Below are 57671 nucleotides of genomic sequence, written 5' to 3'. Positions count from 1 at the left end.
TCAACCATATGATCAATATAATCACAGCGACAATACCAAACACTCCGACTCCGATATGCAGGGATGGATTCTTACCTACGATAAAGGTCAGAACAAATACCATCAATAATAAGATCAGACAGCTACTCAGGTTTGAAGAAATGGCAAGAATCAGTCCTGCCTGAAATGCAATAAACAGCCACAGCTTAAATATCCTAAGAAACTTATGCATTTCTTTCCAGTATTTGCTGACATAATATGCCATAAAGATAATCATACATACCTTTGTAGCATCGGCAACCTGTAACTGGATTATTCCAAGATTCAACCATCTGGTCGCACCGCCGGATGTTATACCAAGTGGCGTTTTTAAAGCAAAGATCAAAACGATCGATAAACCATACATCAAAGGTCCGACCTTCTTAAATGCCTTATACGGAATCACGCTTACCACTCCGGCAGCCACCATTCCCAAAATAATCATTTTCAACTGTTTCTTAAAATAAAATGCCGAATCATAATTCGTAGCACTGCTTATAGATGATGTATAACTGGACGCGCTGAAGATCATGACCAGACCGAACGCCATAAGGAAAATAACCGCTACAATGATCTTGATCTCTACTCCGGGAGTAAATTCACTTTCCATCTGCTGTACTGTATTCCCCGTATTCTGATTGGACATTGTTCTCTTGCTGACTGACTCCATGTGTCCACTGTTCCTTTCTACATACTTCGGCATAAAAAGCGTCTGCAACTCTTAATTCAGAATACAGCCGCTTTTTATCTGTACTATTTTCCGATCTTTATTCTATAGTAAATACATACTTCTCTATCAATCGGTTTGTATCAATCTCATATATGTATAACGTAGCTGCTCCCTTGATCGCCTGTGAGGAATCAATGCTCATCCACGTTGTATATCTGTCTTTCACTTCACCAAATGTAACTTCATTGCTCTTTGTTCCATCTGAATATACAACGTAACCTTTCAGGTTCATTGTTACATCATTCTCTGTTAAAAACATCGTATGGATATAGATCGTTTTATCAGATGAAGCTGAATCATTCTTACTCTTATAATCTTCCTTGTCATCATTTACAAATGACTCAATAAACCAGCCTGTCAGTGCTGTATAATCATCATCTGCTGAGTCATAACCTGCCTGACGAAGATCACAGATGTAATTCATAGTAGTCTCATCGTTACTGTCAAAATGATCCTTGATGTATTTAGACTTTGCTTTGTTGATCTTTTTAGTCATATCCTTGGTCGTAACCTGACTATACATCTCTACTGCTGCCTTATAATCTTTTCCATCACTCAAAAGCTTTGCCCATTTGATCCGCACAGCGTCTATATCTGCTGTACAGTCCTTATAGGAAGAATCGACCTGACCATATGTCTCGATCGCTTTTGAATAATCCTGCTGTGATACATACTGTTCTGCCAGTAAGCACAGACACTCATTTGCTTTATCTGCATAATCATTATATTCTGACTTTACAAATAAATCTTTTGCATTAATATAATCGCCTGCTGCCATCTTGTCAACCGCATCATTATAATAACATTCCTTAATTTTTTCGGCTGCATCCTGATAGTCACCGGCTGCGGTAAATGCCTGAATGGCCTCATCGTACTTCTTCTCACCTTCCAATGCACAACCATTCATATAAGAACATTCTTTTACCTTATCGGCTGCACCATTTACATCTCCTGCTTTCTCATAATAATCTGCTGCTTCTGTGTAATTTGCCTCACCATACAGCTTTTCGGCCTGACTAAAGTAGCTCTCTTTCTCCTTCTGAGCAGCCCCCTCATAGTTAAGACCTGCTGCCTTTCTGTAATTATCTGCAGCTTCAACAAAGTTTCCGGCTGCAAACAGATTCTCTGCGTATTCAAAATATGCTCCACCATTTACCTTGGTCTTAGAATCTTTGATCGGCTTTGCTTTATTATAAAGGTCAATTGCCTCATCTACTTTACCATTCTTTAAAGCATCCTCAGCTTTATTATAATTCATGAACTTAGGAACAAATATTGCTGCAGCTCCACCGCCTGCAAGAACGATCACGATAAGAATAACGATCAGAGCGATCTTGCCGCCCTTGCCCTTCTTTTCCTTTGAAGCATTCTGCTCTTTCGGTGGCTTAGGTGCTTTCTGTGGCTTTGGCTGCTTTGGAGCCTTTTCCTTCTTCTTGTTCTTTTTCTTATCCTCACCATTCATTGGCACCGGCTGACCATTCGGTCCCGGCATCGGCTGACCATTCGGTCCCATCATTGGGCGTCCCTGCACCGGCTGACCGTTTGGTCCCATCACCGGACGTCCCTGCATTGGCTGACCGTTTGGTCCCATCACCGGACGTCCCTGCATCGGCTGACCGTTTGGTCCCATCATTGGACGTCCCTGCATTGGCTGATTGTTCACTCCCATTGGTCTGTTCTGGAATGATGGAATTCCATTTGGTGCCGGTCCCTTTAACATATCGGAATTCAGAACCGTTGTTCCTTCTTCATCTTCATCAACAGAGGTCTCTTTTTCCAGATCAACTGCTTTTAAAACAGTAGTCCCTTCTTCTTCCATATCATCTGTATCAATGACATCTGCACTTTCTTTATCTGCAGCATCGGATAGATTCTTTTCTATATCTGATGCCTGTTTCATCACATCTGCTGTCTCGGCTTTATCGTCTGCTGTTGTAGAAACATCTTCGATCGTACCGGCATCCGTAATACCTGCCGGATTCATATCCTCTACTTTCTTTCCACAGACAGGACAGATTTTCACCTCTGGCGCAATCTCACACCCACAATTGTCACAAAACATATTCCGCTCCTCCTAATTCATTTTAAATAAAAATTCTTCATTTGAAAGCCGGATACTACTGTTATCCGGAATAACGATCTCCACATTGCTATAGACCATATCACCATTCAAATATGTATGATTCGTGGAATTATTATCTCGAAGATAATAAATACCATTTATATTTGTAATATAAGCATGCCGCCTGCTTACGGATTTATTATCCATGATCTTAAAATCGACACCCTGGTCTGCTTTTCCTATACAAAATGCCTGCTTATTAATATAAATCTGTTCACCGGTTTTTTTCCGAATCAGTACCGGTATTTTTCCGATTTTCTCTGTTACATTCGTAAGAACAACTGTCTCATCTTCCTCCGGATCAATCCTGTTCGTCTGTCTAGTCGCTGACAGTCTTCCAATCTCTTCGTTTCTCCGTCGGGCTTCCTTCTCCTGTTTTTCAGCTTCTTTATAATTTCTTCTTGCTTCATATTCTGCACGCATCCTTGCTTCTTCTGCACGCATTTCTTCTTCCCTGGCAGCTCTTACTTCCTCTGCCAATCGTTCAGATTCCGCTGATGCTTTTCTGAATTCTTCCTCCGCTTTCCTAGCTGCTGTCTCAGCACGCAGCTTCGCCTCTTCATATTCTTTTCTTACAGCATCATCTAGCTGCTCCTGCACCTGACAGGCATACAAAACTGCTGTCTGCGATTGATCCCGGTATTCTTTTTCTGCTTTCTGCCGATTGATTTCTGCCTGTATTCTTGCAGCTTCTGCCAACATACGCATCTCTTCTGCTGTTTTTGCAACCTTTGCCTGCTGTTTTGCATAAGCTGTCAGTCTCTTGGCCTCGCTCTCTGCCTGCATTCTCGCAATATCTGCATTTCTTGCAGCTTCCTCCGCTATCAGAATCGCTGATTCTGTCTTCGCTGAATTCGCTGCTTTCTCTTTATTCTCTGAAGACACATGCTCACCTATCAGAAGCAATTGACTCTTTAAACGTAATTCCTTTACAAACAAATTAAATTGTATTACATTGAATTCCTTCTGACTATTCAGATAATCAATGATCTGATTGGCACACTCAAGCGCAGATGTGTGTGCATACGTCATCTTGTTTAACAGACAACGGATAAATGCATCCGGTCCTTCCATTGGTTCTACCTTTTCAAACGGAAGATAGATTAATTGTATACTGAAATCACTCAATCTCACATACATATACTTCAGATCGAATACAACTTTTTCTAACTTCAATCCATTATGTACCATGGAAACCAGCTGTCTGCTGATACTATACAGATATTCAACCAGTTCATCCCTGAATACCGGCTTCTGTGCAAGCTGATCCAGTGTCAGATCTCCTGAAATATTGAATTCCAGAACACGATCACCTTTCACAAACACTTCTCTGCATGTATTAGAATTTCCCGCAAAAGGCACATTATATATTTTTATCTCATTTTGATCTACCTGTATGGTTTCATCTAATTTGTAATTAATTCGTTGTTCCTTGTTTCTTTGCGTCATAAACCCTCCTATAAGAGTCACCAAATAAAAAAATGAACAAACTCCCGAAAATATTATATCAAACCACCCTATAAAAGTAAACCAGGAGAACTTTGTGCAAACTAAAAAAGAGACTGGACCATTCCAATCTCTTTAAAAGAGGCGCGAGCCGGATTTGAACCGGCGATGACGGTGTTGCAGACCGGGGCCTTACCACTTGGCTATCGCGCCATTTATTCAATTAGCTTTCGCTAAGCTCCCCGAGTAGGGCTCGAACCTACAACCCCTCGGTTAACAGCCGAGTGCTCTACCATTGAGCTATCGAGGAATACCACTGTCAAAATTCTAATATCTGCTTCCGTTCACGATCTGCTTTCAACTGATGACTTAATAATTCAGATAGAATACGCAGAAGGAGGGATTTGAACCCTCGCGCCGCGCAAACGGCCTACACCCTTAGCAGGGGCGCCTCTTCAGCCACTTGAGTACTTCTGCAAAATGCCTAAATGAAATGTTCCCACCAGGGATATTAAATTTTGACGCTAGTACATGATATCAAAGGATATTGGGTTTGTCAAGAACTTTTTATTTAATATCCATATATAAATACCACACATATGCAGCTTTATATAATGACTTACCAACCTTTACCTCCGGAATAACATAAATCGCAGTAGATCTTCCTACGATACAATTATTATATTCATATTTTCCGGTATTTGGACCAACAACAGCTACTTTTTTCCATAATGGCTTTGCCGCTTTAATGTCATTACAAGCATAAATATAATAACGCTTTGCATTTGTAACCTTATTCCACCTTACGGTAACCGTTGTCTCGTCTGTTCTCTGGATACTGATCTTTGCCTGAGGAATCACTACCTTGTAGTCTGACCATCTTCCGTAGCATTTTTTATTGTTGATCTTAACATAGCTTCTTACACGAACCTTAAATCCCTTTCCCTTCACCGCAGGGATATCAAATCTTACTTTTGTCTTCTTAGTATTAAATGTTTTCAGTTTTTTATTCTTTAAAGAATAAATTTGAACCTGATATCCTGACGGTTCATATTTGTCACGGGCAGATTTATTCCATCCGACCATAACTTTATTGCTGACAGTCGGATACCATGTATAATTATTTCTCTTAAAAGATGCTACTTTGCATGGTTTTCCCGGCGCAGCATAGAGGTCGTACGCTTCCGCATGACCACCCTTTGCGAGGAATCCGGATGTTGATTGTCGAACCGGTGTGATACGAACTGTATTCACAGAACCTACCTTTACTTTTACCTTTGCACTGGTCTTCTTTACCGTTGCTATCTTTTTATCGTTAACATATAAGATATATCTGTTTGCACCTCGAACACTTCCCCATTTAAAAGAGATTGCATTCGGGGATGTCTTTGTCTCTTTTATAGATGATGTGAATATCTTAGATGCACTTGGAGCTGTTACGACTTCCACTTTATCAGACATCGTTCCCGATGTGATATTTCCCTCACTGTCCTTATATACTGCCTCTATTGATACATAATATGTACTTCCTGCTGTAAGATTACTGATTTTTTTCTTTGTATCATTATAGACATCGCATTCGCTTCCCTTTGTTGTCCTTACAAAAGTAACACCATCTGTCGATATGTATACATTATAACCATACGCACCTTCTGCCTTTTTCCAGCTTACCATAACTGTATTCTCGCCGGCAGCCGTCTGCTTGATCTCTGTTACATCATTTTCAGCATGTGCAACCATAGTCAGATTACAAAAAAAACAGACCGCAATAACAGTCATTATAATCATCCTTATAATTGATATTTTCTTTGTTTTCATTTAAATCATTTCCTTTTTGTTAAAATTATATTACAAAAATATCAAATTTTATATTTATAGTCAATATCTTTTTTATATAAAAAACTTCTACAGGTTCAAATGCATTCTTTACAAATATACATTTTACCCCATAGAAGTCCTTTACTGCACAAGAAATGTTATCTGTACAAATTACATATTCCCATGACTTTTATAGTTCTTAATTCAATGATTAACGCATATTAATTCAAATATCCATATATCGTCCACGTTGGAGCCGGCTTATATGTCTTTCCTTTTACTTTTACAGTTGGAATAACATAAAATCCAACATATCTCTGTCTTGTAAGATTGCTTACTTCACAGGAAGTTGTACCTGCCCCTACCTCTTTTACCTTATAGAACGCCGGCTTCTCTGCCTTCATATCCTTACAGGCATATACAGTATAACCTGTTGCATTCTTGATAGAGTTCCAGTTAAGTTTTACTGTGTGGTATCCGGTTCTTGTCATCTTGAAACCGGGCTGTGGAATGATTACCTTCCAGTCTGACTTTGTTCCATAGAATTTCTTTTTATTCAACTTGACATAACCGGTAACTCTGCATTTGAAGCCTTTGTTTCTGATGGATTTCATACCGGTGAATTTTTTATATAATGTATGACCATTCTTGATATCATACACCTTTATCTTCTTGCCCTCTAAAGAATAAATCTCCAAACGATATCCTGATGAATAATACTTATCTTTCTTGCTTCTGTTCCATCCAATCGTTATCTGATTACTTTCTGTTGGTTTCCAGATGTAATTTCCTAACTTATAATCCCCCAGTTTTGTTGGTTTTCCGGGTGTTGTAAAGACATATAGCCCTTTTCCCTGTGATATCGCATTCTTTTTATTAAATTTCTTTACTGCATACACATAATATATATTTGCAGAGCCTGTCTTTAATTTTTTGATAGTAACAGAAGTCTTTGTTGTCTTTGCAATGATCTTTGTTCTCGAACTGTTTACGATATAATACTTATTCGCACCACTTACCTTTTTCCATGATAATGTTGCAGTCTTTGCTGTTGCCTTTGTCTGTTTCAGACCTGTAACTACATTCGGAGATGTAAATACCTGCAATGTACCTGCCTGATTCTCATCTGTTGCATATGTACCATTTACAATAAATACGGGAACAACTTTTACTGTATAAACAGTTGCTGCTTTCAAACCTGATATTGTTACACTGTTTGATCTGCTGTCTAGCTGTGAGACCTCTGTCCGACCATATGGTCGCTGCCATACACCATCACTGCCTGCATAGTATACTAAATATCCGGATGCATTCGTTACCTCGTTATAAGAGATTGCTACTTCTGATGCAGATACTCCTGTCTGCTTAAGTCCTGTCACTCCGCCATCTGCAAATGCCGTAATACTCATTGCAAATAACATGATTGACATGACTGCAACCAATAGAAATGATCTTTTTACTACTCTTTGTCCCATAAAATACTCTCCTCTATTTTTTTGATGCACAAAATACCTATATAAAATGTACCCTGTAATTTCAGAGTACTCGTTTTTATTTATTTTGTCAATTTGGTGTTTTATTTTTGTTAATTATGCACAAAACCATGTCTCGCCTGAAAAATAAATACACCGGAGAAACCATATCGCAAAAAACTATGATTCCTCCGGTGTTTTAAATTTTACCAGATACTTTTATGATTGTTAAAGTAATATTTTTAATAATACTTGCTCATATATGTATATGTTTACCAAGTTGCATCTGCCTTATATGACTTCTTACCAATTTTGTTTATTAAAGACGTACATAACTATATATGTTACTTACAACCTTCTTCTTTCCATTCTTACCAACATATCTTAACTGTACATAATACTTCTGACCCTTCTTCAGTTTCTTCTTATTATACTTTGTAATTGTATAGCTTGATTTCTTGGAACTTACAGTTGCAACCTTTTTGTAACCTTTCTTTTCTTTAGTTGAAATGTAAATTCGATATTCTGATACCCCACTTACCTTTTTCCACTTCAACGTAATTTTCTTACCATTTTTACTTCTTCTTGCTGTAACGTCCTTACTGCAAGCATTATAATCATAATTTGACCATGGACCATATGTTTTCTTTCCATTAATTTCAACATATGCTCTTACTCTTGCCTTTGTAAATGCACCTACAGGATATGTTGTTAAACGAGCACTTGTAGAGGTTGTTGTAGCTTTATAATATTTTTTCTTTCCATTTAAGCTAGTAATTTCATACTGATATCCATCTGCTTTCTCGCAAGATGTCCAACCATAATAACATACCTTAATATTATCGTATAAGTCTGTTATTGCTACTCTGGTTACTTTCTTTGGAACTGTCTTCATATAAGAAGATTCTGATTCATCGCCTACAGCCTCATATCCATTTACATTTTTTACAGCTGCCACATAATACCTGATCTCACTGGAAGGATCTAATCCACTAATTGTAGCAGAATTTGTATTTGAAGTTGCGATTGTCTTATACTCATAGTTTTCCCATATGAGTATCCGATAATATGATGCACCTGCTACTGGATCCCATTCCATAGATATAGAATTCTTTGTTGCTCCTGTCTGTCTCAGGTTCTGTACCTCTGAAGGATTTGTACTGACTAACTGCTTCTGTGATACAGCTACAAGATTGCCATCTTTGCTACTATTTGTTGAATGAAAATCTTTATTATATACTGATATTCTTACATAATAAGATGAGCCTTCTGTCAAGCCATAAATTGTTTCATTAGAATTATATGCATAATCCTGCATTGCCCAGTTTACACCATCATAACTCATTTCCACATGATAATGAATATTCTGACCAAGGTATGTTTGCCATGTAATATCTACCCTGCTACTGCTTGAACCTGTCTGCTGAATATTCATATTTGTCTCAGTTGCTGCCATAGATGTAATGCTCATCGCAAACAGCATAATACTTGTAATTGCCAGTAAAATTAGTGATTTACTGAATACTCTCTTCTTTTCCATAGAACTCTCCTTTTTTCTTGTTTAAAACCTTTTGCATCAACTGATTCAGCCCAAGAATCAGCCTATAATAATTTACAATATATTTGATCTCGTGTCAATTTGGTGTGATTAGTGAATACTGCCAATTTTATTTATGCAGTTTGTACACATTTACACAGATTTTAAATACATCTTGCATATACTTTATATAAGTGTATATATTTAAAATAATTTATTTTATACAGTATTTTTTACTAAACGATTTATTTTTCGTACGAGATCAACTGATTGATTGCATCCTCTCCTTCCTGATAGAATACCTTGATTGAATCGCCCTGCTGAATGAAGATCAGACTTTCATTTTCTGCAAAATCCTGTTTATAGACATTTCCATTTTCATCTGTAATATAGACATAGGTACTGTCTTCCAGATTAATGTATTTGATATCTTTGACAGTGATCTGCTTGTTCGGAAGATCATCGGACAGATCTTTACCCGTCTTTAGTCCATTCTGTGCCAGCAGTTTATTATAAGATGCCAGTGTTTCTCTCTGTGTATTTCCGGTTGCTACGATGTTGTATTTCTCGACATCAACCAGTGCATACATTTTGACAAGGCCACCGTTATCTTTTAATACCATAATATAAGTAGGAATACCGCCAATATTTATCAATGAAGGGAAGGATGCTTTATATCCAAGGTGCTGTACCTGTCCTTCTGCGGATGCCATTGCCGAGTGTTCTTCTGCACCAGCAATCGAATAATATTTGCTTTCTCCGGTACGAAGATTGATCATAACAAAACCGATATTAGATTCATCTCCATTTACGGAAGTTACACCTGTGTATACCCACACATCTCCGTTCATTACCTTATAACCATAGTCATCTGTTGTCGTTTTACATCCCTTGTTGCCAAATACGCTGTTCCAGTAACCACCGGATAATTTTCCGTACCAGTCATATTTTTTACATGCCAGATCTCCGTCATAGACACGGTCTACCCATTTTGGTACATCACCGACTTCATAATATTCAGTATCACCGGTACATGGATCACAGATTACTACGCCCTTTACATCCTTTGCACCGAACAAACCTGCATTTGATGTAAGTAACGGACAGATATAATATGGATTTCCGTTATCATCCAATTCCAGATAAAAGCCTTCAAACATAGCCGTCGGATATGCCATCTGCACATGACGATAAAGATTCTGATTGAAATATGCAGAAGGTGAATAGATCATTGGTTTTTCAAGCTTTACATATTTTGCTTCATTCTTTACCGGATCGACGAGTACATATCCCGGTATACCGCTCTTTTTATTATTCATATATTTGATGAATCCGGCATATTCCAGAGCTGCTACCTTCATCGGACTTCCATTATAATCGATCGTACTGTAGTCACTGCTTACTTCGTACTGGCTGACCACATCAGATAAAGAACCGATCGCACGTTCACCTATGATAACCGCTGTATCTGTATCCATCAGAGCTATGTCATTGATCTCTTTGCTTTCAACGATATCTTTCTCAAAATTTCCATCTTCAATCCGGATCAGACCCGCATATTTGGAAGCTGCAAATAATTTGGATGATCCGATCCATCCAACAAGTGCTGCCAGGATCATGATTCCGATCACAATACCAAATATCTTCGTCAGTTTTGGTGATACAGGCATATCATCCATCTGTTCTGCCTTTAAATTCAGTGTACAAATAAAAAGTGCAACAACTGTTACAATCATCCATATCCAGAATTCAACACTGTGAAGATTGATTGTCGGCGTTAATACATAATATAATACTGCTTCTATTATGATGATTGCTGCCAACATGATAAAATTCCATTTACCAAATTTTCTGCCGGATTGGTCTGCATCATAATAACTTTCTTTTTTCTTTTTGTTCTTACCCATATCCATCACTCTCCTCTTTAATCGAAAAAATGCGCCAGGAACATCCCAGCGCATCTCTCTTAAACATTTACTATTTAAATGGCTTTGAACATCACAATGCTATTGTAACCTGATGCACATAATTATGTATAGCTGTGAATATCCCTATTATAATTCTTTAATATATCAATTTTGATATAATAGAACGAAAACAGCTTTATTCTATATTATTATTCCTGCTGTTTCAGATAATCTGCAACCGCTGTTTCGTACAGATTATTTCCTTTGCTGTCAATTACAACAATAACAGGAAGATTTTCAACTGTCATCTTACGGATGGCTTCTGTTCCCAGATCATCATATGCAACGACTTCTGATTTCTTGATACATTTGGAAAGGAGTGCACCTGCACCGCCTACCGCAGCAAAATATACTGCCTTGTTTTCTACGATGGCATCAATAACTGCCTGACTTCTCTTTCCTTTTCCGATCATTCCATTCAAACCTTTTGAAAGAATGAGTGGTGTGTATTTGTCCATACGACTGCTGGTTGTTGGTCCTGCCGATCCAATGACCTGTCCTTCTCTTGCAGGTGTTGGTCCCAGGTAATAGATTACATTTCCTTCCAACTTAATTGGAAGCTTTGATTCATCATTTTCATTCTCGATCAATGTATCATACATTCTCTTATGTGCAGCATCTCTGGCACTATAAATCACACCTGATATATATACATAATCTCCTGCATGAAGTTCTTCTACCTGTTTTTTATCAAATGGTGCTGTAATATGCTTATCCATTTTTCTCATCTCTCTCTTTTTATTCTTCTATAAAATAAATTCTGTAATTCATATCTGCCATGTATTGACCTTAATGACAGTCTTTGAGATCCATTACAGAATCCTTGTTACATGTCTGTTTACATGACAGCACATATTTACTGCAAGCGGCATACCTGCGATATGTGTCGCATAAGTCTCGATATTAACTGCAAGTGCTGTTGTCTTACCGCCCAGACCACCCGGTCCGATTCCCGTATGATTAACGGCATCCAAAATCTCACTCTCGATTCTTGCGATATGCTCATATGGTGAATGTTCTCCGGCTTTTCTGGTAAGTGCCTTTTTTGCAAGCTTTGCAGCCATTTCAAAATCCCCACCAAGACCTACACCTACAAACATCGGAGGACATGCATTTGGACCTGCATCCTTGACTGCCTGAAGAACAGCTGCCTTTACTCCTTCTTCTCCATCGGCGGGCTTTAACATGAACACACGGCTCATATTCTCACTTCCGAATCCCTTTGGTGCAATCGTGATCTCGATATTCTCACCCGGAACAATATCATAGTGAATAATAGCCGGTGTATTATCCTTTGTATTCTCACGGATCAGCGGATCTCTTACGACGGACTTACGGAGATATCCTTCTGTATATCCCTGTCTTACCCCTTCATTGATCGCATCTGTCAGATTCATGCCTTCTATATGAACATCCTGACCAACATTTACAAAAAATACTGCCATTCCTGTATCCTGACAGATTGGTATCTGTTCTTTTGCCGCGATATCAAGATTCTCACATAACTGTGTCAGAATCTGTCTGCCAAGTACACTGTCTTCTTCTGTTGCGGCATTTCTGACTGCCTTTTCCATATCCTCTGACAATTTTAGATTTGCCTCTATACACATCTTTTTTACAGTCTGAATAATCTCATCTGTATTAATTGTACGCATCTCTTTTATCCTCTTTTTTAATTATCTAAGAAATCATCATCATTTCTTTTATAATGTGGATCTCTCTTTTGTTTCATATATTTGTATATATGTGCAAGCAGCGTCAGAAACGCCACTGCAATGACCAGAACGATCAATATATACAAAATATCCATAATATAACTGGAAATACCTATTGTATTATTGGAAGATTCCAGAAACTTACTTAACCTGTCATTTTTGGTAATTATATTCTGTGCTTCTGTCGTTGCTTCCGTTGTTGCTGTTTTAAATACAATGCTGTTGATAGCATTATATAACCCCAAATACATTTTAGACGGCATATCCCACCTCCAATTTTATTAAATAACTTTTACCTTCTTTACAAATACCGACTGATTTTATTCAGCCGGTATTTTTTATATTATTCTTCTGTTGAAGTTTCTTCCCATGACTGTTCTTCTGATACTTCTGTATCTTCCGTTTCTTCCGGACCTTCTCCCTCCGGACTCTCATCGTCGAATTCTTCTTTTTGTACTTCTGTCATGGATGCTACCTTGACATTATTATCATAATTCAAATTGATAACCTTTACACCGGAGGTTACACGTCCAAGTGTAGATATTCCTTCACAGCTTGTACGGATAATTATTCCTTCTGTTGTAATGATCATAATATCATTCTCATCGGTAACTATCTTTGCTCCTACAAGATCACCTGTCTTGTCTGTAATCTTATAACATTTAACACCTTTACCACCACGGTTCTGTACGTTAAATTCTGAAATCAATGTCCGCTTACCCATACCATTTTCGGTAACAAGCAAAATCTTTTCTCCCTGTGAACTCATCTGCATGGAGATTACAATATCATCTTTTCCAAGATGAATACCCTTTACACCCATGGAAGTTCTTCCTGTCTGTCTGACATCCTTTTCATTGAAACGAATTGTCATACCTTTCTTTGTGATCAGGAATATATCATCTTCTCCATTTGTTGCTTTCACTTCGATCAGTTCATCATTATCACGCAGAACAATAGCTGTAAGTCCTGTCTTTCTGACATTCTGATATTCTGATATATCTGTTTTCTTAACCATACCGTTTCTGGTTGCCATAAACAGATATTTACCATCTTCGTAGCTCTTTAACGGAATAACTGCTGTAATCTTCTCGCCTGCCTGAAGTTGAAGAAGATTAACGATTGCAACACCTCTGGCTGTTCTTCCTGCTTCCGGTATCTCATATCCCTTCAGACGATATACACGACCGGTATTTGTAAAGAACATCAGATAATTATGTGTCGTTGTTACGATCATACTCTCTATATAATCTTCATCAATCGTCTGCATACCTCGAATACCTTTTCCACCTCTGTTCTGTGCTTTAAAGATATCTTCCGGCATACGCTTGATATAACCAAGCTTTGTCATGGTTATAACGATATTTTCTCTCTCTATCAGTTCCTCGTCTGTTACTTCATCAACATCTCTGCCGAGAGCTGTTCTTCTCTCATCACCATATTTCTGAGAAATAACAAGAAGTTCATCTTTGATAACTCCGAGTAATTTTTTCTCATCTGCAAGGATTGCTTTCAAATAACTGATCTTATCCATCAGTTCTTTATATTCTGCCTCTAACTTCTCGCGTTCCAGACCTGTCAGAGCACGAAGTCTCATATCTACGATTGCCTGTGCCTGAATCTCTGTCAGTCCGAATCTTTCGATCAATGAATTCTTCGCATCCTGTACACTCTTAGAACTACGGATAATGTTGATAACTTCATCGATATTATCGAGTGCGATCAACAATCCCTTTAAAATATGTGCCCGTTCCTCTGCCTTATTCAGGTCATACTTTGTACGTCTGGTTACTACATCCTCCTGATGCTTCAGATAATATCCAAGCATCTGGCTAATATTTAAGATCTTTGGAACACCATCTACAAGTGCCAGCATATTAACACCAAATGTATCCTGAAGCTGTGTATGCTTATATAACTGATTCAAAAGTACATTTGCATTTGTATCTTTCTTTAATTCGATGACAACACGGATACCTTCTCTGGAGGATTCATCTCTTACATCCGTGATTCCTTCTACACGCTTGGTCTTTACCAGCTCTACGATTTTCTGGATCAGTAAAGCTTTATTTACCATGTATGGAAGCTCCGTTACTACAATCTTATGCTTGCCATTTGGCATTGCTTCGATATCTGTAACGGCACGAACCTTGATCTTACCACGGCCGGTTCTGTATGCTTCTTCGATTCCACGATGTCCGAGAATCTCTGCTCCCATAGGAAAATCAGGTCCTTTTATGATCTGCATGATCTCGTCAATGGAGGTTTCTCTGTCTTCTTCTATACGATTATCAATAATTTTTACGGTTGCACCGATTACTTCCTTCAAATTATGTGGTGGAATATTGGTAGCCATACCAACTGCGATACCCGTTGTTCCATTTACTAATAGATTAGGAAAACGTGATGGAAGTACCGTAGGCTCTTTTTCCGTTTCATCAAAGTTTGGTACAAAATCTACTGTATCCTTATTGATATCAGCTAACATTTCCATACTTATCTTTGATAATCTTGCCTCTGTGTATCGCATCGCAGCAGCGCCATCACCATCTTCTGAACCGAAGTTACCATGACCATCTACCAATGGATATCTTGTATTCCAGTCCTGAGCCAGTTTTACGAGAGCATCATAGATGGAACTATCTCCATGTGGATGATATTTACCCATGGTATCACCGACGATACGGGCACATTTACGATGTGGCTTATCCGGACCGTTGTTCAATTCTATCATTGAGTGAAGAATTCTTCTCTGAACAGGCTTCAAGCCATCTCTTACATCAGGAAGTGCTCGTGCTGCAATAACACTCATGGCATAATCTATATAAGACCGCTCCATGGTTTTTTTGAGTCCGACTTCACTTATTTTGTCAAAAATCTTATCATCATCCATGTTCTTCTCCCTTTCGTTTAAATGTCAAGATTCTTAACGAACTTGGCATTTGTCTCTATGAACTGTCTTCTAGGTTCTACTTTATCTCCCATCAGTACATTAAAGGTCATATCAATCTCTGATTCATCATCATCATCAATCGCAACTTTTAATAAAATTCTCTTTTCCGGATCCATGGTTGTCTCCCATAACTGTTCTGCATCCATTTCTCCAAGACCTTTATATCTCTGGATCTTGTTTGACTGATCTCTTCCAACTTCATTCAGAATACTGTTCAGTTCATCATCACTGTAGGCATACCAGATTTTCTTGTTCTTTTCCAGTTTATAAAGTGGTGGCTGTGCCAGATATACATGTCCTTTTCGTATCAGATCCGGCATAAACCGATAGAAGAATGTCAGAAGCAGGGTTGCGATATGAGCACCATCTACATCGGCATCCGTCATAATGATGATCTTATTATATCTGAGCTTATCAATATCAAAATTTTCATGAATACCTGTACCGAATGCTGTGATCATTGCTTTAATCTCGGCATTCTCAAGGATTCTGTCAATTCTTGCTTTTTCTACATTTAATATTTTACCACGAAGTGGAAGTATCGCCTGTGTTGCACGGGATCTAGCTTTCTTTGCAGAACCACCGGCGGAATCTCCCTCTACGATATATATCTCACAATTCTTCGGATCTTTATCGGAACAATCTGCAAGTTTTCCGGGAAGTGCCATATTATCTGCAAGATTTGCCTTTCTTGCTACATCTCTGGCTCTTCTTGCTGCAATTCTTGCACGTTGTGCCATCACAGATTTATTTATAATTATTTTTGCTATATTCGGATTTTGCTCTAAGAAGTAGGTAAGCTGTTCACTTACGATATTTTCCACAACAGGTCTTACTTCTGAATTACCAAGCTTCTGCTTTGTCTGACCTTCAAACTGAGGTTCACCGATCTTTACAGATACTATCGCAGACATACCTTCTCGCAGATCTTCACCGGACAGATTATCCTCTTTTTCTTTTAACAAATTATTCTTTCTGGCATAATCATTGAATATTTTAGTAATAGCTGATTTGAAACCTGTTAAATGTGTACCACCCTCCGGTGTATTAATATTGTTTACATAACTGTGTATCATTTCATTGTAAGAATCGTTATGCTGCATTGCTACTTCTACATACACACCGTCCTTAAGTCCTTCACAGTAGATTACCTTATCATAGAGTGCTTCTCTGTGTCTGTTCATATATTCAACAAACTCTTTGATACCGCCCTCATAATGGAAATGACGTTCCTTTGGCGGATCTACACGAAGATCTGTCAATGTTATTTTTAAACCTTTTGTGAGAAATGCAGTCTCACGAAGTCGTGTTCTTAAAGTATCATAATCATAGATCCAGTCATCAAAGATCGTCTTATCCGGAAGAAATGTTACCTTTGTTCCGGATTTATCTTCCGGTGCATTCGCAATGATCTGTAATGTACTGTCAACATTACCGCGCTTATAGGTCTGCTTATATACATGACCATCTCTTGTAACTTCAACCTCTAACCATTCGGAAAGAGCATTTACAACAGAAGCACCTACACCATGAAGACCACCGGATACTTTATATCCTCCACCGCCGAACTTACCACCGGCATGAAGAACGGTAAATACTACTTCCAATGCAGACTTTCCGGTCTTCTCCTGAATACCTACAGGGATACCACGTCCATTATCAACAACCGTTATGGAATTATCAGGGTTAATAAAAACTTCTATGTGATTACAATAACCAGCCAGAGCTTCATCTACGGAATTATCGACAATCTCATAAACAAGATGATGCAATCCTCTTGTAGACGTACTTCCTATGTACATTCCCGGTCTTTTTCTGACAGCCTCAAGTCCTTCCAGAACCTGTATCTGTTCAGCATCATAATTATTTGACATTTTTTTCCTCCTTAATATTCCACAACACACGAAACTTATATTTTTTTTACAGTTCCGTTTATAACATGATACACATTATTGATCACTACTTGTTCTTTTATAAAATCATCATAACCCGTACAGGTTATAATTGTCTGAATATCTTTGATCTCCTCTAACAAAGCTTCTCTTCTGCTGCTGTCAAGCTCTGACATAACATCGTCCAAAAGCAATATCGGATTATCATTTATAATATTCTTTACCAGCTTTATCTCCGCTATTTTAAGGGAAAGAGCAACTGTTCTTTGCTGTCCCTGCGATCCGAATCTTCTCGCATCGATTCCATTTATCATAAACATGATATCATCTCTGTGAGGTCCTGTCTGGGTACTCATATAATTCAGATCAACATGAACCTTGTCTGCCAGTACCTTTTCAAATTCATCTTCACTTACATTCTTATCATAGATAATTTCCAGCTTTTCTTTTCCGGAAGTAAGCTTCGAATGAATCTCTCCTATCAGATTATTTAACATCATTATAAAATTTTGTCTTTCTTTTATAACTTTTTTTCCATAATCTACTAACTGGATATTCCATACATCTAAGGTATCCATCAGACTCTTATTATAGACAATCTGCTTTAAAAGATTATTTCTCTGATTCAATATTTTCGAATAAGATGAAAGGTTCTGATAATATAATCTGCTCAACTGACATAATTCCAGATCCAGAAACCTTCTTCTTTCGGAAGGACCGTTTTTTATGATAGATAAATCCTCCGGTGAAAAAAATATCACATTTAGTAAACCAAAGAGTTCTGTTGTACGTCTGATGGGAAGTCCGTCTATAGCAACTCCTTTATTCTTATTTTTACGCAAATGCATATCTATCCTATGACTTATATCACTTTTTTTAATGCAAAGACGTATATGTGACTCTTCTTCGCCTATTTTTATTATTTCCCGATCCTTACTTCCGCGGTGAGACTTGGTTGTGGCTGCCATATAGATAGATTCCAATATATTTGTCTTTCCCTGTGCATTATCACCATATAAGATATTTGTATTCTTATCGAATGTGATGAATAATTCATCATAATTTCTATAGTTGTTAATATTCAGTGATTCTACATACATACTATCTACCAGCCACACATATAGAATTATTTCTGGATACTTATCTTATCTCCATCAAATTCTACTTCGTCTCCATCATACAGTTTTTTTCCTCTTCTGGTCTCTATCTCACCGTTTACGATGACAAGACCCTGAGATATAACCTCTTTTGCTTCTACTCCTGACTCTACAAAACCGGCTGCCTTTAATGCCTGACCCAGTTTTATAAATTCATCTCTCAGCTTGATTATTTCCATTTTTTCTTATCTCCAATCCCGGATTATCTGCTTCCGATACCCATTGGAAGAATCAGATAAATATAACTCTCTTCTTCATCCTTTATTACGCAAGGTGATTTTGTATTATTCATATATATTGTAATATCATCATCTTCAATTGCACGGATCGCATCCATTAAAAACTTTGGATTAAATCCGATGATAATATTGTTTCCCTCTTTATGAATCTCAATCTCTTCATTCATGGAACCTATCAGAGAATCAATCTTCAAATATAACATATTATCCTCGATCGTAAGTTTGATAGGCTTCTTATCTGATTCTTTGATCAGAAGAGAAGAACGATCCAGACAGTCAAGAAACTCTCTCTTGTTGATTGTAAACTTAATCTGATAATCTACATTTAGCATATTATCGATTCTGAAGAATTCACCTTCTACCAGACGGGATACAACCTTTGTCCGATCAAATTCAAATAATATATTGTTATCTGCAAAGTAGATATTTACATCATCATCTACTCCACCACTTACAATCTTACTTATATAACTGAGTGCCTTCCCTGGAACAATAACCTTTACATCTTCACTTTCATTCTTAAGTTCAACGTTACGAATAGCAATTCTATGACCATCAATTGCTACTACACGAAGACGATTATTTGAAACTTCAAATAACTCACCTGTCATAACATTATTGTATTCACTGTCTGAAATAGAAAAAATTGTCTGGTTAATGATTTCTCTCAATGTAAACTGCGAAATAGTTATAAATTTAGATTTCTCTACAACAGGAAGACTGGAAAAATCCTCTCCTGACTTTCCGGCAATTGTAAATAATGATTTCTCACATTTTATAGTTGTCTTAAAATCTTCATTTGTCTCCATATGTATCTCGCTGTCAGGTAACTTACGAACAATATCGGATAAAAGTTTTGCTTCGATAGCAACCTTTCCTTCCTCAATAACAGTTCCTTCAACATATGATTCAATACCAATCTCCATGTCATTTGCTGTAAGTTTGATATTTCCATTTTCAGCTTCTATAAAGATACATGAAAGAATTGGATGTGTGGTTTTTGTAGATACAGCTTTTGATACATTACTTATTCCCTGCATCAATTTTCCCTTCATACACGAAATCTTCATTTTGTTTATAACTCCTTTCCCGGTTTGATTCCATATATATATTTAATAATTAAAGTAGTAATAATAGTAGTAGTAGGTGTGGATTTGTTGAAACTCTTAAAACCCATTATAAAATATAATAAAACTAATTATGTGACTATGTTAATGAGGCTCTTTTTAAATGTTAATTTAATGGAGGTTTTTAACATTTAAAAATCGTCTGAATTGAATGAATTGTCAGATACTAACATTTCATAATACTATTACATACATTCATCCACATTTAATTAACATCAGCTGTGAGGACTTAGCTTTTTCATGATCACATCAATGGTTTCAGCATATTCAGGATCATTTGCTATTCTTTCCTCTACTCTCTTTATGTTGCTTAATACAGTGGAATGATCTTTTCCTCCAAATACATCACCGATTGTTTTGAGTCCTTTAGTTGTAAACTTACGGCAGAGATACATGGATATTTGCCTTGCATTTGCAACATCCTGACTACGTTTGGAAGATTTGATATCATCTACACTTATATTTAAATGTTCGGAAACCGTATTAATGATAAGATCAGGTGTAATAGCTACATTGGTTTCCTTGGATATCATATCTTTTAATATGTTCTTTGCAAGATCTTCAGTTATTGTGACATTTCCAAGTTCGGCATATACACTGATCTTGTTCAATGCACCTTCCAGTTCTCTTACATTATAGGTAACATTATTAGCAATATATTCGAGAATGTTATCACTGATATTTTTATAACCGTTCATCTCTACTTTGTTTTTAAGAATCGCCATTCTTGTCTCGTAATCAGGAGCATGAATATCGATCGGTACACCCCATTCAAATCTGGAACGAAAACGCTCTTCCAGAGTCTTGATCTCTTTTGGTGGTTTATCCGAAGACAGGATGATCTGCTTACCTTCATCATGAAGTGCATTGAAGGTATCAAAGAATTCCTGCTGTGTACTCTCTTTACCAATCAGGTACTGAATATCATCGATAAGTAATACATCGACGGTTCTGTATTTTTCCCGAAATTCATCTGTCTTATTTTTCTTGATTGCTTCTACGATCTCATTTGTGAATTTGTTAGATGGAACGTAGAGAACTTTCATATTCTTATTATGTTGTAATATATAATGTGCAATCGACTGCATCAGATGTGTCTTTCCAAGACCTGCCCCACCATATAAGAATAGTGGATTGAATTTATCTAGTCCCGGTGAATCTGCGACAGCCAGACATGTTGCATGGGCGAGTTTGTTACTCTCACCTACTACAAATGTTTCAAATGTATATTTTGGGTAAAGATTGCTTTTTGTAATTGCCTCGTTGTATTCCTCAGATGTGACGATTTCTTTTGAATCGTTTTTGAGGTTACTTTCAAGATCAATGACAACTTCGATAGAATCATCCTGAAGAACTTCTCTTATAGAAGTAACCAGAAACATATCGTACATTTTCTTGTTGATAAATTCTATGCCCCTTGCTCCCATCTGCTCGTCAATCGTGAAATACAATTTTTTTCCTTCGACAGAATATAACTTCAAAGGTTTTATCCATGTATTAATAACGATATGGGATAATCCATGTTCAGTCTCAAGAAGGGAGAGAATCTCGTCCCATTTTGATAATATCAATTCTTTCATTTTTATGAAAATCCTTTCAGTCCATTCGTTGTATCTATGGAGTTATAGGCATAGAACCACGTATTTATATCTTATAATAAAATGACCATTTTTTCAAGTTTTATTACCCTCAGACAGACATATGATAAAAATTTTCTATATAATAGGAAGAAACTCATTTTGCATTATGGATGGAAATCGTTTTGTAACAGGTTGAAAATAAGTTACATAATAATTATGAAAAAGTATTGTTATGTTAAGTAATAAAAATGTTACCTAATAAATTGTGAACATCAAAAAATAAGATAAAATATGGATTTATGTAAGAATGAAAACAACAAATCCAGATGTTATCCACATGTTATTAACAATTTGTGGATAACATTATGTAAATTGATTATGGTAAAGTACATATCAATGGATAAATGTGAAAAGAAAGAAAAACCACAAGATTTTGTATTTGAAAATTATATGTACACCAATTTTTGAAAAATAAAAAATCACATTTTTCTAACTAAGTATTTTATAGTGTAAAAACCCTTGATTTTAAAGGAAATATTCAAAAAAAACTTGACTGTATGTGGTTATTTATTTATAATATGCAAGGACTTTGTAGGTATCTACATGTGTTCGTCCGAGTCTGTTATAAACAGAGGAAACGAATGGATGTGGATAAATCATGGTCATAATAATTAAAGGAGGTGTATAGATATGAAGATGACTTTCCAGCCTAAGAAGAGACAGAGATCAAAAGTACATGGTTTCAGAAAGAGAATGAGTACTGCTAATGGCAGAAAGGTACTGGCCGCTAGACGAGCTAAGGGTAGAAAGAAATTATCAGCATAGGTCACAAGGTTGTGGCCTTTTTTAGTTTTTCTAATTTTCAATCAATGATTTGGTGGTTATGTTATGAGTAATTTTATTACGTTAAAAAACAGCAGAGAGTTTGGCAGTGTTTATAACACAAAGGATTCGGTGGCCAATAAATATTTAGTTATGTATCTGAGAGCCAACAGCTTGGAATACAATAGACTTGGAATCTCTGTTAGTAAAAAAGTTGGTAACAGTGTGGTGAGACACAAGGTAACCAGATTGATTAGAGAAGCTTATCGATTAAACAAAGACTGTATCCGCAGTGGTTATGACATTGTGTTCGTTGCCAGAACAACAGCGAAGGACAAAGGGTATCATGAGATAGAAAGTGCTATGATGCATCTGTTCAGGCTGAAGAAACTGACGCTAGTCAGAGATGGTGAAAATTAAAAATGAAAAGAATGTTAATTGGTTTAATCAGATTTTATCAAAGGTATTTGTCCATGTTAAAAGGACATCCTACCTGCAAGTATTTTCCAACCTGTTCACAATATGCGATCGAAGCTTTGGAAAAGTATGGAGTGATAAAAGGTGGCCTCCTGGCTGTATGGAGAATACTTAGATGTAATCCTTTTTCTAAAGGAGGATATGATCCCGTTCCATAAAGGAGGACAAGATGTTTCTAACAGTAGAAGACGGTCTGATCTTAGGACCGATATGTTGGTTATTCGGTAAGATATTCGATCTTATGTATAAATTGATCGAGCTTATCAGTAACAGCATGGGAATAGGATATGTTAATCTTAGTATCTGCGTTATCTTATTTACGTTTTTTATAAGAGCTTGTTTGTTTCCGTTGAATTTCAAACAGCAGAAATCTTCTAAGATTATGAGTTTTATCCAGCCGGAGATTAATAAGGCAACAAAGAAGTATAACAATAAAACAGATCAGGAATCCCTGATGAAGAAGCAGCAGGAGACACAGAAGATCCAGAAGAAGTATGGTGTAAGCCTTACATCCGGATGTCTGCCAACTCTGATCCAGCTTCCTGTATTCTATGGTTTGTACCGTGTTATCCAGAATATTCCTGCTTATGTAGAAGATATGAAGGGTAAGTATGATGCGATTGTAACAAGTATGCAGAGTGTAGCTATCGATAAGATAGATGCTTCCAAGTTACAGGCAATCGGACTTGATTCCGGTGCAAAATATTATGATATTATCAATGCGGTTGCAACAGATAAGGAAGGTCAGGTTTCTACAGCAGTTACTGCTTCAAAGCAGATGATGACGGCTGCATCAAATGGAGATCTTACAAATAATAAGGTAATTGATGTACTGGATAAGATATCCACATATGACTGGTCACAGTTACAGGATATTTTTGGATTTACAAGTGGAAAAGAAGCAGATTATATTCAGAACTTTGAGAATATGAACAGATTTTTATTTAATATGAATATTGCAGATGCTCCCGGATTGAAGCTTTCAGCAGCACTGATCGTTCCAATCCTGTCAGCAGTATTGCAGTTTGTATCTTCAAAAATCAGCATGAGTGCTTCCAATACAAATTCAAATGATCCTACGGCTGCACAGGCAAACAGCATGATGAATATGATGACTTACGGTATGCCGCTTATCTCATTATTTATCTGTATTAATCTGCCAATCGCTATTGGTCTTTACTGGATCATAGGTTCTGTTATTACAATTATTACACAGCTTATTATCAACAATTATTATAAGAAGTGTGATAAAGAAGCAGTTCTTGAGAAATGTAGAGTAAAAGCAGCTAAGAAGCAGGCAAAGAAAGAAGCAAAGCATCCTGGTAAGAAGTCATTCTATGAAAGAATGATGGACGCTCAGAATGGTAATGTAAGTTCAGATAGCACCCAGTCTGAAAGTATTAACAGAATGGCATCTTCAAGACTGAAAAGTTATACGAATCCGACAGTTGATGAAGTGAAACAGTCAGAAAACAACGTTCATTACAAATCTGGAAGTATTGGTTCCAAAGCAAATATCATGCTTCAGTATCAGAATAAGAGTAATGATAAGGGAGGAAAAAAATAATGGAGTTTGTAGAATTTAAAGGTAAAACTTTAGATGAGGCACTTATGCAGGCAAGTGTTGAGCTTGGATGTGCCAGTACAGACCTGGAATATAATGTAGTCAGTGAGGGAAGCACAGGTTTTCTTGGACTGATCGGTTCAAAGCCATTTGTCATCAGTGCCAGAAAGAAGAAAACATTTGTGGATGATGTAAGAGAATATCTTGAAACATTATTCAAGGCTATGGATATTCAGGCTGACATTAAGATTGAGTTTAATGAGACAGACAATCTTCTTGATATCGATGTAGAAGGACCTGAGATGGGTATTCTGATCGGTAAGAGAGGTCAGACATTAGATGCACTCCAGTATCTGATCAGTCTCGCAGTAAACAAGAAGAGTGACTCTTATATCAGAGTAAAGCTTGATACAGAGAATTACAGAGCAAGAAGAAAAGAAACTCTTGAAAATCTTGCAAAGAACATTGCATTCAAGGTAAAGAGAACAAAGCGTTCATTTGCACTTGAACCAATGAATCCTTATGAGAGAAGAATTATCCACGCTACTTTACAGAATGATAAGTATGTATCCACAAGAAGCGAGGGTGAAGAGCCATATCGTAAGGTTATCGTATATTTAAAAAAATACGACAGAAATAACAAATAATAAAGTATTTTGCTAACAGATACTTGTATAAAAACAGAAAAACATATGTAAATATGAATTTCTGAAAAAATATGATTTCCGGAAAACGAAGAATCAGGGTAACGGCTCTGGTGAATCGGCTTCCGGAAATTTTTTTTAGGGATAGAAAAAAAGTATGTATAGGTGTATTATCTAAAAGTATGTTAGTATAAATAAAATAACATGATAAGATAAAATACATGATATCTGTCATGACAGTAAACGATATGTAGAATATTGATCAGATAGAAACAGGAGAAATCATATGCTTGTAAATGATACGATCGCCGCGATCGCAACCGGTATGGGAAATGCCGGAGTTGGTATTATAAGGATCAGTGGTAAGAATGCAGTTGAAGTCGCTTCAAAGGTGTTCAGACCGGCAAATAAAGAAAAAAAAATAGAAAGCATGAAAAGCTACACGGCAGCATTTGGACAGGTATATGATGGCGATAAAGAGCTGGATGAAGGTATTCTGCTTCTGATGCGTGCTCCGCATACTTATACATGTGAGGATGTGTGTGAACTGCAGTGTCATGGAGGAATGGTTGTATTAAGAAATGTACTTGCTGCAGTAATTAAAAATGGTGCAAGACTTGCAGAACCGGGAGAATTTACCAAAAGGGCATTCTTAAATGGAAGGATCGATCTGTCACAGGCAGAATCAGTTATGGATCTGATCAGTGCGAAGAATGACTTTGCGGTGAAATCTTCTCTTATGCAGCTGCGTGGTGATCTGAAGAATCAGATCGTAGATATGAGAGAACAGATTTTATATAATGTAGCGTTTATAGAATCGGCACTTGATGATCCGGAACATTACAGTCTGGATGGTTATCCACAAAAACTACAAACAATTGTGGATAAATTGGGTGATGATGTGGATAAATTACTGCGAACTTTTGATAACGGAAGAATATTAAAAGAGGGAATCAAGACTGTTATCGTTGGTAAGCCTAATGCCGGAAAATCCTCACTTCTCAACATGTTTTTGGGAGAAAACAGAGCAATCGTTACGGATATTGCAGGAACGACAAGAGATACATTAGAAGAAGTTGTCAACATAAATGGTATTATACTGAACATTGTGGATACAGCAGGTATTCGCGATACAGAAGATATTGTGGAAAAGATGGGTGTGGATAAAGCACTGAAATTTGCATCACAGGCAGATCTGATCTTATATGTGATCGATGGATCTGTACCGTTAGATGACAACGATAAGCAGATAATATCAGAGATTAAGGGCAAGAATGTCATTGCCGTTATGAATAAAAACGACTTACAAACAGTTGTGGATAAAATGTGGATAACATGCGAGCTTGGTTGTGATATCGTAGAATTATCTGCTTCTACAGGAGATGGAAAAGAAAAGTTATATGATCTGTTAAATGACAAATTCTTTTCCGGAGAATTGGATTATAATGACCAGTTGTACATTACAAATGCGAGACATAAAGAAGAACTGATGAAGACCGAAGAAAGTCTTTTAAAGGTAAGAGAAAGCATTGATATGGGTATGGAGGAGGATTTCTTCTCAATTGACCTGATGGATGCTTATGAACATCTGGGGCTTATTATAGGAGAAACGAACAGAGATGATCTTGCAGATAAGATATTTGAAGAATTCTGCATGGGTAAATAGGAGGATGGATAAATGCCAGTGGTTGAAGAAAATTATGATGTGGTAGTTGTGGGGGCCGGTCATGCAGGCTGTGAAGCTGCACTTGCTTCTGCTCGGCTTGGACTTGAAACGATTCTTTTTACAGTTAGTATGGACAGTGTAGCCATGATGCCCTGTAATCCAAACGTAGGTGGAAGCTCGAAAGGACACCTGGTAAGAGAACTGGATGCACTCGGCGGGGAGATGGGAAAGAATATTGATAAGACTTATATTCAGTCCAAAATGTTAAATGCATCAAAAGGACCTGCTGTTCATTCTCTTCGAGCGCAGGCAGATAAGTCAAATTATTCCCGTACAATGAAACATACATTAGAGAATACCGATCATCTGGTATTACGTCAGGCTGAGGTATCAGAGCTGATGGTAATAGACGGCGTGGTTAAGGGTGTTAAGACATTTTCCGGTGCAACCTATTATGCAAAGGCAGTTGTTCTCTGTACAGGTACTTATCTGAAAGCAAGATGTATCTATGGAGATGTCGTAAATCATACAGGACCAAATGGACTTATGGCAGCCAATCATTTGTCGGATTCCATGAAAGAAGCCGGAATCGGTATCCGCCGGTTTAAGACAGGTACACCTGCAAGACTGGATAAGAGAACGATTGATTTCTCTCAGATGGAGGAACAAAAGGGTGATGAGCATATCGTTCCATTTTCATTTACAAATACAGAAGAAGATATCAAGAGGGATCAGGTATCCTGCTGGCTTTGTTATACAAATGAGGAAACACATGAGATCATTCGTGAGAATATCAACCGTTCTCCATTGTTTTCCGGTGTGATCGAAGGTACAGGACCTAGATACTGCCCTTCGATCGAGGACAAGGTTATGAAGTTTCCGGATAAGACGAGACATCAGATTTTTATAGAGCCGGAGGGTGAATTTACAAATGAGATGTATATGGGCGGAATGTCCAGCTCTCTCCCGGAGGATGTTCAGTATAAGATGATTCGGAGCATGAAAGGACTTGAGAATGTCAGGATCGTAAGAAATGCTTATGCGATTGAGTATGATTGTATCAGTGCGATCAATCTGAAGCATTCACTGGAATTTAAGGATGTGGAAGGCTTATTTGGAGCAGGTCAGTTAAATGGAAGCTCCGGTTATGAGGAAGCGGCAGCACAGGGACTTATGGCCGGTATCAATGCAGCCAGAAAGGTGCTTGGAAAAGAGCCTGTTGTACTGGATCGTTCACAGGCTTATATAGGTGTGTTGATCGATGATCTGGTTACAAAGGAGACAAAAGAACCATACCGAATGATGACTTCCAGAGCAGAATATCGTCTGCTGTTAAGACAGGATAACGCGGATCTTCGACTGACCGATATAGGTCATGAAATCGGGCTGATCGACGATGAGAGATATGAGAAATTCTGTCAGAAACGTACAATGATCGAAGAAGAAACAAAGCGTTTAACTGAAACGATGGTTGGCGGAAACAGTAAGATTCAGGAATTCTTGCGTTCTATGGAAACAACAGAGTTAAAGACAGCAGTAAGTCTTGCAGAGCTGATCCGCAGACCGGAGCTTTCTTATGAGAAGATTGCACCGATCGATTCTGAGAGACAGCCGTTGCCTGCGGATGTGATCGAACAAATTGATATATCGATCAAGTATGAAGGATATATCAAGAGACAGACGGAACAGGTACATCAGTTTAAGAAGCTGGAAAAGAGAATGATCCCGGCTGATCTGAATTATGATGATGTATCGAATCTTCGAAAAGAAGCCAGACAGAAGTTAAAGGATATCAAGCCGGAAAATATCGGTCAGGCATCCAGAATCTCCGGTGTATCACCGGCAGATATATCTGTGCTGCTGGTTTATCTGAAGATGAAGCAGCATGGCGTAGAGTCTGAAAATAAATAAAAAAGCAGATATGAAGATAATATAAAATTATCTGTAGGTAAGTGTTATTTTTGAAAGCATATAATATGAGATGTAATATATATGTTCAGAAATATATAGAAAGGATACCATAAATATGGATCGACTATATGAAGTAGCAAAGAAGATAGATATTGAATTAAGTGATCATCAGTTAGAACAGTTTCAGAAATATTATGAGCTTCTGGTAGAGTGGAATAAGGTTATGAATCTGACAGCCATCATAGAGAAGGAAGATGTCATTATAAAGCATTTTGTAGATAGTCTTCTACTTGCAAAATATAAAAAGTTGGATGAATCTTTATCAGTCATAGATGTAGGGACCGGAGCAGGATTTCCCGGAATACCACTTAAGATCGCATTTCCGGGATTAAAGGTAACTTTGATGGATTCCCTGAATAAGCGTGTAAAGTTTTTAAATGAAGTTATCCGCACGCTTGAGCTGGATGATATAGAAGCTGTTCACAGCAGAGCTGAGGATGGGGGAAGAAATGTACAGTATCGTGAGAAGTATGATCTTGCGGTATCAAGGGCAGTTGCCAATCTTTCTTCTTTATCGGAATTTTGTATGCCATTTGTTAAGACAGGTGGATATTTTATTCCATATAAGGCATCCGGACTGGATGAAGAGATCCATGCAGGAAAGAAAGCCATTCGTATCCTTGGAGGACAGGTAGAGAATATCTTCCATACAACGATACCTGATACGGATATGGAACGTTGTTTTGTCTTCGTGAAGAAGATAGCAGCAACACCGGAGGAGTATCCAAGAAAAGCAGGAACAGCGACAAAGAAGCCTCTTGGAATGAAAGAAAAATAAAAAAGTATAGTAGAAATGAAAATATATAATATGAAAAATATATAATATCAATGAAAGACATTATATAAAAATGGAGCAGGTATTTGTAAACCTGCTCCATTTTTATTAGGAAAATATACAGAAAAATGATCTGTTCGTTTTATTATCAAATGTTAGAATATTATCTTGTAGCACGAGTGTGCCGTTTTTCTTTACGTCTCTCTCGAATTTCTGTCTGTTTTTGTTTGATAGCTTCAACACCGTTTTTATCTATTGGTTTAATTGTTTTAACAACATAGTATTTTCCGTTATCAAGTGGTTTAAATTTTATCTTTCCACTGAAATAACCATGGTGCCAGCATTTCCCTGCACAGATGTAAGAAGACGGACTGTTTGAAAACCATTCAAGCCTCTTATTGATCTTCTTGTTACATTTGTAGCATCTTATACAGGTAATATCTTCATCGTCCATTGCTTCCTGCTTGCTTGAAAATTCTCTTGTAATGTATTCATACTGATTATTATGTATGGCTACAATTTCCTCTTCCTTTTTTGTAGGATGAATATACAGATCGAAGCTGTATAAATCTTTCAAATTTCTTGGATGCATCTCTTTTAAAACAAGAGCGGTATATCTGGCATCGTTTACAGCAGAATGAAAAGGTTCATCTTCCGGTATATTAAAATCTGCAACTGCTTTTTCCAGTTTACTGACGGTAGAACCGGTTGGATCGACCATGTTTGCATATATCTGCTGAAGATTTAAAAATTTCAAAGGACGAGGAAGCTTGTCCATATAGTAGAAAGCCATATTTGTCTGTAATTCGGTAAGATCCATGGGACCCCAGGTACAAAAGATATAATCTTTACCGCACCATTCCAGAAATTCCGTACAGACTTCTTTAAATCCTCTTCCTTTTGCCAGATCCGTTTCATCATAATTTAAAATGGTTCTGATTTTTGAATGTAATTTTTTATAGATCCGGGGTTTTATCAAACTGGAATATTCATCAATGATGCGATAGTTCTTATCTACTTTAACTGCACCAATTTCGATAATTTCAAAAGGCATTCGGGGATGTTCTCCGATATGACCGGAATAACTTTGATTCCACTCAAGATCCATTACGATATAGTTCATGTGTATTGATCCTTTGATTTGTTATATGAAAATAACTGTCGTATACTTTCAAATTAATTAATTTACATCTATGAAATTCTGAAAATAATTTAAAATATAAGAATTTCATAAAAAATGCACCTGGCGGGATTCGAACCCACGGCCTTCCGCTTAGGAGGCGGACGCTCTATCCTGCTGAGCTACAAATGCAGACGAGTTAAACTTTATAGAAACCCTAACATTACTATGATACCTAAGAATATTAGAAATGTCAATTTTTAAAAAATGACATTTCCCTGCAGCCAGATTTCACCTTTAAAACGGCGCCCCGGAGCCGGTAGCCCGAGAAGATCTTTTTCATTAATGGCTATGGTCATAAGCATTTCATTTGTTTCCACGTTCAGAAGATAGACATTATCATTTGTATAATCATTCTTACATAAGGTGTAGTCCAGAATATTTCCTATAATAGAATAATGTTCTGTCTCAATACCATATGGCATGAAATTTGTTTCTACAATAGAAAGAATGTCTTCATAATGTGACCGACGGTTTACCTGTGTATAGATATCCATGTCATCCAACGTAAGACTTTCCATTGCGGTGCGATCACCTTGTCTGGCAGCTTCAATTAACTTGTTTCGGTTAGCAGAAGAATGATTGTGTTCTTTTGTTGATGGTGGAAGCTGTTCTATATCAAGTATGATCTTACCATTTGTAGACAGACCGGACATATAAGCCTTATTGATCAGATGGTTGGAGTAGTTCATCCATTTTGTATTTGCATAGTCGGAAACATTGGTAAGAAAGAAGATAAGTGTCATGCCGAGATTATAATCCTCACATACACCGGCAAAAGATTCTTTATCTCCGTGCTTTTCTATATAGATGCGTTCCTGATTCATTACGGAAGAACTGCGAACATAAGGAAAGTAATATTCAAATGAAACTGTGTTGTCGATATCCATTTCACCAACAAGTGAAATGCCAAAGCCTTCTCCAAAGTCTTTGGTCAGTTGGACAAGACGTGTGTCTGCATCAACAGTTATAATATTTCTTGTTGTTGGATAGGCAATGATTTCTTTTGTGATCGGAGTCAATTGCCTTCTGTTTTTTATATCGGAAAAACCAATTGAACGCAGATAACTGTGCATACAGACACCTCCTGTCTTACATTTTTATAATTTAGTCTAATTTACTATGGTCAAAAAAGTCTGTTTTATATAATTAAGCTTCAATTTTATCCTTGCCACCCATGTATGGACGAAGTACTTCTGGAATTCTTACTGAGCCATCTTCCTGAAGGTTGTTCTCGAGGAAGGCAATTAACATTCTAGGTGGAGCAACTACAGTATTATTTAAGGTATGTGCAAGATACTTCTTACCATCTTCGCCCTTTACACGAATCTGAAGTCTTCTTGCCTGAGCATCACCCAGATTTGAACAACTTCCTACTTCAAAGTACTTCTTCTGACGTGGTGACCATGCTTCTACATCCAGTGATTTAACTTTCAAATCTGCGAGGTCACCTGAGCAGCATTCCAGAGTACGAACAGGAATATCAAGTGAACGGAAAAGATCAACTGTATTCTGCCATAATTTATCAAACCACATCTTGCTTTCTTCCGGTTTACAGACAACGATCATTTCCTGTTTCTCAAATTGATGAATACGATATACACCACGTTCCTCAATACCATGAGCACCTTTTTCTTTTCTGAAACATGGAGAGTAGCTTGTTAATGTCTTTGGAAGTTCTTCTTCCGGAATAATCTGATCGATGAATTTACCAATCATGGAGTGCTCGGATGTACCGATCAAGTAAAGATCTTCGCCTTCAATCTTATACATCATCGCATCCATTTCCGCAAAACTCATAACACCTGTAACTACATTGCTTCGAATCATGAAAGGAGGAACACAGTAGGTAAATCCTCTATCAATCATGAAGTCTCTTGCATAAGAGATAACAGCAGAATGGAGTCTTGCAATATCACCCATCAGATAGTAGAAACCATTTCCTGCTACACGTCTTGCTGAATCAAGATCCAGTCCGTGAAGATGTTCCATGATCTCTGAATGATATGGAATCTCAAAATCAGGAACGACCGGCTCACCAAAGCGTTCAATCTCTACATTTTCGGAATCGTCCTTACCGATAGGAACTGATGGATCAATGATATTTGGAATGACCATCATGATTTCTTTTACTTTTGCTTGAAGTTCTGTTTCGTTTTCCTGTAATTCTGATAAACGCTCAGCCTGTTCTGTTACCTGTTTCTTAATTTCTTCAGCTTCTTCCTTTTTACCCTGAGCCATTAAAGCACCAATCTGCTTGGACAGTTTATTCCTATTCGCTCTCAGATCATCTGCTTCCTGCTGTGTAGCTCTTGCCTGTGCATCGAGTTCAATTACCTCATCAACAAGTGGGAGCTTGCTGTCCTGAAATTTGTTTTTAATGTTCTGTTTTACTACATCTGGATTCTCTCTTAAAAATTTAATGTCTATCATTTTTTGATATTCCTCCTAGTTTATATGAATATTGTATATCCATATGTTTTTATATTTTTTTGACTAAAGTCATTATTGTTCTGAAAATTATTATTGTTCTATAATATCTTCAATTTCTTCATCCAGAGTTTTTGCACGTTCAATTGCTTCTTTCTCTTCATCGGAGAGAGCAACATAAGATTCTCCTCGAATCAATTCTTTAGCATATGCAAAACATCCTTCTCTGGAATGCATACAGTTTAGAACAATACCATTGTTATTGCTATCCATAAATGCAATAGCAAAGCTGAGACTTCCACCCATTCCTTCAAAGGCATCGTATTTTACAAGACCAATCTTACTTATGCAGGAGGCAAGAGTTTCCTGTATCTCTTTATGTTCCTTTGTAAGACGTTTGGAATTATTTTTAACAGCGTCCATTTCAGCAAAACGATCAAGAATAATGTCTTCCATATCGCCTGCTGTTTTCCCGTTTAGAAGACGTTTGATATCTTTATTTCTTTTTCGTATATTTGCCAGTATATAGAATATAAATATAAACTGGGCGATGATTAAAATGAATAAAATGATGAAAAGGATAGCAGGATCCAGACCAATCTTATCAAGTAATGTATTGTTCATCTGATATAGTTCCTTTCCGTTTATTCTCTGTTGATGGAATATAACATCTCTGTTATTCTTTCCAATTCATCCTGAGAATAGTAATTTATTTCAATTTTTCCTTTTTCATTGTTCTTTGATTTTATAGCTATCTTTGCACCCAAAATATCTTTTAAACGACTTTCAATATCATTATAGAAGATAGATAAATCGTTTGTGGCTACAATATTTTCTTTCGACTCTTTCGGAATACTTAAAAGCTTTTTAATATAAATCTCTGTGTCGCGAACACTAAGTTTATTATCAAAGATAAAATTGGCCGCTTCTGTCTGTAATTCAGCGTCTTCAATCGGAATTAGTGCACGAGCATGACCGGTTGTTAGTTTATCTTCAATAATCATCTGACGTACTTCGTCGCATAATTTTAAGAGACGAAGAGAATTTGCGATAGTTGATCTGTTCTTGGACACCTTTTCAGCAACTTCTTCCTGAGTCAGACTATATTCATTAATCAGGCTTTCATATGCCAGAGCTTCTTCAATTGGGTTCAGATCTTCACGTTGAATATTTTCAATGAGAGAAATCTCCATAATTTCACGATCTGTATATTCCCGAATGACGACAGGAACTTCTTTTACACCGGCAAGTCTGGCTGCGCGCCATCTGCGTTCACCGGCAATAATCTCATAAAATTTGCCTTTTTTTGTAACAATAAGGGGTTCTAATACACCATACTGTTTGATAGAATCTGCAAGTTCCTGTAATGCATCTTCATCGAATTGCTTTCTGGGCTGAGATTTATTTGGCTCAATCTGTGTTATCTTAACTTTTTGTTCTACTTCTTTTACAACTTCCTTTACAACTTCTTTTGTAATGGTTTTTGTTGTTTCGCCAGGAGTAGATTTGGATTTCGTTCTTGCTTCATCGCCTGTGGGAATCAGTTGATTCAGACCTCTTCCCAAACCTTTTTTTGTGGGCATGATTTTCCTCCTGTATTTTATTTATAATAATCATTTTCGATTACTTCATCTGCAAGCATCATATAGTGTTCAGCTCCAGCAGATTTTGGGTCATATTCAATTATAGGCATTCCATAACTTGGTGCTTCTGCCAGACGTACATTTCTGGGAATCATAGTGTTATAGATATGCTGATTCAGATTTTCTTTTACATTTTCTACAACCTGCATAGAAAGATTTGTTCGTGAATCATACATAGTGAATACGATTCCTTCAATCGTTAGTAAACGGTTAAGCTGTTTTCGAATCAGATTTACTGTATAGATTAACTGTGATAATCCATCCAGAGCAAAAAATTCACACTGAATAGGAACTAATACTGTGTTGGCTGCAGTTAAGGCATTGACAGTTAACATTCCGAGAGCAGGTGGACAATCTATAATGATGTAATCAAATTTTCGCCTTACACTTTTAAGATGATTTTTAAGGACATATTGTGGGTCTTCTACCGTAACAAATTCTACTTCAGCACCTGCGAGTTCTCGACTTGCAGGTAATAGATTCAAACCTTTGATATCGGGATAGGCATCAATAATCATACATTCGCCAAGGTTACAATCGCCATTTAGCATATCATATACACTGTATTCAAGTGCATTCTTATCGATACCGAGACCACTTGTCATATTACCCTGTGGATCCATATCTACAGCTAATACCTTCTTTCCCTTTTTTGCAAGGCAGGCTGCAAGATTAATTGCAGTTGTAGTTTTTCCTACGCCACCTTTCTGGTTGGCAATTGCGATTATTCTTCCCACTTGTTGATAATCTCCTTCTTAAAGTCTAATAACAGATGTTTCACGTGAAACATTTTATTTACAAATTTATTTTTTACTTTGTTGTATTATTTTTTCCTTGTCCATTATATCACTATAATAGAATTATTGAAATGAAAAAATCTCTATATATTATAAAATCCCGTCACACTAATTAAAAAATAAATTAGCAGAACGGGTACAAGAAAATGTCTATATAAAAGGAAAGATGTGACGTAACATGATATAGCGGGCTCCGGAAAGAGCAATTTAAAAAAAGGGGGGGATTAAATTTTGCTATATTATGTGTAGTCACATCAATCTTATCAAAACGTATAGACTGCGTTTCGATGGACTTATTATAACACTAATATGTAGAAATATCTACTATTATTTTGAAAAATGTAGAAAAAATTAAAAAAGATGTTCTCGTGAGATGAATTCCTCGCTGTGTTTCACGTGAAACAAGTAATGATAAACAAGTATGATTGTGTTTCACGTGAAACATATAATAATAAAAAATATGTCTGTGTTTCACGTGAAACATAAAATAGGATTGCTTCTTTATAGTAAGACAATCCTATCTTATGTTTGTTTACTTACTAAATTTTTATGTGTAAGAGTATCCTATCCGTTTATTCTATATATCTGTTAGAATATCATTAATTGCTCTAAGAATTTAGAAACCTCCACCCAGGCTTTTTTGGATTCCGGCATAAGGGTCATACCCATTTGAAAAACATGGAACATATTCTCATATATGGATAAACGAACTTTTACACCCTGGGCTTTTGCTTTTTCAGCAACAAGAACAGAATCAGATAAAAGCATCTCATTAGATCCAACCTGAATCAGCATCGGAGGAAAACCGGTAAAATCACCAAACAATGGTGAGATATAAGGATCACTTGAGTCATGAGCTCCCGGATAAACACTGTTGTAGATTAAGCTTTCATTTGTATTTCCAAAAAGTGGATCAATCTCAAAATTCTCTGTATAGGATGGACCACTTGCTGTCAGGTCTGTCCATGGAGACATAGCTACGATTCCGGCAGGAAGAATACGATCTCGATCTGCAAGATAATGGCATAATGCCATAGCTAATCCGCCACCGGCAGAATCACCGGCCAGAATGATATGGTTTTCAGAGTAGCCATGGGTTAACAGCCAGTCATATGAATATAAGGCATCGTTTAAAGCTGCTGGATATGGATTCTCCGGGGCAACACGATAATCAATGGAAAGAACAGATGCGCCTTTCCCAAGCTCTGAATATAAACCGGCAAACATACGATACTGTGTCTTAAAAGCTCCGACATATCCGCCACCATGAAATTGAAGGATGACATATGGATTATGGGAATTTTTCCATTTTAACATTTCCATTTTGAAATTCTTTGTTTCTATTAATTCGCTGGTAAAATGATCCGGATATTTATATGTTTTATCAATGTCGCTTTTGGAACGATTGTTATTTCTAATCTGTGTAAGAAGGTTGTTACTATTGAAATCTGCGACCAGTTCACATACAAGTTTTGCTTGTTTGCTCATTCCGGAATTATCAGGAGATGAGGAAGAACCGGAGGTTAATTTATCTAAAAGTGCCATTTAATAAAATCTCTCTTTCTAAATTTAGTTAATAGTAAGCAGTGCACAACGAAAAATAATTGCTGGCACTGCTTTTACTATAAGATAATTTGTATTTGTAGGTTATTACCTGTGATGTCATTTATAAAATAATATCCTATGCTTGAAATATAATTCTATATATGAAATATAATTTTATACATGAAATCTACGTTTTAGTTCTGTTGTTGCAGGTCGATCTCCGAATACCAGTGTACCACCGAGCAACAGAGCACTCATAACATCTGCAATGATCATAAAGAAATCATGTTTAAAGAACTTTCCGGTAAGCATAAGTATTGTCAGGATCACACAAATAATAATGATATATACCTGTAATAAAATATAGGATTGCCAATTTTCAGTATTAATAATCATCAAAACAAGAATTGCAATGTCTAGCATTGCAATAACACAAGGTATTGCAAAGTCGATTGACCATCCGGTATATCCAAGTATATAATCAACCAATACAAGAACGGGCATGATGAAAATTGCCTGTACCAGCATTTTCTTTCGATGACTCTTATTGTGCCTAAATGAATAGATCAGTGAAAAACAGGCATATGCAAGTCCGATTCCGCACAGGGCTGACCATTTTACCTTTGAATATGTCAGGTAATTGATCAGAATAAGGACACCTTCTACAACAATACTGCAAAATATTGTCAGTTTAATAACAAACCGCATACGACGCATTGCGGGCGTAATATCCGGATACATAACAGATTTTGACTTCTCACCGGTTCCTTGACTATGGTCAAGAAAGTCTTTTTCACTTTCCGGATCTTTCACCGGATCATATTCCAGAACTCCGTTACATAAAGGACATGAAAGGGAGTGATCCAGAACATCTATGTTACAACGTCTACATTTACTCATAATACACCCCGTTACTTTCTATCGATACATGAATTCCGTCTCGAACCATCTGGCGGAAAAATTCTTTTTGTATAAATGTTTCACGAATGGCAGAGCTGAAGGTGAAGACCAGTGTATCCTTATAACTGATGACACTTCCTTTGATGAACTGTCCTTTGGACATTGACAGAACGACATGGAAGCGGTCGATATATTCCTTATACATATCATCAACGGATACAACTCCAAGGTTTGTGATCGTTGATGTATTTGCTTTTAATGAAGCTTTATAAATACGGCGCATGGCGATGCTCTTAAAGACACGCGGAACGGCACGGATGATAAAATTTACTTCATTGGAAACGTTATAGGATAACAGCTTCTCCAGATTTTCTTTATTGATTTGTTCCTTCAGACTATCTGCGATGATGTGCAGAACATCTTCAAATGTATAAGTATCCTTCTCCGGCTTGAAGTAAGCGGAGACAACGGCAAAGAAGTTCTTCGTTGTATTGGAATTAAAATATGGGCGAAGATTTACAGGAACGACGGTGCTGATCGGACGCTTGGAAGGCTGACCCTTCAGGTATTCTTTGTAGATTGCCCAAGTAAATGTACCGAGCAGATACTGGTTGATGGTTACGCCATATTTTGCTGCCGCCTGTTTGATCTCGGCAACCGGGATGTAGCCGTGCAGGATAGCAAAATGATTAAATGGCAGCTTTTCCCCCTTTAAGATAACTGCTTTTTCCGTCTTATAGGAACGTTTGGCAGGTCGTATATAGTTCTTCTTATAGCTGTCCTCGATATCCAACGAGGAATCTGCATTTAAGGTATTACCTGCTTTTTCAGCAAGTTCCGGGTATTTGTACCGGAGGTACTGGTAAGTCAATTCCTTCAGAAAAATAAGAGCACCATTTCCGTCTGTTAGGACATGAAATACTTCCAGATTGATCCGCTTCTGATAGTAGGTAACACGGAACAGATATTCGTTATTTGTATAGGGATTGATATACAGACAAGGATATGTATCTTCCGGTATTACCCTTGGAGCAGGCCGATTATTTGCTTCAAAGTAATACCAGAAAATACCATTTTTTAGTTTGTGATTAAACACATCAAAAAATGGAAGAATCTTGTCCAATGCCTTTTGCAGAAGTTCTGCATCGATGTCTTCTGTCAATGTAACGGAAATGCGGTAAACATTACTTACATTTTCACTTACAATGACAGGAAACAGATTGGCTGTATTATCGAGTTTATCCCATTTAATTGTCTTATTTAATCGTTTAGACATGAAAGATCACCTGATTTACATAGCTTCCGGTGCATTGATTCCAAGGAGATCTAATGCATCGTGAAGTGTTTTCTTTGTAAGGTATGTGAGCATGACACGGGCATTCTTTACATTTTCCTCCGGCACGTTGATACGTGTAGAGTTGTAGAATTTGTTAAATGCCTGAGCAACATCTACAGCAAATCTTGCAACAACAGATGGTTCGTATTTCTCTGCTGCATCCGATACAACCTTAGGAAAACGGTTGATTTCTTTTAAGAGATTCATAGCGTCCGGTTCAGAGATCGTGCTATAATCAACCGGCTTTGCAGGATCAAAATTCTCAGCAAGTCTTACAACGCTGGAGCATCTTGCATGGGTGTACTGAACATAAGGACCGGTCTCACCATCAAAGTTCAATACTTTGTCCCAGCTAAAGGATACATCTTTGATACGCTGGTTATAAAGGTCATTGAAAAGAACAGAGCCAACACCGACGATCTTGGCAACTTCTTCTTTATCAGGAAGGTTTGGACTCTTTTCTGAGATGATTTCAAAACTCTTTTTAATTGCATCATGCAGGATGTCTTCTGCGTAGATGATATTTCCGCTTCTGGTTGAAAGCTTTGCACCCTCTAAGCTTACCAGTCCATACGGAATGTGAACCAGAGAATCCTTCGCCCAGTCATTTCCGAGAAGCTCTACTACTTTGAACACCTGTGCAAAATGCAGCTTCTGTTCCTGTCCGGTTACATATAAGCATTTTGTGAAATGATAGGTATTCTTACGATAGAAGATAGCAGCCAGATCACGGGTTGCATAGATGGAGCTTCCATCTTTCTTTGTAACGATACATGGAGCCATATCATAGTCGGACAGATCTACGATCATAGCACCCTCGCTTTCCTTTAACAGGTTCGCGTTTGTCAACTGGTCAACAACGTCCTGGCATTTGTCACGATAGAAGCTTTCACCGAGATAATAATCAAAATCCATACCCAGAAGATCATAGGTACGTTTGTATTCTACAAGACTGATGTCCTTGAACCACTGCCAGATTGAGAGGGCTTCTTCATCCCCATGCTCCATCTTGCTGAACCATGCTCTTGCTTCATCTACAAGCTCCGGATTCTTGTCTGCTTCTTCATGGAACTTCACATAGAGACGCATAAGCTCAGCAACGCCATCTTTCTCAACTGCTTCCTTTGTGCCCCAGTTCTTATATGCAACGATCAGCTTACCAAACTGTGTACCCCAGTCACCCAAGTGGTTGATACGGATTACTTTATAGCCGAGTTTGGAATAGATCTTATAGAGGGAATTACCGATGATAGTAGTTCTGAGGTGTCCAACGTGGAAGTTCTTTGCTACGTTTGGCGAGGAGTAATCGATACAGATAACCTTGTCTGCACCTTCGTCTGAACCACCAAAGTTGTCCTTTAATGCAGCTTCGATCATAGTCTGGACAAAGATATCTTTCTTTACGAAGAAGTTTAGATATGCACCCTGAACATCAATCTTATCGAGAAAATCAACATCACCGATAGCTTCTTTGATATCGGCTGCAATCAGATTTGGTGCTTTATGCATAGTCTTTGCAAGTCTGAAGCAAGGAAATGCATAATCACCAAGCTCCTGCTTTGGTGGTATCTCAATAAAGGTTGCTATTTCTTCAGCAGTCATGCCTTCTACATGATCTGCAATCAGATTTACGATTTTTTCTTTCATAATTAAGGTTGTCCTTTCAAATTCTTTCTTATATATTAAGGAAATGTCCTTATTTTTCTTTCATTTCATAATTAAGGGGGAGAACCCATAATCTACATTATTTCAATTGGGATAGAAAAACGGATATCTGTTCCACTAATGATATCACCATCTATCTTAAGTTGTCCATTTAACAGATAAATAAGCTCCTGAATGCGGTGAAGTCCACTGTTCCATGGAGAGGTGTGACTGTAATTCTTATCAATGCCGATGCCGTTGTCATTGATATGTACCGATATCTGATCGCTAAGAATCTGAATATTGATATCAATACGATTTGCATTTGCATGCTTATATACATTGTCCAGACATTCACACAGTATACGGATCAGACTGATTGTGATAATTTCCGGAATCTCGATCGAAGCGTCCGGACAGTCAATGTCAGATTCAATGACACATTCCGGGTGAGTGTCTTTATATCGGAAAATGGTATCCCTTAACAAGGTTTCAATCGGTACAGACGTATCGATGCCCCCGGTAAGTCCTGAAAGGATAGCATTCAGAGAATCTTTCATGGAAATTGTCCTTTCAATCAGTTCATCAAGGGTGACTGTTGCCCGGTTGATATCGGATTTGATCAACCATGACAGGGAATCCAGAGTATGTCTGGTTCGATCTAGCTGATCCAGAATATCGGTATGTAGGGTCTGTACCAATTTGTCCTGATCGTATTTCTTCAGACGCAAGATATTGAATCCATGATTGATAACCGGAAGATTTTCTTCGGTAGATTCATCATCTTCAAGTGCAGTTGATTCTTTTGTGAATTCATCTGCCAGTTCGTCCAAAAAAGTATCCAGTTTTCTGGTCGCTGTATGAAGGAGAGTGATCCTGCTTTTCAGCTCGTCAGCATCAGCCTGTAAGCTATGGATATTTGCTGTAAGTTCAGCATCAGAAGCATTTAGTTCTTTTAATTCCTGCTCAATCTGTGCTGCTTTTTCCTCCTGTGTTGTAGTCGTTGTAGAAAATGGAGAAAAAACATTATGTCCGGCACTGTTTTTAAAGGAATAGACCTCCAGTGTTTTCATAAGCTCATCAATTTTGATCTTCAATTCAAACTGCTTTGTTTTTAAAGACTGGATCTGTTCCAGCTTCGCTACATACAGTCCGTTGAAGTAGTCCAGCATTTCCTGATTGGAATCCCGCACTGTTTTCAGGTTTTCCGTTGTTGAAATATCCATGATATTCTCCATTCTCCTCTATAACCGATAAGAGGTTTTGTTGTTTTTATTGTACCTTATTCGTCAAGGTCATTATCAAATGTTTCCTGCAGCTGTCGTCGGCGTTCTTCATATTGTTTTCTTCTTGCTGCCTGAATCGCACGCTGACGTTTTCTTGCTTTCTGTATATGGATCAGATAGACCACAAACAATACGGCAAGAAGAAGCAGAACGGCAAGAATGATCCACAATGGATGGATCGACAGCTTCTTTTTTGCTACAGGGGCTGCAACTGTAGTATCAGCTGCATTCTCCGTGTTTTTTGATGACAGCTGTTTACCATCCGGGTTATAGCCGGTTACGGTAAGATCTGTTGTTCCTATCATATTTCCGCCATAGGAGAGGATCAGATGTCCCACGGTATAAGTATCTCCATCTTTTACCGGTTCTTTGTTATATTCGATACTGTAAGTTAATTTCTTAATATCATCATTTTTATTGAAATTCAGTTTATAGTCCTTATCAACCTGCAATGTAATATCAGAACCGGAATCAGCCTTGTAATAGGAGTTCAGATAATCAAGCGTCTGTGATATCTGGGTGCTGTCAAAGGTATAGTCGGTCAGAGGAGTCTGGAGACTATAATTCCGGAAGCAATACTCATAGATGGCCTTGCTGTCAGTGTAGGTATTTGCCGCACCGTTGCAGTTCATCAGAACACAGATCAGTTCTGTATCACCTTTTTTACTCCAGGTAACAAGGGTATTTAATGCATCGTTTGTATAGCCGGTCTTACCGCCTTCACAGTATTCATAGTAATATTTGCTGTCAGGATTTGTCATCTTGCAATGCTGCCAGAGCTGACGTTCTTCCTCACAGATATTTGTCGGTCCGATGACGTGATTTCTGGTACCGGTCACTTTACGAAATTCATCGTAGCCAAGACAGGCTTTGGTTATTAACGCCATGTCATAACAGGTCGTATAGTGATTCTCATCCGGCAGGCCGTTTGCATTTACAAAATGAGTGCCAAGGCAGCCAAGTTCGACTGCACGTTCATTCATCATCTTAGCAAAATCTTCGATGCTTCCGCCGGAGACAAATTCTCCGATGCCCCATGCAACTTCATTTGCGGATTCCAGCATCATACCATAGAGGGCATCCTCCATAGAGATTTGTTCACCTTCATCCAGACCGATATGGCTGCTTCCTCGATCAATGCCGAAGACGGCATCGTGTGACATTGTTACAGTATCGGTCAGCTTTGTATTTTCAATGGCAAGTAAGAAGGTCAAAAGCTTCGTAATACTTGCCGGGTACTGTTTATCAAAAGCGTTTTTTTGATATAGAATATTCCCAGTATTTGCATCCAGTACGATGGCATAGTTGGATGCAAGCTCCGGTGCTTTGCCCGGTTCGTCAGGGTACTCGGTTGTAACTAAGTATTCAGTTGTTCCATCCTCATCTGTGCTGTTATCTGATCCTTCGTTTGTAGAGTCATCAGATGCCGTATTCGTAACTGTACTGTCTGGAAGAAACAAATGGTCTGTTCCGGCAGCAGAGGATGACGTGCTGTCTATATAGAAAACGCTCATGGTAAATAACAGAACAGTGGACAGGATAACGACAGGAATTGCATGTCTTGTCCTGTTTTTCTTCGGGTTCTTTCTTATCTTCATGAACGGTTATTCTCCAATGCTATTTCTTTGTTCGATATGCAACCAGCCGGTTGATCGGAGTACCAAGAGCAGAAAACTTTGCTTCGTATTCTGTCATGATATTTCCTTCGTTGTATTCGGAATGGTGCAGATCATATGTGTAGTTTTCAAGTGTCCATCCTGCTTCCGGAACCTGCTCTAAGGAGAAGTCAAATAATGGGCGGTTATCTGTCTTGAACATAACACGTCCGTCCGGCGCAAGGATATGATCGTAGTGTTCGAAAAAGTGAGTTGAAGTCAGACGTCTCTTGGCATGGCGATCTTTTGGCCATGGATCAGAGAAGTTCAGGTAGATATTTGCTACTTCATTCTCTGCAAAGACATTCTCGATATATTCGGCATCCATTCTTATAAAATAAAGATTGGTCATGCCTTCTTCCTGTTCACGTTTCTCGATGGCGCGCACCAGAACGCTGGAATATTTCTCGATACCGAGATAGTTGATATCCGGATTCTGTCTGGCAAGCTCCATAATAAATTGTCCTTTTCCCATACCGATCTCGATGTGGATAGGATTTGTATTTCCAAAAAATTCGCTCCATTTGCCTTTCATGCTTTCTTCGTCATGCACGACATATTTGTTGTCGGCAATTGTCTCTCTGGAGCCTTTTACGTTTCTAAGTCTCACGAGGGTGTTCCTCCAAAATAATCTTAATTCGCAATGCCCACTATGTGGTCAATTCGCAATGCCCACCATGTGGTCAATTCGCAATGCCCACCATGTGGTCAATTCGCAATGCCCACTATGTGGTCAATTCGCAATGCCCACCATGTGGTCAATTCGCAATGCCCACTATGTGGTCAATTCGCAATGCCCACCTCGCCTGACGGCTTTGTGGTGGATCGCAATATCCACTATGTGGTCAATTCGCAATGCCCACCTCGCCTGACGGCTTTGTGGTGGATCGCAATACCCACTATGTGGTCAATTCGCAATGCCCACCTCGCCTGACGGCTCGTTGTAGTGCTTCGCACTATAGAATTACATATATATAGAACTCGCCGTAAGCAAGCTTCCGCTCGTTCTACATATATATAATTCTGCATTGCTCATTGTTCCATTATATCAATATTAGGGTTTTAAAGTAAATAGCAGGGCGGCTTTTTTTATGTTTTTTCGTGGGTTTTCATAAGGAAATCTGCGAAATAAAGGAACTTATTTCAGTTTCTTCATATAATGTGTTATAGAGGACTTTTTTACCGGAAGGATGGAAGGCGTTGATGGATGAAAAAAGTAATTCGGTTTGGAGGGGTGAACGATGCGGAATCAGAAATTTCAGAAAAAAGTGACAGCCCGTAGTTATTGTAATAAAGGATTTAACCGGTGGTGTGTCTGCCTGTATAAGGGGTATGAGGAAGTAAAAAAGATTTTAAATCAGGATTGTTGTAATAGAGAAAAGAAACCGCACTGCTACAATAGAAGAAGATAAAAATCAATAGGGAAAAAGTACAAAAATCCGCATAAAATCTATGCAAATAACCGATATTAAAAAAAGTTAAAATTTTTTGAAAAAAATGCTTGCATTTGGATAAACTATGTTATATAATCAATTTCGTTGTCGGCGAGATAACAAATTAAAAAAGACTTCGGGCCGCTAGCTCATTTGGTAGAGCACCTGACTCTTAATCAGGGTGTGCGGGGTTCGAGCCCCCGGCGGCCCACTACAAAAGTCCTAATTTGGCAGATATTTGAAGCTGCTGGGTTGGGGCTTTTTTTCGGTTTAGGAATATATATTTTTGATTCAGGTAGTTCTCTTTTTTTCAGGAATAATAACCGTTACGGAATAGATTCCATTTTCGTAATTGATCAGGCAAAATCCGCCGCAGGCTTCAGCAGAATTTTTTACATTCTTCAAACCATATCCATGAATAAAGTCCAGATTTTCTATATCTTCCGGTGGTTTTTCTCCAATAGGAAAATGGTAGGTATTTGTAATATAGATCGTAAAGGTATGTTCAATCGTCTGAATATTGATATTGATTTCTCCACTCTGTTCTTCCAGACAGGCATTTAATGCATTATCTAACAGGTTTCCAAGAATAATAGTCATATGATAATCGTCACATGGAACAAGGTCATTGTCGATTTTTAGTTTGGTTGTGAGTTTGATGTTGTGTCGGGCAGTCCGAAGCATAAGATTGCTTATAAAAGCGTCGATGACCAGATTTCCTGTATTTACAGTACAATATCTGGCTTCCAGATCGGACATGGTTTCTCTTGCATATGGAATGATACGATCATAGTGTTCTTCATTTACACAGGTCTCAATATAGAATAAATGCTTCTTGATATCATGCATGAATCCACGAATGTTTTTATAGGCATCTCCAAGCTGCTGGTATTTCTGTCGCTGATAGTTTACCTGCTCGGTAAGCTGTCCTGCTTCCTGGGCAAGTGATTCAGCTTTTAAGACGCTCTGAAGAAGAATGTAGTTTACGATATTAATAATAAGCAGAAAGATAACAAGGATCAGGTAAGCATCAGGGTTGGTTTTATTCATGTGGAAAAAGGATGGCAATAGAACCAATATGCAGGATAAGGCTGGAATAAGAATCAGAAGTGCTGCATATTTTTTTGACTTTACACCGGCTTTTTTCTTCTTAATAATGTGAATAATCATGATAATCAAGATTATTAACAGATCACATATAAAAGAAATGGATGTAAATGTTATCTCAGGGAGGGTGTCGAATTGGATCGTAACATCCGTAAAATGAGCAATAATATAGTAGGCAAGCTCCTCACAGATTGAGATTATAATGGAGTAGCTTACAATTACCAATACACGATAAATAAACCCGGAGACAAAAAAGAAAGAGAGAAGAAAGGTCCTCAGATTTGTCAGTGAGGTACGGAAAAAGGTAACCATGTTTGATACATCACCATTAAAAGGCGCAGTTATCTTCCAGAAGATAAAATCAGATAATAAAAATGCAAGTATCAGCCAGTAAAAGCGTACTTTATCTTTTCTTTTTTCAAACATCGTCTGAAAGTATAAATATAATACGATGTTATCAATTATAGAACTTAACAATGTAATGTATGTTGACATTGATTCTCTTTCCTCTATAAAAATAATTAGTTTAATACATGTATGATTCGATCTGCATATAACTGCTGTAATGGACTTATCTTTCTTCTGCTGATCGGAAGCTGTTCACCATTATCCATTAAAACATGTGTCTGCTGAATGATCTGGATATGACCAATGTTGATCAGATATCCACGATAAGTTGAATAAAAGCTGTGTGTTGCCAGACGATTTTCCCATTCCTGAATGGTTCCCTCGCCATATAGAATAGCATCAGTCAGATGATATTCAAGATACCGTTTTTCACCTTTCACTGCCTGAATATATAAAAGGTTATTAACGGGGATCAGATGTTCTTCTCCATTTGTATCGATCACAATTTTAGTTATGTGTGAATGTTGATAACGACGGATAATATCAGACAGTAATTTTTCAATTCTTACATAGCTTACCGGTTTTGTAAGAAACTGAAATGGTTGTACTTCAAAGCTTTCCTGCATGTATTCAGGATAGGATGTTACAAATACAATAAATGATTCATCATATAATTCATCACGCAGATATCTTGCAATCGTCATGCCATTGATTCCGGGCATTTCGATATCCAGCAGAAGAATCTGAAATGGATGTTTCCGCTGTGCCTGTAAAAGGGCTTCGCCGGATTGGAATGATTCGATTTCAAATTGGATATTGTAAGATATCATATAATGCTTAATGTGTTCTGTCAGACAGGCAATATCTAACTGAGTGTCATCACAGATGCCGAGTCGAAAGGTCATAAATTCCTCCTGTTTTTCCAGATACCGATGTATACACTTATTACGCCTTCCATCATACAGATTGTAACCATTCCCATATAAAGTATCTGTCTGCATATATAGAGGACGATCATAAGGATACTCATAATTATACAGGTTATTATACATCGGTGAAATAATTTTTTTCGCTGATCTACAGATAATCGTTTGTTCTTTGTATCAACCGGTGCAACAGGGAGGATCATACCCCAGAAAATCAGATATAGAATAAGCAGCCCGACAGGTTCTATATATGGTACAAGAACCGGACCGAGAAAAACAGTCGCCAGATAAATGCCATATGAAAGCAGGGTACACCCAAGTCTTGTATTTGCATGGAAGCCTCCGGCAAAATGACGGATCGGGATAGTAACCAGAAGATAGCAAATGGTAATGCCAAATCGATGGACGAGCAGACCGAAGATAAGAACTATGATATCATATAAGAGAGACTCGATCAGATAGTCAAAGAGATAAGCATATATGGATTGTTGTTCTTTTGGTATCTGTCCGTCTTCTGTTAATATATCTGCCAGATATGTTCCGGGTTGTTTCATCAGCAAAAATCCCCCTTTTTATTAATAAAATCAGTATAACATGAAATAGTAAAAAATGTATTTTTTTAGAGTGAGTGGTCGAAATTCGGGAGTGAATGGTACAAAAATTACCGTTCACTCCCGAATTTCGACCACTCACTCCAAAATCGTCACAATTTGAAAAAGATGTGCTAAAATAAAGACACGGTTTGGGCTTTAGCCGTTGTGATTAAAGGGCAAAAAAGAAGAAAGGGGGAGATACTTATGAAGAAGACAGTAACCAAACTAATCTGTAAGTTTGGCGCACAACTCTGTGCCGTGGCTATGGTGATCGCACCACTGGTATCTGATATATGTAGAAATAAGTATTATCAGCCGGAAGAGCCTGAAGGATTAGCGGCTTTTGCCAATAAGCATAGGGTTAGCTAGAGAGGCTAAAAGTAGAAAGTGATTCTTCAAATAATGAAACACGTCATATTTTCCATGTTGTTTATAATAAGAAAAATCGACTGTAAATGGAAAATATGACGTGCTTTTGTTAAATAAAAATATTGAGCGCAGAGAGGTGGATATCATGATAAAAATAGAACATTTGACAAAAAAGTATGGAGAAGGAGATTCCTGTTGTCTGGCGCTTAATGACGTTAGTGCAGATATTCAGGAAAATACATTTACAGTTATTACAGGCAAAAGTGGAAGCGGAAAAACAACATTATTAAATATGATCGGATTGATTGATAAGCCGGATTCTGGAAGCATATTGGTTGAAGACAGGAATATATTGGACTATGGTAAAAAAGACTGTTTACGATATCGTCGGGAAATGATTGGAATGGTATTCCAGTTTTTTCAGTTAATACCGGTTCTTACATGTCGGGATAATATTATGATCGCAAATGAATGTGTAAAGAAATGTAAGAAGGATTATTTTGATACATTGACAGAACAATTAGATATAAAAGATCTTTTAAATAAATATCCGGATCAGTTATCAGGTGGACAACAACAACGGATTGCAATCGCGAGGGCATTGATCAATCAACCCAGGATCATTCTGGCAGACGAACCAACCGGTAATCTGGATTCGGAGAACAGCAGACGTGTCATTGATCTGTTGAAACAGACAACAAATGAATATGGCATGACTTTGCTCATGGTGACGCATGATGCTGATATTGCAAAGCAGGCAGATCACTGTATTCATCTTGTTGACGGAAGAATCCAGCAGAATTAAGGAGGGGAAACAATATGAAGTGCCGATTGATATTTCACAATATCCTGCACAACAGGAAAAAAGCGGTTCGGGCAATTATAAGTATTTGTTTTTCTGTTATGCTTATCTTTTTCTCGATCAATGCATATATATCATTTCAGGATATGCGGCTGCAAAATGCGTATCAGACAAATGGAGAATATAATATTACTTTACATAATGTAACATATAAGGTTCGTGACTGGATATTGGAGCAGTATAAGGATCAGGCAACACTTGGTGTAGAAAAAATAGTTGCAAATGTAAATAATGAATTATGCATCGTGGATAGTGATGCAGCTTCGATCACTATGAATCATTACCAATTAGAAAAGGGCATTTTTCCCCAAAAAGAAAATGAGATTGCTATATCGGCAACAGCCAAATACAAAAATGTATATATTGCAAAACAATTTGATCTGGGAGACACAGTTACCTTCAAGGATCAGACCTATACGATTAGTGGAATTTTAAATGATTATGATTATAGTACACAGGATGTCTATAAGGTTGCGATCGTAAATGGAAGTATACGGGGAAATTTATACAACATCTATATTCATTTTAATGATCGACGGGACTATCAGCCGGGATATAAAGCAATAAAAAAATATATGGATCTGAGTTCCAAACAGATTTTTAATGGTGATACCGCCCATGGATTTATGGAAGGATACCATATGATTACAAATGGAGATCTGAATGCGATAGAGATTGACAGATCAGGCGGGCTGGAGGATACCAATATTGGACAACTCCTCATGGGTTTTATCATACTAATCATACTTACTTCACTCATTCTTGGTATTCATATTTTCCTGTCGTATATGAGTGAAAGAAGTAATCAGCAGGGAATCCTAATGAGTCTTGGATTTTCAAATAGCTATATTTTTTCGGCATATTTCCTGGAGGGTTTCATTCTGATAATTATTGGATGTGTGCTTGGACTTATACTTGGAAGATATATTACCATTTTGATCTTTAAGCTTATACAGTCATTACGAACCATCCCACTGGAACATTTCGCTCCACAGTTCCAGCCAATTTCATATATGGTCATTTGGGGAATCTGTGTATTGGATTTTATAGTTGGAATCTGTCCTGTATTAATATATCGTTCAAGAATGAAAATGATCGATATTATGAAAGGTGGAAAGAACAATTATAAGGTAAAGGATAAACGTGGATCTGAAAAAGGAAATATCATGATGCGGTATTCCATTCGGGATACCGGAGATTATGAAAAGGTATTTTCATTCCTGTCTCTTGTCTTGATCGGAATGGTAACGATGCTGGTTCTTATGGTAAATCGTTATGTATCATATCAGTTATTGTCTGAGGAAAGTCAGGATGTACAGTTTTCACTAATATCCGATGATGTCAGTCATATGGACGATTTTGAAAATCTGATACCGGGCGTTTCCTACTATGATGAGGTTTATGATACTATGGGTGAGTTTTTCATTGATCCTTCTCTTATCAATATGGACTATGCAGATGATTTGATATTTTCAGATGATGAAAAGGGTGTGTGGTGTGAGATTGTTGGTGTCAGTGAAAAACAATATAACCGAAAAATAGAGATGTCACAGGAGGTCAGCTATAATAAGTTTGTCCAATCTGGAGGAGTGATCATAATTGATAATTATAAGAATACAGAAGATTGTATTTTAAATGATATCCCGGATACACTAAAGTATGCGGGTCGTCAGGAGGAAGAAGGACCGGTATTTTCAGAGGGAGAAGTACCGGTTTTCGGAAGAAGCAGATTCTTAAACTGGAAGGATCAGAATGGAATCGCTATCATTGTTCCTGAAGAGCTGTTTAAAAAACAATTCGATTATACAAATGTACTTATTAATATAAATGTAAAGTCGGGTTATGAGTTAAAGGCAGCAGAGTTTCTGAATACACATGCACCTGTATATGAATATTCTTTTTTTGATACTTTGACAGATTACATCCGGGATCAGGATAATAAGAAAACGATTCAGGGTGGTACTTATGGAATTTTTGTAATCATTATGGTAATTAATTTCCTGGCAGTTTTATATATTCATGCACTGACATTCGTTCGACGCAGACACAACTTTGCCATCCTGAAGGCAATTGGCCGCACAGACAGCAGTATTATTTTGCCGATGCTTCTGACCAAGATTGGTCAGGGAATTGTTGTATCTATTGTAGCTGTCTTTATAGTGACACTTTTGTGCCGCTTATATTTGTCAGAAATAACAAAAAATATTGTGTTAGTTGATGGCTGGAAAAGCATAGCACTGGTGCTTGCATTTGTTCTGTTTATTCAGATAGTGGCAATTTTTATGGATGTTATTCAATTAAAAAGACAAAGAATCTTAAAGGATCTGAGAGAGGAATAAGGGAGGGTAATTATGAAAATGAAGGTAAAGATTCTTGTTATAGCATTAATGGCAATATTTTGTATAGCTCCTACGAGTGTTCCAAAGGCAGAGGCGGCTGGAACTTTAAAGACAATGTATGTACATCCATCTATCTGGAGCGTTCATGGTATATATACAAAAACATCAACAGGAAAAATAGTGTATGCAAAGAATGCATCTGGATTTGGTAAAATGGAGTACTGTTATGGACAAGTCCGTTCTAATATATCAGGTAGTTGGGCGGCATATTCATCATCAATTAAGTTATACAAGAACAATAAAAACACTACAATGAATCTTACTAACACAATAGATAAGAATAAAAGTGTTAGTTTGAGGGTTGTAGGGCTTGGAAGCAGTCAAACAAGTGATGACAAACAACAAATAACATTTATATACTAAGTAAGATAAAATATTATTAATTTCTCTCAGATTCTTTTATGATAAGAGCTGACACGATAACAATAGAATTGTTAGGTGTCAGCTCCTTTTTTTAAGATATATTATTTCAATTCTTTCAATATCTTTAAGGTATATTCCCATGTTCTGCGGACACTTTCAACGTTCATGGATTCATTGGTTGTGTGGATATCATCCATATCCGGTCCGAAGGATACACAGTCGAGCCCCGGCAGTTTCGACGCAAAGATTCCACATTCTACACCGGCATGGAGTGCCTGTATCACAGGTTCTTTTCCATATTGCTGTTTAAATATTTTTACCATCAGATCGCGAAGAGGAGACACCTCCCGGTATTCCCATGCAGGATAATCTCCGGTTATTGTCAGTGTTCCGCCTGCAAGAGTGGCGAGAGATTTCAGGCTGTTAAGCAGAGCATCTTTTTCACTTCCGATACTGCTTCGGACGGAGCTTTTAAAAGATACTATGCCATTTGTTGATTGATCGTCTGGTTTGATCGTTGACAGGATACCGAGGTTCAGGGAAGTCTGAACCAGTCCTGCGATATCTTTGCTCATTTTCCGGACACCATTTGGATAAGTCATTAAGACATCGATCACGGTATGGGTAGATGTATCCGTCATTGTGGCTGCCGGAAGATCAACAGGCTCTAAGGTGATACAGATATCCGGGTCTGTATGGGTGTATTCATGACGGATGATCTGATTCCATTTGGAGATGAGATCCTGAAGGCTTGAGTGCACAGAATTTGCTGGAATATTTGCATGGTCTGGTGTGTTTATGTCAGACATATCGGTATCAGAAAAGATAACGACAGCTTCTGCATCGGTCGGGATGGCGTTATCTTTTAAACCGCCGGAGAGCGTGGATAATTTCATATCAAAATCATTTGCAAGTGCGTTCAGAACACGTCCCAGCACCTTGCTGGCATTTGCACTTTGCTTGTTGATCTCGACACCGGAATGACCGCCACAGGCATGTGAGACAGAGAGTTTATAGGCCGATGCCTTTTCGTTCGTATTTTCCCATATAACGGGGATCTGAACATCTGCGGTTGCGCCGCCTGCACAACTGACAAGCAGATAGCCTTCGTCTTCAGAATCAAGATTTAACATGATACGGGATGAGAGTGGCGAACAGTCAAGAGTCGCCGCACCGAGCATGCCGATCTCCTCATCAACCGTGAAGACTGCTTCCAGTGGTGGATGTGGGATATCGTGAGAGTCGAGTATTGCAAGTGCAAATGCGACAGCGATTCCATCATCACCGCCAAGGGTCGTGCCTTCTGCGCTGATAATGCCGTTTTCCAATTTGAGTTTCAGACCGTCGGTATCCATATTGATCGGGCAGTCCTTTTCTTTCACAGCGACCATGTCCATATGTCCCTGCAGCATGACAGGGGCAGAAGTCTCATAGCCGGAGGTTCCCGGCTTGAAGATAATGACATTGTTGGAAGCATCTTTGATATATTTCAGTTCATGCGCTTCGGCAAATGCTGTCAGATAATTACTGATCGCATCGGTGTGACCGGAGCCATGTGGGATGGAGCAGATCTCTTCAAAATAATGGAATACATTTTGTGGTTCTATAGATGATAATACAGACATATGTGCCTCCTTGAAATAAGCTTACAATATAAAATGTGCATATCCAGTATAACACAAGATATGCACAGATAGTTGTTGTATTATTTTCCAAGGGCAGTTGTTCGTAAAAAAGATTCCTGATATTTTCTTGGAGTGACTCCAGTTGTCTTTCGAAATACTTCTGTAAAATAACTCTGGCTGGGAAATGCCAGAATTGATGCAATTTCAGAAGGCGAGAAATCAGAATAAAGTAACATATTTTTCGCTGTTTCAATTTTTTTATCACGAATATAGTTGCTGATTGTCTGACCGGTTTCCTTTTTAAAAAGCCGGGATAGATAGGAGATATTTAATCCTGTCAGCTTAGCAAGTTGTTCTGCTGTGATATGGGTATGAAGATGATCATAGATATAATCCAGACAGACAGCAATATGGAGTGATGATATTTTGGATTTTCGAAGGTTTCGCATTCGTTTCGCATAATCCATACACATGGCAGGATGAAGTGCTGCAACTTCCTCTGGCGTTTTGCAACGGTCCGCTTTTTGGATATAGAAATCGCTCAGACTGTAGGCATTTGACAATTCCATACCACCTTCAATGCAGTAACGTGCAATAATTGCTGTTGTAATGACATAATGGTATTTTATGTTTTGAAGATAGTGGTCGGACAAGGTGCCTAATCCTTCTTTATCTAATAAGGATTCCTGACACAGCTGTTTAACCTTTGCTACATCTCCTTCTTTTATCGCTGCATAAAAGGAAACCTCCGGATTGTATGGAGCCCGCAGAAGATTATTTTCCCTTTGAACAAATTCTCGGTATACAAGTTCTTTTTTTAGTTGCATATCCTATCCCCATTCGTATAAAGCAGTCATAAGACTATATAGTAAATATGACAGATAAAACAAAATGACTATTAGTAAATTTGTATAAATTGTATCATAAAACATGGCTATGGTCAATAAAACGATATAAAAGTAATATAAACGATATAAAGAAAACTGTAATCTTCTTATACTATTTGCATAATAAAAATCTATACGGGAGGTATGTATTTATGAAAAATGCAAAAAAGATTATTGCTTTTTTAATGGCTCTTACTCTTTTGGTAAGCACCATCCAGATGCCGGTTATGGCTGCAACAACAAAAAAAGCAACAATCAAGATGGTATCGATTGTAAAGCCTGAGACAAAAACACTTGTTTTAAAAGCAAAAAAATCATACCAGTTGAAAACAAAAGTAACTGTAAATGGAAAAATCAGTAAAAAGGTAACCTATGAATCTTCAAATAAGAAGGTTGCTACGGTAAGTAAAACCGGTAAAATCAAAGCACTGAAAAAGGGAAAAGCAACTATAACAGTAAGAAGCAAGGTGAATAAGAAGAAAAAGACAACTTTGAAGGTTATTGTTGGAACACCTGTTAAATCTGTAAAGCTCAATAAAAGCAAGGTGAAAACACAGGTTGGCAAGAAGGTAAAATTAAAAGCAACAGTTTCACCTAAAAAATCCAGTGTAAAGGGTGTAAAGTTTACTTCAAGCAATAAGAAGGTTGCAACAGTAAGTAAGAAGGGTGTTGTTACATGTAAGAAGGCTGGAACGGTTACAATTACAGCTACGGCTAAAGATGGCAGCGGAAAGAAGGCAAAATGTAAAATTACTATTAAAAAGAAGACCACCAAGCCATCCAATAAACCAGAAACCCCAAACAAGCCGGAGACCCCAAATAAGCCGGAGACACCAAACAAGCCGGAGACACCAAACAAGCCGGAGACACCAAACAAGCCAGAGACCCCAAATAAGCCGGACGACAAAGACAACAAGCTTTCTTATGATGGATATAATCTGAAATGGGAAGATGACTTTGATGGTGATGCGTTAAATGAGGATGACTGGAATTATGAAGAGCATGCACCAGGATGGGTAAACAGTGAATTACAGGCATATGTAAAGTCTGATCAGAATGTATATGTAAAGGATGGAAAGCTGGTTATCCAGCCTGTCAAGACAAAGAATGAAGATGGCACATATTCTATTACTTCAGGTAGAATCAATACACAGGGTAAGCATGATTTTACATATGGATTGTTTGAGGTAAGAGCTAAGGTTCCAAGCGGAAAAGGTTTCCTTCCGGCCTTCTGGATGATGCCAACAGATGAAAATCTGTATGGACAGTGGCCAAGATGTGGAGAGATTGATGCTATGGAAGTTATGGGTCAGGAAACAAATAAGGTTTATGGTACGATTCATTATGGAAGTCCACATGCTGAAAAACAGGGGACATATACATTAGAAGATGGAAATTTTGCAGATGAATATCATACATTTTCATGCGACTGGCAGCCAGGTAAAATCACATGGTATGTAGATGGAGTAAAATATCATGAGACAAGTGACTGGTTCACAGCAGTTGAAGGTGAGACAGAGGTTGCTTATCCTGCACCATTTGATCAGCCATTTTACATGATCTTAAATCTTGCAGTTGGTGGATCATGGGTTGGATATCCGGATGATGATGCAGATTATATCAATACTCAGAGTTATAGTATTGATTATGTAAAAGTATATCAGAAGGACAGCTACAATGAAGATGTAGAAAAACCTGTTAACGAAGTAATTATCCGTGATCCGGATGCAAATGGAAACTATGTAAACAATGGAGATTTTGCTAAGACAGAAGATCTCACAGATGACATAGACTGGAAATTCCTTACCACTTTAGAAGGAGAAGGAAATGCAGTTATTAAAAACAAGGCAATTGAAATACATACAGATAAAGCCGGAACAGTTGATTACAGTATTCAGCTTGTTCAGCCATCAATTCCTGCAGAAAAAGGCGGCGAATATACAGTAACATTTGATGCATGGGCAGATGAAGCACGTACTATGAAAGTAGATGTATCTGCACCAGATCGTTCCTACAAGCGTTATCTGAATGATACGGTTGTTGACCTGAAAACAGAGAAGCAGACCTATACTTATACATACACCATGACGGATAAGCCGGATGCAAATGCACGTCTGGAGTTTAATCTTGGTGCTACAGATTCAACAGCTACTGTATACATTACAAATGTATCAATTAAAAAGACAGCACAGAAGGAAATTGATAATAGTAAAAAACCTTTATCAGATGGTAACTATATTTACAATGGTGGTTTTCAGGAAGGTAAGAATCGTCTCGGTGACTGGACTGTGACAAATAACTGCCAGGCAGTAGTTAGCGTAACAGGATTGGCAGATGGCCGTCGTCTTATGGTAAAGGCTGATACAAAGAATAAAGCGGATGTAATCCTTTCACAGGATGGTCTTCCACTTAACGTTGAGACAGAATATGCATTGAGCTTTGACGCACAGGCAGATACAGATATGCAGCTTGATGTAGTTATTGCAGGTGAAACATTTACTGCAGATGTAACAACAGACAAACAGACATTTAATTATGTATTTAAAACACCGGAAGAGTTAACTGATGCATTTAAGACGATAACATATTTCCTTGGAAATAAGGGAACGATCTATTTGGACAATGTTCGCGTTGTTGAAAATACACTGATT

47 protein-coding genes and 5 tRNA genes (2 of these 52 running past the window's edge) are annotated in these 57671 nt (G+C 37.7%); 14 read left to right on the top strand and 38 right to left on the bottom strand.

The window, feature by feature from the left end; genetic code table 11:
- From GT641_RS06780 to dnaA, 19 genes are all read right to left on the bottom strand, one after another.
- Nucleotides 1-721, bottom strand: partial view of an FtsW/RodA/SpoVE family cell cycle protein gene (locus GT641_RS06780; RefSeq protein WP_008399747.1) — the 5' portion only. It extends 542 nt beyond the left edge of the window; only the first 721 of its 1263 coding nucleotides appear in the window; it begins with the start codon at nucleotides 719-721; the stop codon falls past the left edge of the window.
- A 64-nt stretch (nucleotides 722-785) separates the two neighbouring features.
- Nucleotides 786-2810 (bottom strand): DUF4366 domain-containing protein, encoded by a 2025-nt coding sequence (locus GT641_RS06775; protein ID WP_119963565.1) that lies wholly within the window; start codon nucleotides 2808-2810, stop codon nucleotides 786-788.
- Between the two features lie 12 nt (nucleotides 2811-2822).
- On the bottom strand, nucleotides 2823-4319 hold the full coding sequence (locus GT641_RS06770) for an FHA domain-containing protein (RefSeq protein ID WP_161117129.1): 1497 nt from the start codon (nucleotides 4317-4319) through the stop codon (nucleotides 2823-2825).
- 139 nt (nucleotides 4320-4458) lie between these two features.
- Nucleotides 4459-4529 (bottom strand) — tRNA-Cys (locus GT641_RS06765).
- A 25-nt stretch (nucleotides 4530-4554) separates the two neighbouring features.
- Nucleotides 4555-4626 (bottom strand) — tRNA-Asn (locus GT641_RS06760).
- 79 nt (nucleotides 4627-4705) lie between these two features.
- Nucleotides 4706-4793: transfer RNA gene (locus GT641_RS06755), tRNA-Ser, on the bottom strand.
- A gap of 90 nt (nucleotides 4794-4883) precedes the next feature.
- Nucleotides 4884-6134 (bottom strand): fibronectin type III domain-containing protein, encoded by a 1251-nt coding sequence (locus tag GT641_RS06750; protein ID WP_008399744.1) that lies wholly within the window; start codon nucleotides 6132-6134, stop codon nucleotides 4884-4886.
- 221 nt (nucleotides 6135-6355) lie between these two features.
- Entirely contained in the window at nucleotides 6356-7609 is a 1254-nt protein-coding gene (locus tag GT641_RS06745) for a fibronectin type III domain-containing protein (RefSeq protein WP_008399743.1), read from the bottom strand.
- A gap of 316 nt (nucleotides 7610-7925) precedes the next feature.
- Complete coding sequence (locus tag GT641_RS06740; protein WP_161117128.1) at nucleotides 7926-9146, bottom strand: fibronectin type III domain-containing protein; 1221 nt, start codon at nucleotides 9144-9146, stop codon at nucleotides 7926-7928.
- A 242-nt stretch (nucleotides 9147-9388) separates the two neighbouring features.
- Nucleotides 9389-11050, bottom strand: coding sequence for a hypothetical protein (locus GT641_RS06735; RefSeq protein WP_044945523.1), 1662 nt, complete (start codon nucleotides 11048-11050; stop codon nucleotides 9389-9391).
- Nucleotides 11051-11259: 209 nt separating this feature from the next.
- The gene (locus GT641_RS06730) at nucleotides 11260-11829 is read right to left on the bottom strand and encodes a Fe-S-containing hydro-lyase (RefSeq protein WP_044945526.1); all 570 of its coding nucleotides are present in this window, start codon (nucleotides 11827-11829) and stop codon (nucleotides 11260-11262) included.
- 93 nt (nucleotides 11830-11922) lie between these two features.
- Nucleotides 11923-12765 (bottom strand): fumarate hydratase, encoded by an 843-nt coding sequence (locus GT641_RS06725; protein ID WP_008401664.1) that lies wholly within the window; start codon nucleotides 12763-12765, stop codon nucleotides 11923-11925.
- Between the two features lie 17 nt (nucleotides 12766-12782).
- Nucleotides 12783-13088 carry a hypothetical protein gene (locus GT641_RS06720; protein WP_008401665.1) on the bottom strand — a complete coding sequence of 102 codons (306 nt, stop codon included), beginning with the start codon at nucleotides 13086-13088 and terminating at the stop codon, nucleotides 12783-12785.
- A gap of 80 nt (nucleotides 13089-13168) precedes the next feature.
- Entirely contained in the window at nucleotides 13169-15718 is a 2550-nt protein-coding gene (gyrA, locus tag GT641_RS06715; RefSeq protein WP_161117127.1) for a DNA gyrase subunit A, read from the bottom strand.
- A 17-nt stretch (nucleotides 15719-15735) separates the two neighbouring features.
- Nucleotides 15736-17652, bottom strand: coding sequence for a DNA topoisomerase (ATP-hydrolyzing) subunit B (gene gyrB, locus GT641_RS06710; RefSeq protein ID WP_161117126.1), 1917 nt, complete (start codon nucleotides 17650-17652; stop codon nucleotides 15736-15738).
- 35 nt (nucleotides 17653-17687) lie between these two features.
- Nucleotides 17688-18770, bottom strand: a complete 1083-nt coding sequence (gene recF / locus GT641_RS06705; RefSeq protein WP_008401670.1) for a DNA replication/repair protein RecF — start codon at nucleotides 18768-18770, stop codon at nucleotides 17688-17690.
- A gap of 26 nt (nucleotides 18771-18796) precedes the next feature.
- A complete protein-coding gene (locus GT641_RS06700; RefSeq protein WP_008401671.1) occupies nucleotides 18797-19006 on the bottom strand; it encodes an RNA-binding S4 domain-containing protein in 210 nt (69 codons plus the stop codon).
- Between the two features lie 23 nt (nucleotides 19007-19029).
- Nucleotides 19030-20136, bottom strand: coding sequence for a DNA polymerase III subunit beta (gene dnaN / locus GT641_RS06695; protein WP_044945529.1), 1107 nt, complete (start codon nucleotides 20134-20136; stop codon nucleotides 19030-19032).
- 272 nt (nucleotides 20137-20408) lie between these two features.
- On the bottom strand, nucleotides 20409-21773 hold the full coding sequence (gene dnaA, locus GT641_RS06690) for a chromosomal replication initiator protein DnaA (RefSeq protein WP_008401673.1): 1365 nt from the start codon (nucleotides 21771-21773) through the stop codon (nucleotides 20409-20411).
- 690 nt (nucleotides 21774-22463) lie between these two features.
- On the opposite strand from dnaA, the gene rpmH reads away from it, so the two are divergent.
- The 8 genes from rpmH to rsmG all read left to right on the top strand — a co-directional run bounded on the left by rpmH (nucleotide 22464) and on the right by rsmG (nucleotide 29695).
- Nucleotides 22464-22598, top strand: a complete 135-nt coding sequence (rpmH, locus tag GT641_RS06685; RefSeq protein WP_004852723.1) for a 50S ribosomal protein L34 — start codon at nucleotides 22464-22466, stop codon at nucleotides 22596-22598.
- A gap of 63 nt (nucleotides 22599-22661) precedes the next feature.
- On the top strand, nucleotides 22662-23015 hold the full coding sequence (gene rnpA, locus GT641_RS06680; protein WP_008401675.1) for a ribonuclease P protein component: 354 nt from the start codon (nucleotides 22662-22664) through the stop codon (nucleotides 23013-23015).
- Nucleotides 23016-23017: 2 nt separating this feature from the next.
- Nucleotides 23018-23230, top strand: a complete 213-nt coding sequence (yidD, locus tag GT641_RS06675) for a membrane protein insertion efficiency factor YidD (RefSeq protein WP_084770674.1) — start codon at nucleotides 23018-23020, stop codon at nucleotides 23228-23230.
- An 11-nt stretch (nucleotides 23231-23241) separates the two neighbouring features.
- The gene (locus tag GT641_RS06670) at nucleotides 23242-24639 is read left to right on the top strand and encodes a YidC/Oxa1 family membrane protein insertase (protein ID WP_161117125.1); all 1398 of its coding nucleotides are present in this window, start codon (nucleotides 23242-23244) and stop codon (nucleotides 24637-24639) included.
- A complete protein-coding gene (gene jag, locus GT641_RS06665; RefSeq protein WP_118482950.1) occupies nucleotides 24639-25283 on the top strand; it encodes an RNA-binding cell elongation regulator Jag/EloR in 645 nt (214 codons plus the stop codon). Before GT641_RS06670 ends, jag begins: the two co-directional genes overlap by 1 nt.
- 283 nt (nucleotides 25284-25566) lie before the next feature.
- The gene (mnmE, locus tag GT641_RS06660; RefSeq protein WP_161117124.1) at nucleotides 25567-26946 is read left to right on the top strand and encodes a tRNA uridine-5-carboxymethylaminomethyl(34) synthesis GTPase MnmE; all 1380 of its coding nucleotides are present in this window, start codon (nucleotides 25567-25569) and stop codon (nucleotides 26944-26946) included.
- A 12-nt stretch (nucleotides 26947-26958) separates the two neighbouring features.
- Nucleotides 26959-28857 (top strand): tRNA uridine-5-carboxymethylaminomethyl(34) synthesis enzyme MnmG, encoded by a 1899-nt coding sequence (gene mnmG, locus GT641_RS06655; RefSeq protein WP_161117123.1) that lies wholly within the window; start codon nucleotides 26959-26961, stop codon nucleotides 28855-28857.
- A gap of 115 nt (nucleotides 28858-28972) precedes the next feature.
- Nucleotides 28973-29695: a 16S rRNA (guanine(527)-N(7))-methyltransferase RsmG gene (rsmG, locus tag GT641_RS06650; protein ID WP_161117122.1), complete on the top strand. Its 723-nt coding sequence runs from the start codon at nucleotides 28973-28975 to the stop codon at nucleotides 29693-29695.
- 160 nt (nucleotides 29696-29855) lie between these two features.
- Here rsmG and GT641_RS06645 read toward each other — a convergent pair whose 3' ends face one another.
- The 14 genes from GT641_RS06645 to trmB form a co-directional block, all read right to left on the bottom strand.
- Nucleotides 29856-30815, bottom strand: coding sequence for a 3'-5' exonuclease (locus tag GT641_RS06645; protein ID WP_008401684.1), 960 nt, complete (start codon nucleotides 30813-30815; stop codon nucleotides 29856-29858).
- Between the two features lie 115 nt (nucleotides 30816-30930).
- Nucleotides 30931-31004, bottom strand: a tRNA-Arg gene (locus GT641_RS06640).
- A 68-nt stretch (nucleotides 31005-31072) separates the two neighbouring features.
- Nucleotides 31073-31948, bottom strand: coding sequence for a DUF3881 family protein (locus GT641_RS06635; protein ID WP_008401685.1), 876 nt, complete (start codon nucleotides 31946-31948; stop codon nucleotides 31073-31075).
- A gap of 73 nt (nucleotides 31949-32021) precedes the next feature.
- Complete coding sequence (serS, locus tag GT641_RS06630; RefSeq protein ID WP_008401686.1) at nucleotides 32022-33305, bottom strand: serine--tRNA ligase; 1284 nt, start codon at nucleotides 33303-33305, stop codon at nucleotides 32022-32024.
- 90 nt (nucleotides 33306-33395) lie between these two features.
- On the bottom strand, nucleotides 33396-33926 hold the full coding sequence (locus GT641_RS06625; RefSeq protein ID WP_008401687.1) for a DUF4446 family protein: 531 nt from the start codon (nucleotides 33924-33926) through the stop codon (nucleotides 33396-33398).
- 20 nt (nucleotides 33927-33946) lie between these two features.
- Nucleotides 33947-34885 (bottom strand): ParB/RepB/Spo0J family partition protein, encoded by a 939-nt coding sequence (locus GT641_RS06620; protein WP_008401688.1) that lies wholly within the window; start codon nucleotides 34883-34885, stop codon nucleotides 33947-33949.
- A 17-nt stretch (nucleotides 34886-34902) separates the two neighbouring features.
- A complete protein-coding gene (locus GT641_RS06615) occupies nucleotides 34903-35682 on the bottom strand; it encodes an AAA family ATPase (RefSeq protein ID WP_008401689.1) in 780 nt (259 codons plus the stop codon).
- A 648-nt stretch (nucleotides 35683-36330) separates the two neighbouring features.
- A complete protein-coding gene (locus GT641_RS06610) occupies nucleotides 36331-37287 on the bottom strand; it encodes an alpha/beta hydrolase (RefSeq protein ID WP_119963580.1) in 957 nt (318 codons plus the stop codon).
- Nucleotides 37288-37461: 174 nt separating this feature from the next.
- The gene (locus tag GT641_RS06605; protein WP_008401693.1) at nucleotides 37462-38187 is read right to left on the bottom strand and encodes a DUF6320 domain-containing protein; all 726 of its coding nucleotides are present in this window, start codon (nucleotides 38185-38187) and stop codon (nucleotides 37462-37464) included.
- Complete coding sequence (locus GT641_RS06600; RefSeq protein ID WP_008401694.1) at nucleotides 38180-39463, bottom strand: hypothetical protein; 1284 nt, start codon at nucleotides 39461-39463, stop codon at nucleotides 38180-38182. The genes GT641_RS06605 and GT641_RS06600 overlap by 8 nt, the downstream gene beginning before the upstream one ends.
- Nucleotides 39464-39478: 15 nt before the next feature.
- Nucleotides 39479-41170 (bottom strand): arginine--tRNA ligase, encoded by a 1692-nt coding sequence (argS, locus tag GT641_RS06595; RefSeq protein ID WP_008401695.1) that lies wholly within the window; start codon nucleotides 41168-41170, stop codon nucleotides 39479-39481.
- A gap of 92 nt (nucleotides 41171-41262) precedes the next feature.
- Entirely contained in the window at nucleotides 41263-42393 is a 1131-nt protein-coding gene (locus tag GT641_RS06590; protein WP_243143708.1) for an ATP-binding protein, read from the bottom strand.
- 56 nt (nucleotides 42394-42449) lie between these two features.
- Nucleotides 42450-44051 carry a D-alanyl-D-alanine carboxypeptidase family protein gene (locus tag GT641_RS06585; protein ID WP_161117120.1) on the bottom strand — a complete coding sequence of 534 codons (1602 nt, stop codon included), beginning with the start codon at nucleotides 44049-44051 and terminating at the stop codon, nucleotides 42450-42452.
- A 19-nt stretch (nucleotides 44052-44070) separates the two neighbouring features.
- Complete coding sequence (gene trmB, locus GT641_RS06580) at nucleotides 44071-44718, bottom strand: tRNA (guanosine(46)-N7)-methyltransferase TrmB (protein WP_008401698.1); 648 nt, start codon at nucleotides 44716-44718, stop codon at nucleotides 44071-44073.
- Nucleotides 44719-45679: 961 nt separating this feature from the next.
- On the opposite strand from trmB, the gene GT641_RS06575 reads away from it, so the two are divergent.
- A tRNA-Lys gene (locus GT641_RS06575) sits at nucleotides 45680-45752 on the top strand.
- An 80-nt stretch (nucleotides 45753-45832) separates the two neighbouring features.
- On the opposite strand, the gene GT641_RS06570 is transcribed toward GT641_RS06575, so the two are convergent.
- From GT641_RS06570 to GT641_RS06560, 3 genes are read right to left on the bottom strand one after another with little or no spacing between them, the layout of a single operon-like run.
- Nucleotides 45833-47143, bottom strand: a complete 1311-nt coding sequence (locus GT641_RS06570) for a GHKL domain-containing protein (protein WP_243104440.1) — start codon at nucleotides 47141-47143, stop codon at nucleotides 45833-45835.
- Nucleotides 47144-47169: 26 nt separating this feature from the next.
- Nucleotides 47170-47901: a LytTR family DNA-binding domain-containing protein gene (locus GT641_RS06565; RefSeq protein WP_008401702.1), complete on the bottom strand. Its 732-nt coding sequence runs from the start codon at nucleotides 47899-47901 to the stop codon at nucleotides 47170-47172.
- Nucleotides 47898-48476 carry an accessory gene regulator B family protein gene (locus tag GT641_RS06560; RefSeq protein WP_008401703.1) on the bottom strand — a complete coding sequence of 193 codons (579 nt, stop codon included), beginning with the start codon at nucleotides 48474-48476 and terminating at the stop codon, nucleotides 47898-47900. The genes GT641_RS06565 and GT641_RS06560 overlap by 4 nt, the downstream gene beginning before the upstream one ends.
- 243 nt (nucleotides 48477-48719) lie before the next feature.
- On the opposite strand from GT641_RS06560, the gene GT641_RS06555 reads away from it, so the two are divergent.
- The 4 genes from GT641_RS06555 (at nucleotide 48720) to GT641_RS06540 (ending at nucleotide 52508) form a co-directional block, all read left to right on the top strand.
- Nucleotides 48720-48884 (top strand): hypothetical protein, encoded by a 165-nt coding sequence (locus GT641_RS06555; protein WP_156782870.1) that lies wholly within the window; start codon nucleotides 48720-48722, stop codon nucleotides 48882-48884.
- A 145-nt stretch (nucleotides 48885-49029) separates the two neighbouring features.
- Nucleotides 49030-49689 carry an ABC transporter ATP-binding protein gene (locus tag GT641_RS06550; RefSeq protein WP_179960553.1) on the top strand — a complete coding sequence of 220 codons (660 nt, stop codon included), beginning with the start codon at nucleotides 49030-49032 and terminating at the stop codon, nucleotides 49687-49689.
- Between the two features lie 14 nt (nucleotides 49690-49703).
- Nucleotides 49704-52085, top strand: a complete 2382-nt coding sequence (locus tag GT641_RS06545) for an ABC transporter permease (RefSeq protein WP_008401706.1) — start codon at nucleotides 49704-49706, stop codon at nucleotides 52083-52085.
- A 12-nt stretch (nucleotides 52086-52097) separates the two neighbouring features.
- Nucleotides 52098-52508 (top strand): hypothetical protein, encoded by a 411-nt coding sequence (locus GT641_RS06540; protein ID WP_008401707.1) that lies wholly within the window; start codon nucleotides 52098-52100, stop codon nucleotides 52506-52508.
- Between the two features lie 101 nt (nucleotides 52509-52609).
- Here the strand turns inward: GT641_RS06540 and GT641_RS06535 are convergent, their stop codons facing one another.
- A complete protein-coding gene (locus GT641_RS06535; RefSeq protein WP_161117119.1) occupies nucleotides 52610-54133 on the bottom strand; it encodes an aminoacyl-histidine dipeptidase in 1524 nt (507 codons plus the stop codon).
- An 80-nt stretch (nucleotides 54134-54213) separates the two neighbouring features.
- Complete coding sequence (locus GT641_RS06530; RefSeq protein WP_008401709.1) at nucleotides 54214-54960, bottom strand: AraC family transcriptional regulator; 747 nt, start codon at nucleotides 54958-54960, stop codon at nucleotides 54214-54216.
- Nucleotides 54961-55172: 212 nt separating this feature from the next.
- Between GT641_RS06530 and GT641_RS06525 the strand changes: the two genes are divergently transcribed.
- A protein-coding gene (locus GT641_RS06525) for a carbohydrate binding domain-containing protein (RefSeq protein ID WP_161117118.1) crosses the window boundary here: on the top strand, nucleotides 55173-57671 show its 5' portion. 957 nt of this gene lie beyond the right edge of the window; 2499 of the gene's 3456 nt are visible here — the first part of the coding sequence; the start codon lies at nucleotides 55173-55175; the stop codon falls past the right edge of the window.

The organism is Clostridium sp. BIOML-A1 (genome assembly GCF_009874105.1).
In the GTDB taxonomy this organism is placed as follows: Bacteria; Bacillota; Clostridia; order Lachnospirales; family Lachnospiraceae; genus Coprococcus.
Note: the sequence above shows the minus strand (reverse complement) of the source record. Positions and strands in the feature narration are given on the sequence as shown.

Coding starts and splice junctions, on each gene's coding strand:
- GT641_RS06775 (WP_119963565.1), bottom strand. CDS start 2,810: ATGTTTTGTGACAATTGTGGGTGTGAGATTGCGCCAGAGGTGAAAATC.
- GT641_RS06770 (WP_161117129.1), bottom strand. CDS start 4,319: ATGACGCAAAGAAACAAGGAACAACGAATTAATTACAAATTAGATGAA.
- GT641_RS06750 (WP_008399744.1), bottom strand. CDS start 6,134: ATGAAAACAAAGAAAATATCAATTATAAGGATGATTATAATGACTGTT.
- GT641_RS06745 (WP_008399743.1), bottom strand. CDS start 7,609: ATGGGACAAAGAGTAGTAAAAAGATCATTTCTATTGGTTGCAGTCATG.
- GT641_RS06740 (WP_161117128.1), bottom strand. CDS start 9,146: ATGGAAAAGAAGAGAGTATTCAGTAAATCACTAATTTTACTGGCAATT.
- GT641_RS06735 (WP_044945523.1), bottom strand. CDS start 11,050: ATGGGTAAGAACAAAAAGAAAAAAGAAAGTTATTATGATGCAGACCAA.
- GT641_RS06730 (WP_044945526.1), bottom strand. CDS start 11,829: ATGGATAAGCATATTACAGCACCATTTGATAAAAAACAGGTAGAAGAA.
- GT641_RS06725 (WP_008401664.1), bottom strand. CDS start 12,765: ATGCGTACAATTAATACAGATGAGATTATTCAGACTGTAAAAAAGATG.
- GT641_RS06720 (WP_008401665.1), bottom strand. CDS start 13,088: ATGCCGTCTAAAATGTATTTGGGGTTATATAATGCTATCAACAGCATT.
- gyrA (WP_161117127.1), bottom strand. CDS start 15,718: ATGGATGATGATAAGATTTTTGACAAAATAAGTGAAGTCGGACTCAAA.
- gyrB (WP_161117126.1), bottom strand. CDS start 17,652: ATGTCAAATAATTATGATGCTGAACAGATACAGGTTCTGGAAGGACTT.
- recF (WP_008401670.1), bottom strand. CDS start 18,770: ATGTATGTAGAATCACTGAATATTAACAACTATAGAAATTATGATGAA.
- GT641_RS06700 (WP_008401671.1), bottom strand. CDS start 19,006: ATGGAAATAATCAAGCTGAGAGATGAATTTATAAAACTGGGTCAGGCA.
- dnaN (WP_044945529.1), bottom strand. CDS start 20,136: ATGAAGATTTCGTGTATGAAGGGAAAATTGATGCAGGGAATAAGTAAT.
- dnaA (WP_008401673.1), bottom strand. CDS start 21,773: ATGAAAGAATTGATATTATCAAAATGGGACGAGATTCTCTCCCTTCTT.
- rpmH (WP_004852723.1), top strand. CDS start 22,464: ATGAAGATGACTTTCCAGCCTAAGAAGAGACAGAGATCAAAAGTACAT.
- rnpA (WP_008401675.1), top strand. CDS start 22,662: ATGAGTAATTTTATTACGTTAAAAAACAGCAGAGAGTTTGGCAGTGTT.
- yidD (WP_084770674.1), top strand. CDS start 23,018: ATGAAAAGAATGTTAATTGGTTTAATCAGATTTTATCAAAGGTATTTG.
- GT641_RS06670 (WP_161117125.1), top strand. CDS start 23,242: ATGTTTCTAACAGTAGAAGACGGTCTGATCTTAGGACCGATATGTTGG.
- jag (WP_118482950.1), top strand. CDS start 24,639: ATGGAGTTTGTAGAATTTAAAGGTAAAACTTTAGATGAGGCACTTATG.
- mnmE (WP_161117124.1), top strand. CDS start 25,567: ATGCTTGTAAATGATACGATCGCCGCGATCGCAACCGGTATGGGAAAT.
- mnmG (WP_161117123.1), top strand. CDS start 26,959: ATGCCAGTGGTTGAAGAAAATTATGATGTGGTAGTTGTGGGGGCCGGT.
- rsmG (WP_161117122.1), top strand. CDS start 28,973: ATGGATCGACTATATGAAGTAGCAAAGAAGATAGATATTGAATTAAGT.
- GT641_RS06645 (WP_008401684.1), bottom strand. CDS start 30,815: ATGAACTATATCGTAATGGATCTTGAGTGGAATCAAAGTTATTCCGGT.
- GT641_RS06635 (WP_008401685.1), bottom strand. CDS start 31,948: ATGCACAGTTATCTGCGTTCAATTGGTTTTTCCGATATAAAAAACAGA.
- serS (WP_008401686.1), bottom strand. CDS start 33,305: ATGATAGACATTAAATTTTTAAGAGAGAATCCAGATGTAGTAAAACAG.
- GT641_RS06625 (WP_008401687.1), bottom strand. CDS start 33,926: ATGAACAATACATTACTTGATAAGATTGGTCTGGATCCTGCTATCCTT.
- GT641_RS06620 (WP_008401688.1), bottom strand. CDS start 34,885: ATGCCCACAAAAAAAGGTTTGGGAAGAGGTCTGAATCAACTGATTCCC.
- GT641_RS06610 (WP_119963580.1), bottom strand. CDS start 37,287: ATGGCACTTTTAGATAAATTAACCTCCGGTTCTTCCTCATCTCCTGAT.
- GT641_RS06605 (WP_008401693.1), bottom strand. CDS start 38,187: ATGAGTAAATGTAGACGTTGTAACATAGATGTTCTGGATCACTCCCTT.
- GT641_RS06600 (WP_008401694.1), bottom strand. CDS start 39,463: ATGTCTAAACGATTAAATAAGACAATTAAATGGGATAAACTCGATAAT.
- argS (WP_008401695.1), bottom strand. CDS start 41,170: ATGAAAGAAAAAATCGTAAATCTGATTGCAGATCATGTAGAAGGCATG.
- GT641_RS06590 (WP_243143708.1), bottom strand. CDS start 42,393: ATGGATATTTCAACAACGGAAAACCTGAAAACAGTGCGGGATTCCAAT.
- GT641_RS06585 (WP_161117120.1), bottom strand. CDS start 44,051: ATGAAGATAAGAAAGAACCCGAAGAAAAACAGGACAAGACATGCAATT.
- GT641_RS06570 (WP_243104440.1), bottom strand. CDS start 47,143: ATGTCAACATACATTACATTGTTAAGTTCTATAATTGATAACATCGTA.
- GT641_RS06565 (WP_008401702.1), bottom strand. CDS start 47,901: ATGACCTTTCGACTCGGCATCTGTGATGACACTCAGTTAGATATTGCC.
- GT641_RS06560 (WP_008401703.1), bottom strand. CDS start 48,476: ATGAAACAACCCGGAACATATCTGGCAGATATATTAACAGAAGACGGA.
- GT641_RS06555 (WP_156782870.1), top strand. CDS start 48,720: ATGAAGAAGACAGTAACCAAACTAATCTGTAAGTTTGGCGCACAACTC.
- GT641_RS06550 (WP_179960553.1), top strand. CDS start 49,030: ATGATAAAAATAGAACATTTGACAAAAAAGTATGGAGAAGGAGATTCC.
- GT641_RS06545 (WP_008401706.1), top strand. CDS start 49,704: ATGAAGTGCCGATTGATATTTCACAATATCCTGCACAACAGGAAAAAA.
- GT641_RS06540 (WP_008401707.1), top strand. CDS start 52,098: ATGAAAATGAAGGTAAAGATTCTTGTTATAGCATTAATGGCAATATTT.
- GT641_RS06535 (WP_161117119.1), bottom strand. CDS start 54,133: ATGTCTGTATTATCATCTATAGAACCACAAAATGTATTCCATTATTTT.
- GT641_RS06530 (WP_008401709.1), bottom strand. CDS start 54,960: ATGCAACTAAAAAAAGAACTTGTATACCGAGAATTTGTTCAAAGGGAA.